Here is a 56556-nt window from a genome sequence, read left to right on the forward strand (position 1 = left end):
TCGCTGATTGAGATGATGGTCGGCCGCAAGCTGGAAGAACAATATCCGCGCCTGGATTTGCCGCGTGGTGAAAAGCGGCTGGAAGTCAGTCATCTTTCCGGCCCCGGCGTTGAAGACGTCAGCTTTACGCTGTACCGCGGCGAGATCCTCGGCGTGGCCGGGCTGATGGGCGCCGGGCGCACCGAATTGATGAAGATCCTGTACGGCGCCGCGCCGCGCAAGGCCGGCACCGTCAGCCTGGACGGCCGCGAGGTGGTCGCCCATTCGCCGCAGGATGGGTTGGCGAACGGCATCGTCTATATCTCGGAAGACCGCAAGCGCGACGGCCTGGTGCTGGGCATGTCGGTGAAGGAAAACATGTCTCTGACCGCGCTGCGCTACTTCAGCCGCGCCGACGGCAGCCTGAAACAGGCCGACGAGCGGCAGGCGGTGGGAGATTTCATCCGCCTGTTCAATATCAAAACGCCGTCGATGGAGCAGCCGATAGGTCTGCTTTCCGGCGGCAATCAGCAGAAAGTGGCGATCGCCCGCGGCCTGATGACCCGGCCGAAGGTGCTGATCCTCGATGAGCCGACGCGCGGCGTCGATGTCGGGGCGAAAAAAGAGATCTATCAGTTAATCAACCAGTTCAAGCAGGAAGGGCTGAGCATCATTCTGGTGTCTTCGGAAATGCCGGAGGTGATGGGCATGAGCGATCGCATTCTGGTGATGCACGAAGGGCATCTCAGCGGCGAGTTCCCGATTGAACAGGCCACCCAGGAAGCGTTGATGGCGGCAGCCGTCGGCAAGCAATACGGCGTAAAGCAGGAGTAATCAGATATGAGTTCCCAGACTATCGCAGCTAAGCGCTGGTTCAGTAAAGAGTGGCTGTTAGAGCAGAAGTCGTTGATTGCGCTGCTGGTGCTGATCGCTGTGGTCTCTTCCATGAGCCCGAACTTCTTCACCCTGAACAACCTGTTCAATATTCTGCAGCAGACCTCGGTCAACGCCATCATGGCGGTGGGGATGACGCTGGTGATCCTCACTTCCGGCATCGATCTGTCGGTGGGATCGCTGCTGGCCCTGACCGGCGCGGTGGCGGCGTCGATCGTCGGCTTTGAAGTCAACGCGCTGGTGGCGGTGGCGGCGGCCTTGGCGCTGGGCGCCGCGATTGGCGCCTGCACCGGGGTGATCGTCGCCAAAGGCAAAGTGCAGGCCTTTATCGCCACGCTGGTGATGATGCTGCTGCTGCGCGGCGTCACCATGGTGTACACCAACGGCAGCCCGATCAATACCGGTTTCACCGACGTGGCCGACACCTTCGGTTGGTTCGGCATCGGCCGTCCGCTGGGTGTGCCTACGCCGATCTGGATCATGGCGATCGTGTTCATCGCCGCCTGGTATATGCTGCACCATACGCGCCTGGGCCGCTATATTTATGCCTTGGGCGGCAACGAGGCGGCGACCCGTCTGTCCGGCATCAGCGTCGATAAAGTGAAGATTATCGTCTACTCGCTGTGCGGCCTGCTGGCGGCGCTGGCGGGGGTGATCGAAGTAGCGCGCCTGTCGTCGGCACAGCCGACCGCCGGTACCGGCTATGAGCTGGACGCCATCGCCGCCGTGGTGCTGGGCGGCACCAGCCTGGCTGGCGGCAAGGGGCGCATCGTCGGCACGCTGATCGGGGCGCTGATCCTCGGCTTCCTGAACAATGGCCTGAATTTACTGGGTGTTTCTTCCTACTACCAAATGATCGTGAAGGCAGTGGTGATACTGCTGGCGGTTCTGGTAGATAACAAAAGCAACAAGTAACCTCCCCCTACAGGAATCACGATGATGAAAATGAAAAAACTGGCAACCTTAGCCTCCGCCATCGCGCTGAGCGCCACCCTGAGCGCCAATGCCATGGCCAAAGAGACCATCGCGCTGGTGGTGTCCACCCTCAACAACCCGTTCTTCGTCTCGATGAAGGACGGAGCGCAGCAAGAGGCCAATAAGCTGGGCTACAACCTGGTGGTGCTGGACTCCCAGAACAACCCGGCGAAAGAGCTGGCCAACGTGCAGGATCTGATGGTGCGGGCGCCTAAGCTGCTGCTGATCAACCCGACCGACTCCGATGCGGTCGGCAACGCCATCAAGATGGCCAACCAGGCTAAGATCCCGGTCATCACGCTGGACCGCGTGGCGAGCAAGGGTGAAGTGGTGAGCCATATCGCTTCGGATAACCGCGTGGGCGGCAAAATGGCCGGCGACTTCATCGCCAAGAAAGCGGGCGCCGACGCCAAGGTGATTCAGCTGGAAGGCATTGCCGGCACCTCCGCCGCGCGTGAACGCGGCGAAGGCTTCAAACAGTCGCTGGATCAGAATAAATTCAAGCTGCTGGCCAGCCAGCCGGCCGATTTCGACCGCACCAAGGGCCTGAACGTGATGCAGAACCTGCTGACCGCTCACCCGGATGTGCAGGCGGTATTTGCCCAGAACGATGAAATGGCGCTGGGCGCGCTGCGTGCGCTGCAAACCGCCGGTAAAACCGACGTGATCGTGGTAGGCTTCGACGGCACCGCCGACGGCGTGAAAGCGGTTGAAGGCGGCAAGCTGGCGGCGACCGTGGCGCAGCGTCCCGATCAGATCGGCGTGATAGGCGTGGAAACCGCCGATAAAGTGCTGAAAGGCGAAAAAGTGCCGGCGACCATTCCGGTCGATTTGAAACTGGTCACTAAGTAAGTCATACCAGCGCCATCGGGACGGGGCGTTTACGATGGCGCGCAATTCAGGAATCAATGCGATGGAAACAGGTAAGCTGGTGGTTCTGGGCAGCATCAATGCCGACCATATCCTCAATATTGAACAATTCCCCCACCCGGGCGAAACGGTGATCGGGAAGCAGTATAAGGTGGCGTTTGGCGGCAAGGGCGCGAATCAGGCGGTGGCGGCCGGGCGCAGTGGGGCGGAGATCGCCTTTATCGCCTGCGTGGGCGCCGACGATATCGGCGAGCGTGTCCGCCGGCAGCTGGCGAGCGATCGCATTGATACCCAACCGATTGAAGCCATCGCCGACAGCACCACCGGCGTGGCGCTGATCTTCGTCAACGCCGAGGGCGAGAACGTGATCGGCATCGATGCCGGCGCCAACGCCGCGGTGACGCCGGATTACCTGGCGCGCTACCAACAAAAAGTGATCGACGCCGATGCCCTGCTGATGCAGCTGGAGTCGCCGCTGGAGACGGTGATCGCCGCCGCCCGCTTGGCCAAGCAACATCAAACGCAGGTGATCCTCAACCCGGCCCCGGCGCGCGAGCTGCCGGACGAGCTGCTGGGGATGATTGATATGATCACCCCGAATGAAACCGAAGCGCAGCGCCTGACCGGCATCGCTGTGGACAACGACGCCGATGCGGCGCGCGCGGCGCAGGCGCTGCACGACAAAGGCATCGCGACGGTGATCATCACCCTCGGCAGCCGTGGCGTGTGGCTGAGCGAAAACGGCAACGGCAAACGGGTGCCCGGCTTCAAAGTGCAAGCGGTGGATACCATCGCCGCCGGCGATACCTTTAACGGTGCGCTGGTGACCGCCCTGTTGGAAGGCAACAGCATGGCCGACGCGGTGCGTTTCGCCCATGCGGCGGCGGCGATCGCCGTAACCCGCCCCGGCGCGCAGCCTTCGGTGCCGTGGCGCGAAGAGATTGACGCCTTCTTGCAGCAACAGGGGTGATCCTTTGGCCACCATGAAAGATGTCGCCCGCCTGGCGGGCGTTTCAACCTCTACCGTTTCGCATGTGGTCAACAACAATCGCTTTGTCAGCGACAGCGTGCGCGACAAGGTCATGGCGGCCGTGGAACAGTTGAACTATGCGCCTTCTGCGCTGGCGCGCAGCCTGAAGCTTAATCAGACCCGCACCATCGGCATGCTGGTGACCGCCAGCAACAACCCGTTTTATGCTGAAGTGGTGCGCGGCGTGGAGCGCAGCTGCTATGAACGTGGCTACAGTCTGATCCTGTGCAATACCGAAGAAGACGCCGCGCGCATGAACCGCAGCATGGAGACGCTGCTGCAAAAGCGCGTCGACGGTTTGCTGTTGATGTGCACCGAAAACCACCGGCCATCGCAAGATGCCCTGAGCCGTTACCCGTCATTGCCGATCGTGATGATGGACTGGGCGCCGTTCGAGGGCGCGAACGATATTATTCAGGATAACTCGCTGCTGGGCGGCGAGATGGCGACCGATCATCTGATCGCCCGCGGCTACCGCAAGATCGCCTGCATCGCCGGCCCGCAGGATAAAACCACCGCCCGTCACCGGCTGGAAGGCTATCGCAACGCGATGCGGCGCGCCGGATTACCGGTTCCGACAGGGTATGAAGTGCATTGCGACTTTGAGTTTGAGGGCGGCGTGAACGCCATGCGCCAACTGTTGGCGCTGGACGAACCGCCGCATGCGGTGTTCGCCGGCAACGACGCGGTGGCGGTAGGCGTTTATCAGGCGCTGTATCAGGCCGGGCTTTCCGTGCCGCAGGATATGGCGGTGATGGGGTACGATGATATTGAGCTGGCGCGTTATCTGGCGCCGCCGCTGAGCACCATTCATCAACCGAAGGATTCGTTGGGCGAGCTGGCGATCGATGCGCTGATCAACCGCCTGCAAAACCCGGAGCGCGCGCCCCAGGTGCTGGTGCTGACGCCCGAGCTGGTGGAACGCGCTTCGGTGGGCCGCCGTTAACTGGCCGCCTTCGCTTCTTTCTTGCTTTCCTGGCCGCTGATCAAATTGCGGCCATCTTTCCTTCTCAGCAACATAAACACCAGCGCCGACGCCACGGTGACGATCCCCATGGTGATAAAGGTGTAGTGGAAGTGGTCGATCATGGTGCCTAACGACAGGGATTCGTAAAAACGCAGCACCGCCGCGCTGATCGCCACGCCGAAGCTGATGGACAGTTGTTGGGTGACCGCCAGGACGCTGTTGCCGGCGCTGGCGTTGGCGTCGTTCAAATCCGCCAGGCTGATGGTGTTCATGGCGGTGAACTGGGTGGACATCGCCATGCCCAGCACGAACAGCGGCAGGATCATCAGCCACAGCGGCATGCCCGGGCTTTGCAGGGCAAACTGGGCGATCAGCACCCCGATGATAACGGTGATGCCGACCAGCGTTTTACGATAACCGAACCAGCGCAGCACCTGAGTGACGGTGGATTTCGCCATCAGTGAGCCGATGGCGGTTGGCGCCATCATGCAACCGGCGACGATTGCCGTGTAACCGAATCCCACCTGCAGCATGAGCGGCATTAAAAACGGCACGCAGCCGGTGCCCAACCTGGAGGCGACGTTGCCGGCGATGCCGACCGAGAAGGTGCGGGTTTTGAACAGGTCGAGACCGATCAGCGGCTGAGGGTGGCGGCGTGCGTGCGCGATGTAGCCGAACAGCATCACGAAGCCGCTGAGCAGAATGCCCAGCGAAACGTAGCTCGCCAGCACCCGCTCGCCAAACAGTTCCAGCCCGGTAGAGATCAGCACCAGACTCAGGCCGAACAGCATAAAACCAAGGAAATCGAAGCGGCGTTTGGGCGTGGTGAAGTCCGGCATGTATTTGCGTGCATAGAAGATGCCGAGCAGACCGATAGGAATATTGATCAGGAAAATCCAGTGCCAGGTGGCGTAGGTTACCAGCCAGCCGCCCAGCAGCGGCCCGAGAATCGGCCCGACCAGGCCGGGCATGGTGACGAAGTTCAGCACCGGCAGCAGTTCGCTGCGCGGGTAGGCGCGCAGCAGCGCCAACCGCGCGACCGGCATCATCATCGCGCCGCCGATGCCCTGCAGCACGCGAGAGGCAACCAGCACGCTCAACGTGGGGGAGAGGGCGCACAACAGCGAACCGAGGGTGAATAACGTGACGGCGAAGATGAACACGCGGCGGGTGCCGAAGCGGTCCGCCAGCCAACCGCTGACCGGGATCAGCATCGCCACCGTCAGCGTGTAGCTGATGACGGCCGATTGCATCGCCAGCGGCGAACGCCCCAGGCTTTGGGCGATCGCCGGCAGCGCGGTGTTGAGGATAGTGGCGTCCAGCGCCTGCATAAAGAACGCCATTGCGGCGATCCACGGTAGTCCTGCCATACTGCGCGCGGATTGGGTCATGGTCGGTCCTGGTTAAATGGTCGTCTGTCCCTCGTCTCTTTCTTCTATATATAAGCGGGGAGCGTGTCTAGTCTTTCTCTTTCAGCAGCACCTGGCAGGCGACGAGTGCGCCTGCGCTGTCTCCGGCGAGTATCGCATCGACGATAGCCTGATGATGGCGCAGCTTGATCACTTCATTGCCGGTGATGGCGCGGAAGTAGCTTTGGTACACCGAACTGAACAGGTTGGCGAACGAGGTCAGGAACGGGTTGCCGCTGGCCTCGTAGATAAGCTGGTGGAATTGGGTATCGACCTGGATCCAACGCTCGCGATCAAACTGGGTATGCAGCGCGCGCATTTCCGCCATCAGCCCCGCCAGCAACTTGGTTTGTTGCGGGCTGGCGTGGTTTGCCGCCAACGCGCAGGCCTGCGGCTCCAGCGAGGTGCGCAAGATAAGGAAGTGTTGCATCACCTGATCGAAGTTTTCCCGCGTCATCCACCAGGTCAGTAAATCTTGATCGAGGAAATTCCATTGGCTTTGCGGCATCACGCGGGTGCCAATGCGCGGGCGCGGCAACAACATGCCTTTGGCGGCTAACATCTTTACCGCTTCGCGCACCGCGGTGCGGCTGACGCCGAATTGCTCGCCCAGTTCCATTTCACCAGGTAGGATGCTGCCTGCCTGATAATCGCCTGCCAGAATTTGTTGGCCGAGTTTTTCTGCAAGCAGATAAGAAAGATTGCGTTGGGCGGCCTGTTGTTGTGCATTTAACGGCATGGCTGCGGATCCTTACTGACATCGTTATTTCTATTTTACTCCAGTGATCGCCAGCTTTTATGGCTGTTTACCTGAAAAAGTGACATTAATTCGCCGCTTTTTCGCCCTTTTGTTGAAAAAATCCGCGCTTGAAAAGTTTTTTGCAATTAGGGGTTGCGGCCTGCCGAGAACTCCCTATAATGCGCCTCCACTGACCGGGAACAACGACTGACAAGCCGCCGGGTCAACGAGAAGAAGGCGAAATAAACGCTTGACTCTCCGGGCGAAAAGCGTAGTATACGCAGCCCGCGCCGATGAGTTTCTCGGCACTGCTCTTTAACAATTTATCAGACAATCTGTGTGGGCACTCCACAAGACGATATCCAGCATCTTCGGATGCAAAAAAATATCAAGTCTTGAAGAGTGACTAACTGAAGTAAAATTCATGCAGTAAATCTTTGAGCATCGCTTCTCGAGTGGAAGCAAATCAAGCTTTTAATTGAAGAGTTTGATCATGGCTCAGATTGAACGCTGGCGGCAGGCTTAACACATGCAAGTCGAGCGGTAGCACAAGGGAGCTTGCTCCCTGGGTGACGAGCGGCGGACGGGTGAGTAATGTCTGGGAAACTGCCTGATGGAGGGGGATAACTACTGGAAACGGTAGCTAATACCGCATAACGTCGCAAGACCAAAGAGGGGGACCTTCGGGCCTCTTGCCATCAGATGTGCCCAGATGGGATTAGCTAGTAGGTGGGGTAATGGCTCACCTAGGCGACGATCCCTAGCTGGTCTGAGAGGATGACCAGCCACACTGGAACTGAGACACGGTCCAGACTCCTACGGGAGGCAGCAGTGGGGAATATTGCACAATGGGCGCAAGCCTGATGCAGCCATGCCGCGTGTGTGAAGAAGGCCTTCGGGTTGTAAAGCACTTTCAGCGAGGAGGAAGGTGGTGAACTTAATACGTTCATCAATTGACGTTACTCGCAGAAGAAGCACCGGCTAACTCCGTGCCAGCAGCCGCGGTAATACGGAGGGTGCAAGCGTTAATCGGAATTACTGGGCGTAAAGCGCACGCAGGCGGTTTGTTAAGTCAGATGTGAAATCCCCGGGCTCAACCTGGGAACTGCATTTGAAACTGGCAAGCTAGAGTCTCGTAGAGGGGGGTAGAATTCCAGGTGTAGCGGTGAAATGCGTAGAGATCTGGAGGAATACCGGTGGCGAAGGCGGCCCCCTGGACGAAGACTGACGCTCAGGTGCGAAAGCGTGGGGAGCAAACAGGATTAGATACCCTGGTAGTCCACGCTGTAAACGATGTCGATTTGGAGGTTGTGCCCTTGAGGCGTGGCTTCCGGAGCTAACGCGTTAAATCGACCGCCTGGGGAGTACGGCCGCAAGGTTAAAACTCAAATGAATTGACGGGGGCCCGCACAAGCGGTGGAGCATGTGGTTTAATTCGATGCAACGCGAAGAACCTTACCTACTCTTGACATCCAGAGAACTTAGCAGAGATGCTTTGGTGCCTTCGGGAACTCTGAGACAGGTGCTGCATGGCTGTCGTCAGCTCGTGTTGTGAAATGTTGGGTTAAGTCCCGCAACGAGCGCAACCCTTATCCTTTGTTGCCAGCGGTTCGGCCGGGAACTCAAAGGAGACTGCCAGTGATAAACTGGAGGAAGGTGGGGATGACGTCAAGTCATCATGGCCCTTACGAGTAGGGCTACACACGTGCTACAATGGCGTATACAAAGAGAAGCGACCTCGCGAGAGCAAGCGGACCTCATAAAGTACGTCGTAGTCCGGATTGGAGTCTGCAACTCGACTCCATGAAGTCGGAATCGCTAGTAATCGTAGATCAGAATGCTACGGTGAATACGTTCCCGGGCCTTGTACACACCGCCCGTCACACCATGGGAGTGGGTTGCAAAAGAAGTAGGTAGCTTAACCTTCGGGAGGGCGCTTACCACTTTGTGATTCATGACTGGGGTGAAGTCGTAACAAGGTAACCGTAGGGGAACCTGCGGTTGGATCACCTCCTTACCTAAAGATATTGCTTCGAGTGGCGTGCTCACACAGATTGTCTGATGAAAAAGTAACGAGCAAAAGCGTCATAAAAGTACGGTGTCGTGTCCCCTTCGTCTAGAGGCCTAGGACACCGCCCTTTCACGGCGGTAACAGGGGTTCGAATCCCCTAGGGGACGCCAAGCTTCCGACCCACCCGGTGAAAGCGGCGGTCTTCAGTATCTGACGATACACCATATCTTAAAGATGACTTCCGAGTCATGTTTAAGATATTGCTCTTTAACAATCTGGAACAAGCTGAAAATTGAAACATGACGGCTGAAATTTATCCCTCCGTAGATGTATTGGGATGAAGAGTAACCTGTCATAGAGTCTCTCAAATGTTTGCAGCGCGAACGATGGAAACATCTTCGGGTTGTGAGGTTAAGTGACTAAGCGTACACGGTGGATGCCTAGGCAGTCAGAGGCGATGAAGGGCGTGCTAATCTGCGAAAAGCGTCGGTAAGGTGATATGAACCGTTATAACCGGCGATACCCGAATGGGGAAACCCAGTGTGTTTCGACACACTATCATGTCATGAATACATAGTGGCATGAGGCGAACCGGGGGAACTGAAACATCTAAGTACCCCGAGGAAAAGAAATCAACCGAGATTCCCCCAGTAGCGGCGAGCGAACGGGGAGGAGCCCAGAACCTGAATCGGCTTGTGTGTTAGTGGAAGCGTCTGGAAAGTCGCGCAGCAAAGGGTGATAGCCCCGTACACTAAAATGCACAGGTCGTGAGTTCGATGAGTAGGGCGGGACACGTGACATCCTGTCTGAATATGGGGGGACCATCCTCCAAGGCTAAATACTCCTGACTGACCGATAGTGAACCAGTACCGTGAGGGAAAGGCGAAAAGAACCCCGGCGAGGGGAGTGAAATAGAACCTGAAACCGTGTACGTACAAGCAGTGGGAGCACCTTCGTGGTGTGACTGCGTACCTTTTGTATAATGGGTCAGCGACTTATATTTTGTAGCAAGGTTAACCGTATAGGGGAGCCGTAGGGAAACCGAGTCTTAACTGGGCGACTAGTTGCAAGGTATAGACCCGAAACCCGGTGATCTAGCCATGGGCAGGTTGAAGGTTGGGTAACACTAACTGGAGGACCGAACCGACTAATGTTGAAAAATTAGCGGATGACTTGTGGCTGGGGGTGAAAGGCCAATCAAACCGGGAGATAGCTGGTTCTCCCCGAAAGCTATTTAGGTAGCGCCTCGTGAACTCATCTTCGGGGGTAGAGCACTGTTTCGGCTAGGGGGCCATCCCGGCTTACCAAACCGATGCAAACTCCGAATACCGAAGAATGTTATCACGGGAGACACACGGCGGGTGCTAACGTCCGTCGTGAAGAGGGAAACAACCCAGACCGCCAGCTAAGGTCCCAAAGTCATGGTTAAGTGGGAAACGATGTGGGAAGGCATAGACAGCCAGGATGTTGGCTTAGAAGCAGCCATCATTTAAAGAAAGCGTAATAGCTCACTGGTCGAGTCGGCCTGCGCGGAAGATGTAACGGGGCTAAACCATGCACCGAAGCTGCGGCAGCGACGCTTAGGCGTTGTTGGGTAGGGGAGCGTTCTGTAAGCCGTTGAAGGTGGCCTGTGAGGGTTGCTGGAGGTATCAGAAGTGCGAATGCTGACATAAGTAACGATAAAGCGGGTGAAAAGCCCGCTCGCCGGAAGACCAAGGGTTCCTGTCCAACGTTAATCGGGGCAGGGTGAGTCGACCCCTAAGGCGAGGCTGAAAAGCGTAGTCGATGGGAAACAGGTTAATATTCCTGTACTTGGTGTTACTGCGAAGGGGGGACGGAGAAGGCTAGGCTAGCCGGGCGACGGTTGTCCCGGTTTAAGCGTGTAGGGGGTGTGACCTGGTAAATCCGGTTGCATACTAACCCTGAGGCGTGATGACGATGCACTACGGTGCAGAAGTAGTTGATGCCCTGCTTCCAGGAAAATCCTCTAAGCTCCAGGTAACATTAAATCGTACCCCAAACCGACACAGGTGGTCAGGTAGAGAATACCAAGGCGCTTGAGAGAACTCGGGTGAAGGAACTAGGCAAAATGGTGCCGTAACTTCGGGAGAAGGCACGCTGGCATGTAGGTGAAGTCCCTCGCGGATGGAGCTGAAGCCAGTCGAAGATACCAGCTGGCTGCAACTGTTTAATAAAAACACAGCACTGTGCAAACACGAAAGTGGACGTATACGGTGTGACGCCTGCCCGGTGCTGGAAGGTTAATTGATGGGGTCAGCCGCAAGGCGAAGCTCTTGATCGAAGCCCCAGTAAACGGCGGCCGTAACTATAACGGTCCTAAGGTAGCGAAATTCCTTGTCGGGTAAGTTCCGACCTGCACGAATGGCGTAATGATGGCCAGGCTGTCTCCACCCGAGACTCAGTGAAATTGAACTCGCTGTGAAGATGCAGTGTACCCGCGGCAAGACGGAAAGACCCCGTGAACCTTTACTATAGCTTGACACTGAACATTGAGCCTTGATGTGTAGGATAGGTGGGAGGCTTTGAAGCGTGGACGCCAGTCTGCGTGGAGCCATCCTTGAAATACCACCCTTTAATGTTTGATGTTCTAACTCGGCCCCGTAATCCGGGGTGAGGACAGTGTCTGGTGGGTAGTTTGACTGGGGCGGTCTCCTCCCAAAGAGTAACGGAGGAGCACGAAGGTTAGCTAATCACGGTCGGACATCGTGAGGTTAGTGCAAAGGCATAAGCTAGCTTGACTGCGAGAGTGACGGCTCGAGCAGGTACGAAAGTAGGTCTTAGTGATCCGGTGGTTCTGAATGGAAGGGCCATCGCTCAACGGATAAAAGGTACTCCGGGGATAACAGGCTGATACCGCCCAAGAGTTCATATCGACGGCGGTGTTTGGCACCTCGATGTCGGCTCATCACATCCTGGGGCTGAAGTAGGTCCCAAGGGTATGGCTGTTCGCCATTTAAAGTGGTACGCGAGCTGGGTTTAGAACGTCGTGAGACAGTTCGGTCCCTATCTGCCGTGGGCGTTGGAAGATTGAGAGGGGTTGCTCCTAGTACGAGAGGACCGGAGTGAACGCACCACTGGTGTTCGGGTTGTCATGCCAATGGCATTGCCCGGTAGCTAAGTGCGGAAAAGATAAGCGCTGAAAGCATCTAAGCGCGAAACTTGCCTCAAGATGAGTCTTCCCTGGGCCTTTAAGGCCCCTGAAGGAACGTTTAAGACTAAGACGTTGATAGGCTGGGTGTGTAAGTGCAGCGATGCATTGAGCTAACCAGTACTAATGATCCGTGAGGCTTAACCTTACAACACCGAAGGTGTTTTTAGAGAGATTTTCAGCGAAGTTCCGAGATTGGTTCTGATGGCGACACGAGAGTGAAGCGGTTGGAATGAAACAGAATTTGCCTGGCGGCAATAGCGCGGTGGTCCCACCTGACCCCATGCCGAACTCAGAAGTGAAACGCCGTAGCGCCGATGGTAGTGTGGGGTCTCCCCATGCGAGAGTAGGACACTGCCAGGCATCAAATAAAGCCGAAAGCCCTGAACTGACGTTCAGGGCTTTTTGCTATGGGCAATACGTAAAAAAGCGCAGCTACGCTGCGCCTTTCAACCACTCGACAATAAAGTCGGCGATGCTTTCCGGTTGATTGAGATCCAGCTGCTTAGCTGAGATGGATAGTGGTCGGTCGCTGGCTACCGCCACGACAAACTGATCCAACATGTCTTCCAACGGTTTGCCGATCTTGGCCCGATAAAGCAGGATCTTGCTGACCGGCTCATGTTTAAACCCTTCCACCAGAATCAAGTCGACCTTATCGGCGTCAAAGCGCCCAGCCAGATAGCGCAGATCCAAAGGTCGTTGCTCCTGCGTTTCGGTCATTAATGCCCAGCGACGATCGCTGGCGACCAGCGTTTGCTCGGCGCCTGCTTTACGCAGCTCATAGCTGTCTTTACCCGGCGTATCCACATCCATGTCGTGATGCGTATGTTTGATCAGTCCAATCCTTACCTGACGCTGTTTCAGCAACGGGATCAGCTGTTTGAGCAGGGTGGTTTTTCCCGTACCGCTGTAGGCGCCGATGGCCAGCAAGGGAGGCAATGAACGATTCATTTCTTTAGCTCTCGTGTTTGCTGCCAATGTCGGCAGTCTTCCGGCGTATTCAGGTTATGAAATGCCGCTTGTTGTCCGCTGAACACCACGCGTTGTGCGTTAATCTGATGCAAGAACAGCATCAGCTTGCGTTCACCGCGCGCCAGATAGTCGGCCAGCTGCGGCGCTAGTTGGGTATGCAGTAACGCCAGCGTAGGGTGATCACGTTCGCCATCGCTGGCAAAGGCAGCCGGCGCTGCGCCTTTTTGCCGCCAGAGTTGTGCCACTAAGTCAGCGGGAAAGTCGGGGACGTCACAAGGGACGAAGGCCACCCATTCGCTGGAAGATTGCTTGAGCCCGGCCAGCATACCGGCCAACGGCCCGGCGAAATCGGGCGTCAGATCGCCAATCACCGGCAAACCGCTCGCCTGGTAACATGCCTGATTGCGATTGGCGCTGATGACGATGGAAGCCACCTGCGGCCGTAACCGAGCCAATATGTGTTGATAGAGTGCGATACCACCAATCGACACCAGGCCTTTGTCTTCACCGCCCATACGCGTGGCCCGTCCACCGGCCAAAATGACGCCGCTGATTTCTTTATGCATCTCGTTTATCCCGCCTTGTCGATGGGCTGATTGTAGCGCTAAAGCAGGCGTGACATCAGGATTTACCTTTATTGACAAGCCGGTTCTTTCACTGTGTGGGTAAGCCTGTTACTTTGTGAGTTTATTCATGCTATTGGACGATATTGAGATGAAAACGCATCGCGTAAACGAGTTGATCGAGCTGTTGCACCCGGCCTGGCAGGAAGATCCCGATCTCAATTTGATGCAGTTTTTGCAAAAGCTGGCGAAGGAAGCGGGCTTCCAGGGCGAGTTGTCCGAACTGAGCGACGACATTCTCATTTATCACCTGAAAATGCGCGGTAGCGCCGGCACGGATCAGATCCCGGGTCTGAAGAAAGATTACGAAGAAGATTTTAAAACGGCGCTGCTGCGCGCTCGCGGCGTTATCAAGGACTGATCCTCGTGCGGTGCGAGAAAGCATAGCGCGTGAAATGCGCCATTAATGCTACTATTTCTCATTCCCGGCACCGTGCTGTCAGCGATCAAACGAACGTTATGAATAACTCTGCTTTTAATTTCGAAACCCTGTCGCCCGATTTGATTATGGACGCGCTAGAAGGAGTTGGCCTGCGCGTCGATTCCGGCCTCACGGCGCTGAACAGCTACGAGAACCGCGTCTATCAGTTTATGGACGAAGATCGCCGGCGCTACGTGGTGAAGTTTTACCGCCCGGAGCGCTGGAGTGCCGCACAGATCGGTGAGGAACATCAGTTCGCTCTGGATCTGGCCGGCGCGGAGATCCCGGCGGTGGCGCCATTGGCGCTGCAAGGCGCTACCCTGCATACGCACGGCGGTTTTTTCTTTGCCCTGTTCCCCAGCGTGGGGGGCCGGCAATACGAGATAGACAATCTGGATCAGTTGGAATGGGTGGGCCGTTTTTTGGGGCGTATCCACCAGGTCGGCGGTGAGCGTTTGTTCGCTGAGCGGCCAACGATGGGGATTGAAGAGTACCTCACCGGCCCGCGTCAGGTGCTGGCCGATTGCGGGCTGCTACCGGCAACGCAGCGTGACGCGTTCCTGCAGGCGACGGATAATCTGATTACGGCGATCAAGTCGCACTGGCATCTGAACTGGCAGCCGCGCCGTTTGCACGGTGACTGCCATCCGGGCAATATTCTGTGGCGCGATGGCCCGCTGTTCGTCGATCTTGATGACGCGCGCAACGGCCCGGCAGTGCAGGATCTGTGGATGTTGCTGCATGGCGAACGTCGCGATCAACTGATGCAGCTGGATGTCTTGCTGGAGGCGTATAGCGAATTTGCCGAGTTCGATCAGCGCGAGCTGGCGTTGATTGAACCACTGCGGGCGATGCGCATGGTGTATTACCTGGCCTGGGTCGCTCGCCGCTGGCAGGATCCGGCCTTCCCTAAGAGTTTTCCGTGGATGGCGGAGTCTGATTTCTGGTTGTCTCAGACTGTGGCCTTCACCGAACAGGTTAAGCTGTTGCAGGAGCCCCCTCTGCAGCTGACGCCAATGTATTGAAGCTTTAACACAATGGAGAGTTTAGTCTTATGAAAAAAATATGGTTGGCGCTCGTTGGCATGGTGATGGCATTCAGCGCCTCGGCGGCACAGTTTAGCGATGGCGCTCAGTATGTGACTCTGGACAAACCGGTGACCGGCGAGCCGCAGGTGTTGGAGTTCTTCTCCTTCTACTGCCCGCACTGCTACCAGTTCGAGCAGGTCTATCATGTGTCTGAGAACGTAAAGAAAGCGCTGCCTGCCGGCACCAAAATGACCAAGTACCACGTGGAGTTCCTGGGGCCGTTGGGCAAACAGCTGACTCAGGCGTGGGCGGTGGCGATGGCGCTGGGCGTGGAAGACAAGGTGAGCCCGCTGATGTTTGAAGCGGTGCAGAAAACCCAGACCGTGCAAACGCCGGACGATATCCGCAACGTCTTCGTGAAAGCGGGCGTGACCGCTGCAGATTATGACGCGGCCTGGAACAGCTTCGTGGTGAAATCTCTGGTGGTTCAACAGGAGAAAGCCGCAGAAGATCTGCAGCTGCGCGGCGTGCCGGCGGTATTCGTCAACGGCAAATACATGGTTAAAAACGATGGCCTGGACACCAGCTCGATGGACGCTTACGTGAAGCAGTTCGCCGATGTGGTTAAATTCCTCAGCCAGCAGAAATAAGCCTGATTCAATATGAAAAACGCCGGCATCGCCGGCGTTTTTTTATCCGTATTGCCGCTTCAATTTATCCAGCAACCGGTCTTTTTCCTGCCACAGCGTATTCAGCCACAGCTGGAAGCGCCGCTTGAACTGTTTGTCGTTGAAGTAGTCGCCGTGCAGGGTTTCATCGATCGGCAGCGTCTCTATTCTCACCACGATACGCGTCAGCCGCCCACACAGCATATCCATAAAAGGCCGCTGGTTATTTTCCGGATAGAGCAGAGTAACGTTCAACACTTTGTCGAACTGATTGCCCAGCGCGCTGAGCGTAAACGCGATGCCGGCGGCTTTAGGCGCCAGCAAATTGCGATACGGCGAATTGCTTTTAATTTTCTTGGCTTCAGTGAAGCGCGAACCCTCGACGAAATTGACGATGGTGGTTGGACGCTGGCGGAATTTTTCGCAGGAACGGCGCGTCGTTTCGATATCCTTGCCGCGCTTTTCCGGATGCTTGAGCAAATAGGCGCGGGAATAACGCTTCATGAATGGCATATCCAGCGCCCAGCAGGCCAGGCCGACAAAAGGCACCCAGGCGAGCTGTTGCTTGAGGAAATACTTATTCATTGGAATATGATTTCTGAACAGCACGCATAACACGACAATGTCCGACCAGCTTTCGTGGTTGCTGATCAGCAGATACCAGTTTTTGCGATCCAACCCTTCCAGCCCTTCAATATCCCAACGCAATTGCCCGTTAATGCGCAATAACAGCGCCAGCCCTTGGCACCAACACCACATCATGAAATCGGCGAAAGCCGAGATATATCGCCAGACGGCGGGAATGGGCACCAGGAGTTTCACGATGCCGGCCAGCGTGATGGGGATGGAGCACAACACCGTCACCAGAATGGTAAGTATGACGGAAATGATAAAGATAACAGGCGTTAACAATCTTGGCATGATTATGGGCTGACGGTTGTTGGGAACATCGTTGCATGCCAAAGCGCATGAACAAAAACGCATTTTAACAGAAATCGCCGGGGTAAAGCGCCGCTAAAAATCACTGTTTTTCGTCTCGATGGATAACCATTTGCTGAGTTTTCGTGCAACTTGTCCAGCTTGTGCTATGGTAATTGAGGCGCCGAATTTGATTAATAGTGCGATTAAAATCCGGCGAAAGTTATATCCACAAATTCAATAAATGCCAGTAATAAAGCGTCGCCGGAATTCGTTCTTTTAACGCGGTGATTTAAATAGGAATTTTATTCGCCGTTATAACGATAATCGCAGCGTTATAATTCGGTCTCTTTTCTATGCACAAAGTTATCCACAGGTAAGATCTTGCGGATCCTCGCACACAATCACATCATTTTCGTCCGCAATGCACGCTAAGGTTCGTCTCCGGCGGCCAGCTATGGCATGCTTACCTCTATGTCCGATCACGATAAAGAAACGCTATGGCCCAGATTGCAGAAAACCCACTAATCCTGGTTGACGGTTCCTCCTACCTCTACCGCGCTTATCACGCCTTCCCGCCGCTGACCAACTCGGCGGGCGAGCCGACCGGCGCGATGTACGGCGTGCTGAATATGCTGCGCAGCCTGCTGCTGCAGTATCAACCGAGCCACGTTGCCGTGGTGTTTGATGCCAAAGGGAAAACCTTCCGCGATGATCTCTTCGCTGAATACAAATCACACCGGCCGCCGATGCCGGACGATCTGCGCGCGCAGATCGAGCCGCTGCACAGCATGGTCAAGGCGATGGGCCTGCCGCTGCTGGTGACACCCGGCGTTGAGGCGGACGACGTTATCGGTACGCTGGCGCTGGAGGCCGAAAAGGCCGGCCATGCGGTGCTGATCAGCACCGGCGACAAAGACATGGCGCAGCTGGTGACGCCGAACGTCACCCTGATCAACACCATGAACAACACGATCCTCGGCCCGCAGGAAGTGTGCGACAAGTACGGCATTCCGCCGGAGTTGATCATCGACTTCCTGGCGCTGATGGGCGATTCATCGGACAACATTCCCGGCGTACCGGGCGTGGGCGAGAAAACCGCCCAGGCGTTGCTGCAGGGGATCGGCGGGCTGGATGCGCTGTACGGCAATCTGGAGAACATCGCCACGCTGAGCTTCCGCGGCGCCAAAACCATGGCGGCCAAGCTGGAGCAGAACAAAGAGGTCGCGTACCTCTCCTATAAGCTGGCGACGATCAAAACCGACGTCGAACTGGATCTGACCTGCGCGGACCTGACGGTATCTGAGCCGGATGTCGATACGCTGCAACAGCTGTTCAAACAGTACGAGTTCAAACGCTGGCTGGCGGACGTGGAAGCCGGCGTCTGGCTGGAAAACAAGAAAGGCGCGGGCGCGAAAGCTGCCGGCGCCGCCAAACCGGCAGCCGCCGTGGAAGCGCCGAAAGCCTTGGCGGAAGCCAAGCTGTCCCAGGACGGGTATGTCACTATCCTGGATGAAGCGACCTTTACCGACTGGCTGGCGCGGCTGAAAAAGGCCGACGTGTTTGCCTTCGATACCGAAACCGACGGTCTGGATACCCTGACCGCCAACCTGATCGGCCTGTCCTTCGCGATCGCGCCGGGCGAAGCGGCCTATTTGCCGGTGGCGCACGATTATCTGGATGCGCCGGCGCAGCTGGATCGCGCTTATGTGCTGGAGGCGCTCAAGCCGCTGCTGGAAGACGAGAAGGCGCTCAAGGTCGGGCAAAACCTGAAGTTCGACATGAGCCTGCTGGCGCGCTACGGCATCGAGATGCGCGGCATCGCCTACGACACCATGTTGGAGTCCTATGTGCTGGACAGCGTCGGCGGCCGTCACGATATGGACAGCCTGGCCGATCGTTATCTGGGCCACAAAACCATCACCTTCGAAGAGATCGCCGGCAAGGGCAAAAACCAGCTGACGTTCAATCAGATCGCGCTGGAGCAGGCGGCGCCTTACGCCGCCGAAGATGCCGATGTCACGCTGCAGCTGCACCTGGCGATGTGGCCGCAGCTGAAACAGAGCGCGGAACTGCTGACGGTATTCAATGAGATTGAAATGCCGCTGCTGCCGGTGCTGTCGCATATCGAACGCACCGGGGTGCTGATCGATCCGGCCATTTTGTCGGCCCACTCCCAGGAGTTGGCCAAGCGTCTGGCAGAGTTGGAGGCGCAGGCCCACGAGCTGGCGGAAGAGCCGTTCAACCTGGCGTCGACCAAGCAGCTGCAGGCGATCCTGTACGAAAAACAAAAGCTGCCGGTGCTGAAGAAAACCCCGGGCGGGGCGCCGTCCACCAACGAAGAGGTGCTGGCCGAGCTGGCGCTGGACTACCCGCTGCCGAAGGTGATCCTGGAATACCGCGGCCTGGCGAAACTGAAGACCACCTATACCGACAAGCTGCCGTTGATGATCAATCCGGTCAGCGGCCGGGTGCATACCTCGTACCATCAGGCGGTGACCGCCACCGGCCGCCTCTCCTCGAGCGATCCGAACCTGCAGAATATCCCGGTGCGCAACGAAGAAGGGCGGCGCATTCGCCAGGCCTTTATTGCGCCGGAAGGCTACCGCATCGTTGCGGCCGACTACTCGCAGATCGAGCTGCGCATCATGGCGCATCTGTCACAGGATGAGGGGCTGCTGAAGGCCTTCGCCGAAGGGAAAGACATTCACCGCGCCACGGCGTCGGAAGTTTTCGGCGTGCCGTTGGATAAAGTGACCGGCGAGCAGCGCCGCAGCGCCAAGGCGATTAACTTCGGTTTGATTTACGGCATGAGCGCCTTCGGCCTGGCGCGTCAGTTGGGGATCCCGCGTGGGGAAGCCCAGCGCTATATGGATCTCTACTTTGAGCGTTACCCGGGCGTGCTGGATTACATGGAGCGCACCCGTCAGCAGGCTTCCGAGCAGGGCTATGTCAGCACGCTGGACGGCCGCCGTCTGTATCTGCCGGACGTCCGCTCCAGCAACGCCATGCGCCGCAAGGCGGCCGAGCGCGCCGCCATCAACGCCCCGATGCAGGGCACGGCAGCCGATATCATCAAGCGTGCGATGATCGAGGTCGACGCCTGGCTGCAAGGGCAGGAGAAGCCGTTGGTGCGCGCGATCATGCAGGTGCACGATGAATTGGTGTTCGAGGTGCATGAATCGGTGATCGAAGAAGCCAGCCAGCGCATCCGCCAACTGATGGAAGGCAGCATGGCTCTGGCGGTGCCGCTGAAGGTCGATGTGGGCGTCGGCATGAACTGGGATGAAGCGCACTGATCGCCGGGTTATCGCCGTATGCGCTAACTGGCGAGAAGCTAAGCACTTTTCGTAATTAAGCTACAAGATGCGGCGATAGTTTCCCCAACTTCGCCGTTCTTGCGCCGCAAATTGTGTAAGTAAACTACAAAAAATTCTTTTTCCCTGCGAAAAAATGATGTAGAGTTACAGGCGTAGGGTACAGAGGTAAGATGTTCTATCTTTCAGACCTTTTACTTCACGTAATCGGATTTGGCTGAATATTTAGCCGCCCCAGTCAGTATTGACTGGGGCGTTTTTTATTGTAAAAACAGCAGCAAACCATACGTTTTTCCTATCGCTCGGCCCCGCTTTTCATTTCAGCTTCCGCTCCCTCAATCCGCGTAATTCGGCGAGACAAGCCCGTTTTGGCAATAAGTCTTTATGATGGCTTTATTTCAAAAGTGTAATTAGATAACAAAAAATCCCGCCTGCGGCCGATCTGCGGGCATAAAAAAGCCGATGCGGCAAGGCATCGGCTCAAACGTGCGATCAGGGCTTATTCGCCGATGTCCTCTTCCGGCAGCACTTCCGGCGGGATCTCGTTAAACCAGGTGTCCAGCTTCTGGCGCAGCTTGTCGACGCCGATCTTTTTCAGCGATGAGAAGGCTTCGACCTGGATATCCCCCATAAACGGCAGCACCGCTTCACGCACCATGTTGAGCTGCGCCTTGCGTGCGCCGGAGGCCAGCTTGTCGGCCTTGGTCAGCAACACCAGCACCGGCGTGCCGACGTCGACCGCCCACTGGATCATCTGCTGGTCGAGATCTTTCAGCGGATGGCGGATATCCATCAGCACCACCAGCCCTTTCAGGCTGTTGCGCATCTGCAGGTATTCGCCCAGCGCGCGTTGCCATTTGCGCTTCATTTCTTCCGGCACTTCGGCGTAGCCATAACCCGGCAGGTCGACCAGACGAATGCCGTCTTCCACTTCGAACAGGTTGATCAGCTGGGTGCGCCCCGGCGTCTTACTGGTGCGCGCCAGGCTTTTTTGGTTGGTCAGCGTATTCAGCGCGCTGGATTTACCGGCGTTGGAACGGCCGGCAAAGGCGACTTCAATTCCTGCATCCCCCGGAAGATGGCGAATATCGGGTGCGCTGGTGACGAAATGGGTCACATGATAGTTGTAGTTCTTGCTGGTCAAAATTTTTCGTCTCCGTGAGGATGGCTAACTGGTTGGCGATTATAACTGCATCAGCGGTAAAAATGGCGTGTTTCTCCGTTTTTAAGCGGCGGGGCGCGATAAAACAACAGTTAAGCCGACCGTACGTTGTGAGACATTTGCCATTCGAATCGCGGGTAATGTCGCTTTATTCGAAAGTAATATTTCTGTTTTTATTTTAAAAACAACATGTTGTTTTTTCGTTGTGTGGAAATGTCAGTCAAATCGGTGTCAGGTGCCTTGAGCCTTCGCAACAATAACGTAAAGTACTCGTTAACGCAGGGTTGCGCAGGATTAGGGAACATCCGGGAAGGATGACAAATCTCAGGGAATGCACAGGGCGTGCAATGAGTGCCAGGATGAACACAAAAGGAAGTGACCCTTTCGCACCGGAATAGGCGGCAGGCACATCGGATGGTGAAGTATCGGCAGTTTGGATGCCCGCAGGAAGCGCGCTCGGGAAGAGCGGATGCGAATGGATTGCGCCATGGACGATTTTCCTTTCAGGATGAAGGACGTAGTGGCAGGGAATGCGGTTATAGCAGAAGGAAAAACCGGGATGTTGCATGTACGCAAGGAGCGCGTAACAGGAATACCCTTCGCAAGAAGGTGCGAAATAGGCGGCAGGTTTAACCTGCCGCCTTTTTCTTTGTCCGCTTTCTGCTAGATTCCGCCGCAATTCTATACTGAATCTACATACCTAAGAGCACACGCTATGAACCAGCCATCAAAAGCACCTCGCGGCAGCGCGGCGAAGTCAAAAACGAAAAAGAAAAGCCGTATGGAGCTCGATCAGGAAGCGCGCGAGCGCAAACGCCTGAAAAAACGCCGCGGCCACGCTTCCGGTTCACGCACTCAGGTCGAGTCCGGCAGCCAGAAAAACAAATCGGCGGCGGAAGCCAAAGATCCGCGTATCGGTAGTAAAGTGCCGGTTGCGCTGGTGGTCGATGAAACCAAAGTGAAGGCTAAACCGCAACCGAAGCCAAAGGCCGAAGCGAAACCGCGCCTGTCGCCGGAAGAAGAGCTGGCGAAGCTGGAAAATGACGAACGCCTGAACGCGCTGCTGGATCGCATCGACGATGGCGAAACGCTGAACGCGCAAGAGCAGGCGTATGTCGACAAGACGTTGGATCGCATCGATGTGCTGATGGACGTGCTGGGCATCGAGCTGGGCGATGAAGACGATGAGGAAGAAGAAGAGAAGCAGGAAGATATTCTGAAGCTGCTGAAAGGCGGCAACCCGAAGGACGCTTTTTAACGCGCCATGTGGCTGATCCCGACAATAGCCCTACTCTTGATGTGTTATCTGCTGTGGTTATTCGGTAAACTATGGGGGCTGTCTAAGCGCAAAGCGCGTTTTCGCAGCGCTTCCGTGGCCAGACAGCGCAGACAACCGCCCCTCTCCCGGCCCGGTAGAAAAAGATATCGGAAGGAGTGAGCATGTCAGAGCAGACGATTGTCTGGGATTTGGCCCTGATCCAAAAATATAACTACTCAGGGCCGCGTTATACCTCATACCCCACGGCGCTGGAATTTAACCAGCGCTACGACGAAGCTGCGTTTCAACGCGCCGCGGCGCGCTACCCTGAGCGCCCGCTGTCGCTGTATGTGCATATCCCTTTCTGCCATAAGCTGTGCTACTTCTGCGGCTGCAACAAACTGGTGACGCGTCAGACGCACAAGGCCGACGAATACCTGAATGTCTTGGTGCAAGAGATCGCCAGCCGTGCGCCGCTGTTCGCCGGCCGCAAGGTCGGTCAGATGCACTGGGGCGGCGGTACGCCAACCTATCTGGATAAAGCGCAAATCAGCCGGCTGGTGGCGGTGCTGCGCGAACATTTTGATTTTCTGCCCGATGCGGAGATGTCGATCGAAGTCGATCCGCGCGAGATAGCGCTGGATGTGCTCGATCATTTACGCGGCGAAGGCTTTAACCGTTTGAGCATGGGGGTGCAGGATTTCAACAAGCAGGTGCAGCAGTTGGTCAACCGCGAGCAGGATGAAGCCTTCATTTTCGCCCTGATCGAGCGGGCCAAAGCGCTGGGCTTCCGCTCGACCAATATCGATCTGATCTACGGCCTGCCGAAACAGACGCCGGAAAGTTTCGCCTTCACCCTGCAGCGGGTGGCTGAACTGAATCCCGATCGCCTCAGCGTGTTCAACTACGCGCATATGCCGAATTTATTCGCCGCCCAGCGCAAAATCAAAGACGCCGATCTGCCCAGCGCGCAGCAGAAGCTGGATATCCTGCAGCAGAGCATCGCGTTCCTGACTGACGCCGGCTATCAGTTCATCGGTATGGATCACTTTGCACGCCCGGACGATGAGCTGGCGATTGCGCAACGCGAAGGCAAGCTGCACCGCAATTTCCAGGGCTACACCACCCAGGGCGACAGCGATCTGCTGGGGTTGGGCGTGTCGGCCATCAGCATGCTCGGCGACAGCTATGCGCAGAACCAGAAAGAGCTGAAGCATTACTATGAGAGCGTACCGGCGCAGGGCAACGCCCTGTGGCGCGGGCTGGCGCTGACGGACGACGATTGTCTGCGGCGCGATCTGATCAAAACCCTGATCTGCAACTTCCGGTTGGCGTATCAGCCGCTCGAACGGCAATACGGCATCGATTTCACCGCTTACTTCGCCGAAGACCTGCAGCTGCTGGCGCAGTTTGAACGCGATGGGCTGGTGGAGCGCGACGAGCAGGGCATTCGCGTCACGCCGCGCGGGCGCTTGCTGATCCGCAATATTTGCATGTGCTTCGACCGCTATCTGCGGCAACAGGCGCGCAGCCAGCAGTTCTCTCGGGTGATCTGAGGATGAAAAAACAGCCGCTGATGCGGCTGTTTTTTTAACTGAAGAAGTTAATCAGCGCGGCGCACAACACCGCGGCAACCGCCGCCTGCGGGGTGTGGCTGGCGGCGGAGCCCAGCTCCGCGCCCTGAGAAATGAATACGATGAATGAGTCCAGCATCGTCAACCTCCAGAGTGTGCGACACGATCATACTGCGCCCTCGCCGGCTGTAAAGTCTGTGGTTGGCGTTTTTTTGTGCGCCGGACTGCGTTTTTCATCATCCACCCCGTTCCTATTCCATGCCCAGCTCTTTAAGCTTGCGGGTGAGGGTATTGCGCCCCCAGCCCAGCAGGCGCGCGGCTTCCTGTTTGTGCCCTTGGGTGTGGCGCAGGGCGGTGGTGAGCAGCGTGCGCTCCATTTCCGGCTGCGCTTCCGACAGCAGATTTTGATGACCGGAACGCAGCGCGCGATCGGCCCACTGCGCCAGCAGCGTGGCCCAGCTGTCCGGCAGACTGTGGCTGGGGCTTTCCGGCGCGGCGGTTTCGAACAGTTCGCCCGGCAGATCCTGAATCAGCACCTCTTGCCCGGCGGCCATCACCGTCAGCCAGCGGCAGGTGTTCTCCAGCTGGCGCACGTTGCCCGGCCAGGGCAGGCGGGTCAGCGCGGTTTCGGTTTCCGGATGCAGGTTCTTGGCCTCGACGCCCAGCTCCTTGGCGGCGATCTGCAGGAAGTGGCGCGCCAGCCGCGGGATGTCTTCACGGCGTTCGCGCAGCGGCGGCAGGTGTACGCGGATCACGTTCAGGCGGTGGAACAGATCCTCGCGGAACTTGCCTTCTTGTACCCGCAGCTCCAGGTTCTGGTGCGTGGCGGCGATGATGCGTACGTCGACCTTCACCGGCGCATAGCCGCCGACCCGGTAGAACTGGCCGTCCGCCAGCACCCGCAGCAGGCGCGTTTGCACGTCGAGCGGCATATCGCCGATCTCGTCGAGGAACAGCGTGCCGCCGTCGGCCTGTTCAAAGCGCCCCTGACGGATTTGGTTAGCGCCGGTGAAGGCGCCTTTCTCGTGGCCGAACAGCTCGGACTCGATCAGATCCTTGGGAATAGCGGCCATATTCAGGGCGATGAACGGTGATTTGGCGCGCGGGCTGTGGCGGTGCAGCGCATGTGCCACCAGCTCTTTACCGGTGCCGGATTCGCCGTTGATCAGCACGCTGATCGACGAACGCGAGAGCCGGCCGATGATGCGAAACACGTCCTGCATCGCCGGCGCTTCGCCGATGATGTCCGCCGCCGGATCGCTGGCCGGCTGGCTGCGCACCGGCTGCTGCTGTTCCTGATAATGGCTGATGGCGCGCTCGACCAGCGCCACCGCTTCGTCGATGTCGAACGGTTTCGGCAGGTAGTCGAAGGCCCCTTGCTGATAGGCGCTGACGGCCGCGTCCAAATCCGAATGCGCGGTCATGATGATCACCGGCAGCATCGGGTGGCGCTGTTTGATCTGCTTGAGCAGCGCCAGACCATCGATGCCCGGCATGCGGATATCGGACAGCAGCACGTCGGGGGTTTGCGTGGCCAAGGCTTCCAGCACGTCATTGCCGCCTTCGAAGGTGGCGCAGCTCAGGCCCGCGCCGGTGAGCGCGCGCTCAAGCACCCAGCGGATGGAGCTATCGTCATCGACGATCCAGACTATCCCTCGTTGCATTGCAAACCTCACTGACGAATGGGCAGGTAGACCGAGAATTCGGTATGACCTGGCCAACTGTTGAACTCAATTTTTCCGCAATGCTGATCGATCAGATTGCGGGCGATGGATAATCCCAGGCCGGTACCGCCTTCACGGCCGCTGACCATCGGGTAGAACAGCGTGTCCTGCAGCTGCGCCGGCACGCCGGGGCCGTCGTCTTCGACATCGATGCGCGCCGCCAGGCGATAGCGGGTGCCGTGCAACGTAATCTGAAACGCGGTGCGGGTGCGCAGCGTGATGGTGCCGCCCGCCTCACCCAGCGCCTGCAGCGCATTGCGGGTGATGTTCAGCAGCACCTGCTCTATCTGATCCGGGTCGTGGGCCATTTCCGGCAGGCTGGGATCGTAGTCGCGCACCAGCGTGACGTTATCCGGCATTTCCAGCGACACCAGCTGGCAGACGCGCTCCGCGACCTGATGGATGCTTTGGGTGATGTGCTGGCCGGGCCGCTGCGGTCCGAGCAGGCGATCCACCAGATTGCGCAGCCGATCGGCCTGCTCAATGATCACCTTGGTGTATTCGGTCAGCGCCGGATCGGGCAGCGCCTTGGCCAGCAGCTGCGCCGCGCCGCGCAGGCCGCCCAGCGGGTTTTTAATCTCGTGCGCCAAACCGCGCACCAGATCGCGGGCCGCCACCTGTTGGGCATGCTGCAGCTGTTCCTGGCTCAGGCGGCGCTGATTGTCCATCGGCGCCAGTTCGACCAGGATATAGCCTTCCGGCAGCGCCTGAGCGGTCAGGGAAAGGATATGCGCGCGGCCGTCGACCACCAGAGTCACTTCGTTGTCGGTGAAGCCCTGCCCGGCGCGCAGGCTTTCGCGCATCAAAGAGACGTTCAGCGAAAAATAACCGAGCAAATCGGGCAGCGGCGTGCCGAACAGCTTGCGGGAGCTTTGCGCCAGCAGCTGCTGTGCCGCCGGGTTGGCGTAGTGAACCGCCAGAGAGTCATCCAACAGCAGGATGCTGTTGATGAGTGAATTGAGGATCTGCCCAGCATCGGGCAGCTTGCCAGTTGCCATACAGCAGACTCCTGCACCTTTTTAGTGCATCTATCCTACTCCATCCGGGATCGACGCGGTATGGAATAGTTTTGCAGAAAATACGGTGGAGAAAAAAACCCATCCGAAGATGGGCTGAAAGTTTCCACGGCAACAAAAAAGCGATAACAAAAATTGTGGGCGCCGTCCGCCTTTGCAGACGGCGCGGGTAGGGCTTAGACGCTGTAGTACAGTTCGAACTCGACCGGGTGTGGCGTCATGCGAACGCGGTCCATCTCTTCTTTGCGCAGTTCGATGTAGGCATCGATCGCATCGTCGGTGAACACGCCGCCGCGGGTCAGGAACTCGCGGTCTTCGTTCAGTGCGGCCATCGCCTCGTCCAGCGAGCCGGCCACTTTTGGGATCTCGGCTTCTTCTTCCGGCGGCAGGTCGTACAGGTTCTTGTCCATGGCATCGCCAGGGTGGATCTTGTTGATGATGCCGTCCAGGCCGGCCATCAGCAGCGCGGCGAAGCACAGGTATGGGTTAGCCGCCGGATCCGGGAAGCGGGCTTCGATGCGGCGCGCTTTCGGGCTGGCGACCACCGGGATACGGATGGACGCGGAGCGGTTACGGGCGGAGTAAGCCAGCATCACCGGCGCTTCGTAGCCTGGCACCAGACGTTTGTACGAGTTGGTGGTCGGGTTGGCCAGCGCGTTGATCGCCTTGGCGTGCTTGATGATGCCGCCGATGTAGAACAGTGCGGTTTCAGACAGGCCGCCGTATTTGTCGCCGGCGAACAGGTTGGTGCCGTTCTTGGACAGCGACATGTGGCAGTGCATGCCGGAACCGTTGTCGCCGAACATGGGCTTCGGCATGAAGGTCGCGGTTTTACCGAAGGCGTGCGCCACGTTGTGCACCACGTATTTGTAGATCTGAATTTCGTCGGCTTTCTTGGTCATGGTGTTGAAGCGGGTTGCCACTTCGTTCTGACCGGCGGTCGCCACTTCGTGGTGGTGCGCTTCAACCACCAGGCCCATCTCTTCCATGGTCAGACACATGGTGGAACGCAGATCCTGCGAAGAGTCGACCGGTGGAACCGGGAAGTAACCGCCTTTCACCGCCGGACGGTGGCCTTTGTTGCCGCCGTCGTATTTTGTGCCGGAGTTCCAGGCGCCTTCGATGTCGTCGATGGCCACGTGGGAACCGCGGATGCTGCTGCCGAAGCGGATGTCGTCGAACAGGAAGAACTCAGGCTCTGGCCCGAACAGCACGGTGTCCGCGATGCCGGAGGAGCGCAGGAAGTCTTCGGCGCGTTTGGAGATGGAGCGCGGGTCGCGATCGTAGCCTTGCATGGTGCCCGGCTCGAGAATGTCACAGCGAATGATCAGCGTAGGTTCTTCGAAGAACGGATCCAGAACCGCCGTGCTGGCGTCCGGCATCAGCACCATGTCAGATTCGTTGATGCCCTTCCAACCACCGATAGAGGAGCCGTCAAACATTTTACCTTCTTCGAAGAAGTCGGCGTTTACCTGGTGAGCCGGGATAGTCACGTGCTGTTCCTTACCCTTGGTGTCAGTGAAACGCAGGTCTACGAATTTCACTTCATGCTCATTCAGCATCGTCAAAACGTGTTCAGCGGACATACTTAACTCTCCCGGTTTATCATTGTCGTCGTCGTGGAACGAATCTGTGGAACTGGCTTTTTTCGCCTTGAAAAGACTAAAGCGAAAAGCGTGCCAACTTTTAAAAAAGGCTTTCATCGCCTTTCTGCGCGGGTTTTACCCAACCACAGTATGCACCATCAGTGATAAATTGCACCGAAATGGTGCAATTGGGGTGGGCGTGGGCACTGAAATGGTGCAAAAGTGCAACGATTGCGGCTTTTTGCACCGTGAAAGGGATCACAAACTGACCGGTACGCGGTTGTTTATAAGAGATGGTTGTGATCTTGTTTAGTCCCTCGCTTAATACGTGTACAATAGCGCGCTATTTCTAATGCCCGAGGCAAAGCTGTGATCGAAAATTTGCGTAACATCGCCATTATTGCCCACGTTGACCATGGTAAAACCACCCTGGTTGATAAGCTGCTGCAACAATCCGGTACTTTCGGAGAGCGTGCGGAAGCCACCGAACGCGTAATGGACTCCAACGATTTGGAGAAAGAGCGTGGGATTACCATCCTCGCAAAAAACACCGCCATTAATTGGAACGGTTACCGTATCAACATCGTGGATACCCCGGGACACGCCGACTTCGGCGGCGAGGTAGAGCGCGTGATGTCGATGGTTGACTCGGTGCTGCTGGTTGTGGATGCAATGGATGGCCCTATGCCGCAAACCCGCTTCGTGACCAAGAAGGCCTTCGCCAACGGTCTGAAGCCGATCGTGGTCATCAACAAGGTTGACCGTCCTGGCGCGCGCCCTGACTGGGTTGTGGATCAGGTGTTCGACCTGTTCGTGAACCTCGACGCGACCGACGAGCAGCTCGACTTCCCGATCATCTACGCTTCTGCGCTGAACGGCATCGCCGGTGTCGACCACACCGACATGGCGGAAGACATGACCCCGCTGTATCAGGCGATCGTCGACCACGTGTCTGCGCCGCAGGTTGAGCTGGAAGCGCCATTCCAGATGCAGATCTCCCAGTTGGACTACAACAACTACCTGGGCGTTATCGGCATCGGCCGCATCAAGCGCGGTAAAGTGAAGCCGAACCAGCAGGTCACCATCATCGACAGCGAAGGCAAAACTCGCAACGGTAAAGTGGGTAAAGTGTTGGGTCACCTGGGTCTGGAGCGTATCGACAGCACCCTGGCGGAAGCGGGCGACATCATCGCCATCACCGGCCTGGGCGAGCTGAACATCTCCGACACCATCTGCGACACCAACGCCGTAGAAGCGCTGCCGGCGCTGTCCGTCGACGAACCGACCGTAACCATGTTCTTCAACGTCAACACCTCGCCGTTCTGCGGTAAAGAAGGTAAGTACGTGACGTCGCGTCAGATCCTTGACCGTCTGAACAAAGAGCTGGTGCACAACGTGGCGCTGCGCGTTGAAGAAACCGACGATGCGGATGCCTTCCGCGTATCCGGTCGTGGCGAGCTGCACCTGTCGGTGCTGATCGAAAACATGCGCCGTGAAGGTTTCGAGCTGGCGGTTTCCCGTCCGAAAGTTATCTTCCGCGAAATCGATGGCCGCAAGCAGGAGCCATTCGAGAACGTAACGCTGGATATCGAAGAGCAGCATCAGGGTTCCGTGATGCAGGCGATGGGTGAGCGTAAAGCCGACCTGAAAAACATGGATCCGGACGGTAAGGGCCGCGTGCGTCTCGACTACGTGATCCCAAGCCGCGGTCTGATCGGCTTCCGTAACGAATTCATGACCATGACTTCAGGTACCGGTCTGCTGTACTCCACCTTCAGCCACTACGACGACGTGCGTCCGGGCGAAGTGGGCCAGCGTCAGAACGGCGTGCTGATCTCCAACGGCCAGGGCAAAGCGGTCGCGTTCGCGCTGTTCGGCCTGCAGGATCGCGGCAAGCTGTTCCTGGGCCACGGTGCGGAAGTGTATGAAGGCCAGATCATCGGTATTCACTCACGTTCCAACGACCTGACCGTAAACTGCCTGACCGGTAAGAAGCTGACCAACATGCGTGCTTCCGGTACTGACGAAGCGACTACCCTGGTTCCGGCCATCAAAATGACCCTGGAGCAAGCTCTGGAGTTCATCGATGACGACGAACTGGTAGAAGTGACGCCAACCTCGATCCGTATCCGTAAGCGTCACCTGACGGAAAACGATCGTAAGCGTGCCAGCCGCGGTCCTAAAGACGCTTAATCGCTGATTGAGTGTCTCATGCTTAGGGCGCGGTTCTCGCGCCCTGAGTTTTTTCCTCTGTTGTTCCCCGTTTGTGCGGCGCGCTATGCGCTTTTCCGTTCGCTCCCTGTTCAGCTGTTCCTTTTCCCGCTACAGTGAAATCTCACCGGCCCATCAGGAGAGGACTATGCTGTATATCTTTGATTTAGGTAATGTGATCGTCGATATCGATTTCAAGCGTGTGCTGGGCGTGTGGAGCAATTTGAGCGGCACGCCGTTGGCGGTGCTGTCCGATCGTTTCGCCATGGGTGAGGTGTTCCAGCAACATGAGCGTGGTGAAATCAGCGATGAAGACTTCGCCGGCAAGCTGTGCGATGAAATGGGCATTGCGCTCAGCTTCGAACAATTCGCCACCGGCTGGCAGGCGGTATTTGTCGCGCTGCGCCCGGAAGTGATCGACATCATGCAGCGCCTGCGCAACGAAGGCCACCGGGTGGTGGTGCTGTCGAACACCAACCGTCTGCACTGCAACTACTGGCCGCAGCACTATCCTGAAGTGGCCGCCGCCGCCGATCATCTCTATTTGTCGCAAGATCTCGGCATGCGCAAGCCGGAGGCCGATATCTATCAACATGTGCTGGCCGCGGAAAACACCGCCGCCGCCGACGCGGTGTTCTTCGACGATCACCCGGCGAACGTCCTCGCCGCGCAGGCGCTGGGGATCAAGACGGTGCACGTCACCGATCGCGACGTGGTGCCGGCCTATTTTGCTCAATGAGCGCAGGGCGCGTTAAGCTTAAGGCGTATCAACGGACATCAAGGAGTGACCATGTCGTTTTTCCGCCGCAAGAAGCTGCCCTCTGCGATTAAGCCCGGCGTCACCTTCGGACGGCTGCTGTACCAGCGTATCGATCATGATGGCCTGACGATGTTGGCGGGCCATCTCGCCTATGTTTCCCTGCTGTCGCTGGTGCCGCTGGTCACCGTGGTGTTCGCGCTGTTCGCGGCTTTCCCGATGTTTTCCGACATCAGCGAGCAGCTGAAGAGCTTTATCTTTTCCAATTTCGTGCCGGCCGCCGGCAACGTGATCCAGAACTACCTGGAACAGTTCGTCGCCAATTCCAACAAGATGACCGCCGTCGGCACCTGCGGGCTGATCGTCACTGCGCTGTTGCTGATTTCCTCGGTGGACAGCGTGCTGAACACCATCTGGCGCAGCAAGAACAAACGGCCGATCGTCTTCTCCTTCGCCGTGTACTGGATGGTGCTGACGCTGGGGCCGCTGCTGGTGGGCGCCAGCATGGCCATCAGTTCTTACCTGCTGTCGCTCAACTGGCTGGCGCAGACCGGCGTCAATGGCCTGGTGGATCAGGTGCTGCGCATCTTCCCGTTGATTTTGTCGTGCATCTCCTTCTGGCTGCTGTATTGCATCGTGCCGACGGTGCGCGTGCCGCCCAAAGACGCGCTGATTGGCGCGGTGGTGGCCGGATTGCTGTTCGAGCTGGGCAAGAAGGGATTCGCGCTGTACGTCACCATGTTCCCTTCCTATCAGCTGATTTACGGCGTGCTGGCGGTGATCCCGATTTTATTCCTGTGGGTCTACTGGAGCTGGTGTATCGTGTTACTTGGCGCGGAAATCACCGTGACCATTGGCGAATATCGCGACTACCGCCGGCAGAAGGCGGAGCAACAGGAACCAAAACCAGAAGGGCAGCAGGAATGATTGCGTTGATTCAACGGGTGTTAAACGCCAGCGTCACGGTGGGTGGCGAGACGGTAGGCAAAATTGGCCCCGGTTTGTTAGTGTTATTGGGCGTGGAGCAGGGCGATAACGAGCAAAAAGCGCAGCGCCTGTGCGAACGCGTGTTGGGATACCGCATTTTCGGCGACGAGAACGACAAGATGAACCTCAACGTCCAGCAGGCCGGGGGCAGCGTGCTGGTCGTTTCGCAGTTCACCCTGGCGGCGGACACCCAGAAAGGCATGCGGCCCAGCTTCTCGCGCGGCGCCGCGCCGCAGGAAGCCGATCGGTTGTATCAATATTTTGTTGGCCAGTGCCGCGAACGCGGCGTAGAGACCCAGACCGGCGAGTTCGCCGCCGACATGCAGGTGGCGCTGGTCAACGATGGTCCGGTGACATTCTGGCTACAGGTCTAAGCATTCGGAGAACAGGCGTCTATGTATCACCTACGAGTACCCGTAACAGAGCAAGAACTGAAAGAGTATTACCAGTTTCGCTGGGAAATGCTGCGCAAGCCGCTGCACCAGCCGGTGGGTTCGGAAAAGGATGCCTATGACGCCATGGCCCATCACCAAATGGTGGTGGACGAGGCCGGTAAAATCGTCGCCATCGGGCGGCTGTACATCAATGCCGACAACGAGGCGGCGATCCGTTTTCTGGCGGTAGACCCGACGCTGCAGGATAAAGGGCTGGGGACGTTGGTGGCGATGACGCTGGAGTCCGTCGCGCGGCAGGAAGGCGTGAAGCGGGTGGTGTGCAGCGCCCGTGAAGATGCGGTGGATTTCTTTGCCAAGCTGGGGTTCGTCAATCAGGGCGAGATCACTGCGCCGCAGACCACCCCGATCCGCCACTTTTTGATGATCAAACCGGTAGCGACGCTGGACGATATCCTGCATCGCCCCGATTGGTGCGGCCAATTGCAGCAGGCCTGGTATGAACATATCCCCCTGAGCGAAAAGATGGGCGTGCGCATCAGCCAGTACACCGGCCAGCGCTTCGTCACCACCATGCCGGAGATCGGCAACCAGAACCCGCACCATACGCTGTTTGCCGGCAGCCTGTTCTCGCTGGCGACGCTGACCGCCTGGGGGCTGATTTGGCTGCTGCTGCGCGAGCGCCATCTCGGTGGCACCATCATTCTGGCGGACGCGCACATTCGCTACAGCAAACCGATCACCGGCAGGCCGCGGGCGGTGGCGGATCTCGGTTCGTTAAGCGGTGATTTGGCGCGTCTGGCGCGAGGCCGCCGCGCGCGCGTGCACGCCGAAGTGCATCTGTTCGGCGATGAGGATAAGGGCGCGGTGTTCGAAGGCACCTACATGGTGTTGCCGGCTGAGCCGGATGTGCCGCTGGATCAGGGCGGTTCCGAAGCGCTGGAAGAGTAAAACGGCGGCCCTGCCTGGCGGCGGGCCGCGCGATAGATTACGGCAGCTGTTGGTTCACCGTCTGGCCGTCGCCGGCGGTGGCTTGCAGAGTCCCCTTCAATGAAGCTTTGAACGGCCCGTCGCTGTTCAACAGCCCTTTCAACTGCAGCTCAAGGTTGCCGTCGCCCGTCAGCGGCACCGGCTGCCATCCCCATTGCTGCAAGGTATTGAGCGGTACCGAACGGCCGTGCAGCGTCAGCTGGAACGGCTTGCCCGGCAGCTGATCGACGGTCGCTTTGGCCTCAAGCAACCCATTGGGCATAAAGGCGCTGAGCTCGGTGACGGCGATCTGGTTGGCGTCGGCGTTCAGCGCCAGCGAAGGGCGCCGCACGTCGATTTTGTTGAAGGTGGCCTCGCTGCCGTTCAGGTTCAGCGAACCGGACCAAATGCCCCACTGGTGGTCGTGCGCCAGCAGCAGGTTGCTGCCGTAACCGTCCAGCGCGGTGATCTGGAACGGGAATGCCGGGTTGATGTCGATGATCAGATTGCGGTTGGTGGTCAGCTTGGTGACGTACACCTCCGCCAGCCAGTCCGGCAGCGGTTTCAGCCACAGCTCGCGCCAGTCGATAGGCAGGGTGTACTCCAGCGCCGCCATGGCCACTTCATCCAGCTGCAGGCGTTTGCCGGCGCGCAGCCAATTGCCGGAGGTGCGCAGCAGCCCGCCTTCCCAGCGGGTGGTGAACTGCTGAATGGCGATGCCGGCGGAGGAGAGGCGCAGGGTGGCGATCGGGTCGATCAGGTGGAAACCGCCGTTGATCACATCGCTGGCATTGACGTTGAGCGAGCCGTCTTCGCTGCGCCAGTCGCCTTTTTCGACGCTGACGTTTTGCAGCGACAGATCGAGATCGTTAAACGCCCACGCCTTGCCTTCCAGGCGCGCGTCGATCAGATCGAAACGCTTGAGGGTGACCGGCGGCAGGGTGGTAAAGCGCTGCATGAATTCAGCCAGCGTCAACGGGGTCTGCATGCGCACGCCGCTCAGCCGCAGGCGATCCACTTGCCAACTGCCGTCGGCGGCGCGGCTGGCCACGCCGGTCAGGTCGCCCTGCGCCAGATCGGCGCCGAAATTGTTCAATAGCAGCTGGCCCTGTTTTTGCTCCCCCTGCACCAACACCTTCGAAGCGGGGATGCCGTTCAGCGTCATCGAACCGGCGCTGAACTGGAACTGATTGTTGTCCCCCAGCAGATGGCCGGCCAGCGGGCGCCACGGCGTGATGCCGGCATTGACCCGCTGCGCGTTGAGCTGCCACTCGTTATCGTTGGATTGCAGCGCCATGTTGCTCAGCTGCAGCACGTCGGCCTGTACAGGCAGCGCAGCAGTCTGCGGCTGCACGTTCAGCGTGCCGTCACGCAGCGTGACGCTGTGGAAATAGCGCGGTTCGGTGATTTGGCGCAGGCTGAGGCCGAGATCGACGCGTTTGGCGGCCAGCGCCTGCGGCTGGCCATTGCGCGCCAGCTGCACCTCTTCCAGACCGATCTGGTCCGGCTGGCGCCATGAATGGATGATTTTTCCTATCGACAGGCGGTATTCGCTGTTGTCGCTGATCCAGGCGCTCAGGCGGCCTGCCGCCCAGCGGGTTTGCCCCACCAGATACAGCACCACCGCCGCCAGCACGGTCAGCAGCAGCAACGTCAGCAACAGCTTTCCGATAAATTTCATCGTCTACATCCGCATCGGTCAAAAAAGATACCCTGTTTATGCCGTAATTGGCCGGGCATCTCAAGGGCAATGGTCTGATAGACAATAAAAAACGGCCGCAAGCGGCCGTTTGAACGTCAATGGGCGGGTTACTTTTTCTCGTGTTCCTGCGGGAACACCAGGTTCAGCACGATGGCGGTAATGCCGCCTGCGGCGATGCCGGAAGAGAGCAGGGTTTTCAGCCAGTCCGGCGCGAACTGGAGGATCAGCGGCTGCTGGGAGACGCCCATGCCGACGGCCAGCGACAGCGCCATGATCATGATGGCGCGCCGGTTCAGGCGCTCGCGCGACACGATGCGCACGCCGGAGGCGGCGATGGTGCCGAACATCACGATGGTCGCGCCGCCCAGTACCGGCTCGGGAATGTGCTGCACGAAGCCGGCCACCGCCGGGAACAGCCCCAGCGCGATCAGCATCAGCGCCACCACGAAGCCGACGTAACGGCTGGCGACGCCGGTCAGCTGGATCACGCCGTTGTTCTGGCCGAAGCAGGAGTTGGGGAAGGTGTTGAACACCGCCGACAGCATCGAGTTCAGGCCGTTGGCCAGCACGCCGCCCTTCAGGCGCTTCATGTACAGCGGCCCGCTGACCGGCTGTTCGGAGACGTCAGAGGTGGCGGTGATGTCGCCGATGGTTTCCAGCGAGGTGACCATAAAGATCAGCATCAGCGGCAGCAGCAGGTTCCAGTCGAAGCCCAGGCCGTAATAGAGCGGCGTGGGAATGGTGATCGCCGCCGTTGTGGCTGCCGATGCGCCGGCGGGCAGCATGTCCATCGCCCAGGCCAACAGATAGCCGACCGCCATGGCGATCACCAGCGAAGCGACGCGCAGGTAAGGGTTGCGCTGGCGGTTCAGCAGGATGATGACTGCCAGCACCGCGCCGGCCAGCAGCAGGTTTTTCGGCGAGCCGAAGCTGTGATCGTTCATCGCGGCATAACCGCCGCCGATCGAGGTCAGACCGACCTGAATCAGCGACAGGCCAATGATCATCACCACGATGCCGGAAACCAGCGGGGTGATAATGCGGCGCGCCAGATGCAGCACGCGCGACAGTAAAATTTCGGTGCAGGAAGCGACCATCAGCGTGCCGAACAGCGCGGCCATCATGGTCGGCACGTCGGCGCCGCCGTTTTTCAGCGCCAGACCGCCCATGATCAGCGGCGAAACGAAATTGAAGCTGGTGCCCTGAATCGACAACAGCCCGGAACCCACCGGCCCCCAGGTTTTGATTTGCAGAATGGAAGCCAGACCGGAGGCGAACAGCGACATGCTGATGATGTGCTGGGTATCCTGTGCCGGCAGGCCCAGCGCCTGGCAGATCAGCAGCGCCGGTGTGATCACCGCGACGAACATCGCCAGCAGATGCTGGCCGGCGGCAAACAGCGTTTGCGGCAGCGGCGGGCGATCTTCCAGGCGATAAATCAGTTCACTGGCGCGGGGTTCTGAGGCGGCTTGGCGCGCGGCATCAAGCTCGGAGGATGACATGCTCATGGTGTGGCGTTTCCAGATACGGCAAAGCAGGCATTTTAATGCCCCGCCCCGCAAAAGCAAACGGTTGCGCGTAAATATTATGTTGCCGACTTTCCCGTTTATGTCGCATTTTCATTCATTTTTTCTTGTCATCTCAGCGTTTTTTACTTCTAATCCTGCACTCATCAAGTTTAAAAACTAAGTGGTTTTCTATAACTTATTATTTTTATTTGGATCTTTTCCCTTACATGGAGTACCTGGATGTTTCATCTTGATACTTATGGCACGTTAGTCGCGGCGACGCTGGTTTTGCTCCTCGGGGGCAAGTGCGTCAGAACCATTCCCCTGCTGCGAAAATATACCATTCCCGCTCCCGTCGCCGGTGGTTTGCTGGTGGCCCTCCTGCTGTTAGCCCTGAAAAAGCTCGTCAACTGGGAAGTCAGTTTTGACATGTCGCTGAAGGATCCGCTGATGCTGGCCTTCTTCGCCACCATCGGCCTGAACGCCAACCTGGCGCGTTTGCGCGCCGGCGGCAAGGTGCTGGTAGTGTTCCTGTTCGTGGTGCTGGGGCTGCTTATCGTGCAGAACGCCATCGGCATCGGCATGGCGAAAATGCTGGGGCTGGATCCGCTGATGGGCCTGATTGCCGGATCGATCACCCTGTCGGGTGGCCACGGCACCGGGGCGGCCTGGAGCAAGCTGTTCATCGAGCGCTACGGTTTTGAAAACGCGACGGAAGTCGCCATGGCCTGCGCCACCTTCGGCCTGGTGCTGGGCGGTCTGATCGGCGGCCCGGTGGCGCGCTATCTGGTCAAGCACTCCTCCACGCCGGAAGGCACCCCGGATGACAGCGTGCAGCCGAGCGGTTTTGAGAAGCCGGAAAGCGGCCGTCTCATCACCTCGCTGGTGATGATCGAAACCATCGCCATGATCGCCATCTGTCTGAGCCTGGGGCAATTGATTGCCGGCCTGCTGAGCGGCACGGTGTTTGAACTGCCGAACTTCGTTTGCGTGCTGTTCGTCGGGGTGATCCTCAGCAACACGCTGGCCTTCACCGGCTTCTATACCGTGTTTGAGCGGGCGGTGTCGGTGTTGGGTAACGTCAGCCTGTCGCTGTTCCTGGCGATGGCGTTGATGAGCCTGCGCCTGTGGGAGCTGGCCTCGCTGGCGCTGCCGATGCTGGCGATCCTGGCGGTGCAGACGCTGGTGATGGCGCTGTACGCGATATTCGTCACCTACCGGGTGATGGGCAAGAACTACGACGCGGCGGTGCTGGCCGCCGGCCACTGCGGCTTTGGCATGGGCGCCACGCCGACGGCGATCGCCAACATGCAGGCGATCACCGATCGTTTCGGCCCGTCGCACGTGGCGTTTTTGGTGGTGCCGATGGTGGGGGCGTTCTTTATCGATATCGCCAATGCCATCGTCATCAAGCTGTATCTGCTGCTGCCGGTGTTCCCGGCGGTGGGGTGATATCGCGAGCCAGAAAAAAAGAAGAGGGCGCCGTCGGCGCCCTTTTTTATGCGTTGGAGTAGCGTGCCTTCTCCGGCAGCCAGCGTTCAATCAGCGCCTGGGCGTGTTCCGGGTAGTGCTGGTGGAGGTGGCGAGCGACGCGCTGCACTTCGGGGATCATCGCCTGGTCGCGCAGCAGGTCCGCCACTTTGAATTCGGCGCTGCCGGTCTGGCGGGTGCCGAGCAGCTCGCCCGGGCCGCGGATCTCCAGATCGCGCTGGGCGATGACAAAGCCGTCGTTGCTGTCGCGCAGCACCTGCAGGCGCGTTTGCGCGGTTTTGCTCAGCGGCGTTTTGTACAGCAGCACACAGTGTGAGGCCACCGCGCCGCGCCCTACGCGGCCGCGCAGCTGGTGCAGCTGCGCCAGGCCCAGCCGCTCCGGGTTCTCGATGATCATCAGGCTGGCGTTCGGTACGTCGACGCCGACTTCGATCACCGTGGTGGCGACCAGCAGCTGCAGCTCGCCCTGTTTAAACGCCTGCATCACCGCCTGCTTCTCCTGCGCTTTCATGCGGCCGTGCACCAGCGCCACCTTCAGCTCCGGCAATGCGGCTTTCAATTCCTCCCAGGTGGCTTCCGCCGCCTGCGCTTCCAGCAGCTCAGATTCCTCGATCAGCGTACACACCCAGTAAGCCTGCCGCCCCTCTTCCAGGCAGGCGCTCTTCACCCGTTGAATGATGTCGGCGCGGCGGGTATCGGGAATGGCGACGGTGGTCACCGGCGTGCGGCCCGGCGGCAGCTCGTCGATGACCGAGGTGTCGAGATCGGCATAGGCGGTCATCGCCAGCGTGCGCGGGATCGGCGTGGCGGTCATGATCAGCTGATGGGCGTGGAAGCCTTGCTCTTCGCCTTTCTCCCACAGCGCCAGCCGCTGATGTACCCCGAAGCGGTGCTGCTCATCGATGATCACCAGCGCCAGGCCGTTGAACTGTACCTGCTCCTGGAAGATGGCGTGGGTGCCGACCACCATTGACACCTGGCCGCTGGCGATGGCTTCCTGCTGCGCGATGCGCGCCTTGCCTTTCTGTTTGCCGGCCAGCCAGCCGACCTCCAGCCCCAGCGGTTCAAACCACTGGCGGAAATTGTTGGCGTGCTGCTCGGCCAGCAGCTCGGTCGGCGCCATCAGCGCCACCTGTTTGCCGTGCGCGATGGCGCGCAGCGCCGCCAGCGCCGCCACCAGCGTTTTGCCGGAGCCGACGTCGCCCTGCACCAGCCGCATCATCGGGAAGTCTTTTTGCATATCGGCTTCGATGTCGGCCACCACGCGCGTTTGCGCGCCGGTCGGCGAGAACGGCAGCTGGGCGAGAAAACGTTTTTTCAGCCGATCGTCCGGCAGCAGCGGCTGCGCCTGATAACTCTGGGCGCCGGCGCGCACCGCCAGCATGCTGAGGTTATGCGCCAACAGCTCTTCGAGGATCAGCCGTTTTTGCGCCGGGTGTTTGCCCAGCTCCAGATCCGCCAGCTGGATGTCCGGCGGCGGGCGGTGCAGGGTGTGCAGCGCCTGCGGCAGGCTCATCAGGCCGCCGCTCAGCTCCGGCGGCAGCAGTTCGGCGATGGCGCAGGTATCCAGCAGCGCCAGCGCCTGATCGGTCAGCTTGCGCAGCGTGGCCTGCCGCACTCCCTCGGTGGTGGGGTAAACCGGCGTCAGCGACTCCTGCAGCTCGACTTCGCTGGCTTCGCCCTGAATGCGGTATTCCGGATGGATGATCTCCGCGCCGTGGTTGCCGCGTTTGATCTCGCCGTAGGCGGTCACGCGGCGGCCGGTGGCCAGGCTGTTTTTCATCGCGGCGTTGAAGTTGAAGAACCGCATGGTGAGAATGCCGGTGCCGTCGCTGATCTGGCAGGTCAGCATGCGGCGGCGGCCGAAACTGATGTCGCTGCGCAGCACTTCCCCCTCTACCGTGGCGTAGATGCCCGGCAGCAGATCGTTGATCGGGTAGAGGCGGGTGCGGTCTTCGTAGCGCAGCGGCAGGTGCAGCAGCAGATCCTGAATGGTGTCGAGGCCGAGTTTGGCCAATTTGCCCGCCTGGCTGGCGCCAACCCCGGAAAGCGTGGTGAGTGGGACAGCATCCAGCAGGCGGCCTTTCATTTGCGCACCGTCGCCTGCATGGCCGCCCACCATTCGGCGCTGGCGACCACCTGGCCCTGTTCATCGATCTGCGGGCGCGGCAGCCCTTTGCGCTTGGCCACGTTGGCCAGCACCGGGTAACCGCCTTCGAACAGCAGACGCTGCTGCTCTTCTTCATCCAGCATGCTGTTGTCGCGGCGATACAGGCCGGCGTTCTGCCGCTGGCGCTGCGCCTCATACAGGATCAGCGCGGAGGCTACGGAGACGTTGAGCGATTGCACCATGCCGATCATCGGAATGACGATGTCCTGATCGGCCAGCGCCAGCGCTTCTTCGGTGATGCCGGTTTTTTCCTGGCCGAGCAGCACGCAGGTGGGCCGGGTGTAGTCCACCTCGCGGAAATCGACTGCGCGCGCAGACAGGTTGGTAGCCAGAATTTGCATGCCCTGCGCTTTCAGGTGACCGACCGCGTCGCCGATGGTGCGATGGGTTTTAACGCTGACCCAACTGTTGCTGCCGGCGGCGGAGGAGACCAGGGTGCGCATGCGGGTGGTGGGCCACACGGCGTGGACCTGATGCACGCCGACGGCGTCGGCGGTGCGGATAATGGCGGAGACGTTATGCGGCTTGTGCACCTGCTCCAGGCAGACCGTCAAATCCGGCTGCCGGGTCGCGAGCATTTCACAAATCCGCGCATAGCGTTCAGGACTCATAAGCGCTAGTTTCGGTTGCGGTTAACTTTGATCACATCCGGCATGATACGGATTTTACGCATAATGTTTGCCAAATGGATGCGATCGCGGGTGGTCAAGCGGATAAAGGCGCTATAAACCCGACCGTCTTTCTCTTCGGTGTTCAGGCTCTGAATATTGGACTCGGCCGCGTTGATCGCCGCCGTCAGGTTGGCCAGCGCGCCCTGGTGGTTAAACATATCCACCTTGATCTCGGCGATGAACTCCTGCTCGGTCTCTTTATCCCACTCGACCGCCATGAACTTCTCAGGCTCTTTCTGATAGCCGCGAATATTGCGGCAGGATTCATGGTGGATCACCAGCCCTTTGCCCGGGCTGACGTGAGCGATAATCGGGTCGCCCGGAATCGGACGGCAGCACTTGGCGAAGGTGATCAACACGCCGTCGGCGCCCTTGATGGCCAGGTTGCGCACGCCGGAGGTGGTGCCCAGGCTGGACTGATCGCCCTGCAGGTTCTTCGCCACTACTACGCTCATGGCGTTGCCGAGGCCGATTTCCGCCAGCAGATCGTCCAGCGTCGCCAGCTTCATGCGGTCCAGCTCGTGCTGAATGTTTTCCTGCGGGATTTCGGCCAGCTTGCGGCTGCCGCCCAACGCATGGTTGAGCAGACGGCGGCCGAGGCCGACGGAGTCGTCGCGCTTGAGGTTCTTCAACATCTGGCGAATCTTGGCGCGCGCTTTCGAGCTGACCACGAAGTTCAGCCAGGCGGCGTTGGGCCGTGCGCCCGGCGCGGTGATGATCTCGACGGTCTGGCCGCTGGTCAGCGACTGCGACAGCGGGTACGGCTGACGATCGACGCGCGCGCCGACGCAGGCATGGCCGATATCGGTATGCACCGCATAGGCGAAGTCGACCGGCGTGGCGCCGGCGGGCAGCTCGACGATGCGGCCTTCCGGGGTGAAAACGTAAATCTCATCCGGGAATAGATCGGATTTGACGCTCTCGATAAATTCAAACGAACTGCCGGCGCTTTGCTGCAGCTCCAGCAGGCTTTGCATCCAGCGTTGGGCGCGGATCTGCGCCGTGGTGCCGGTTTCGCCCTGTTCTCTTTCCTTGTAAGCCCAGTGCGCGGCCACCCCCATCTCAGCCATTTGATCCATGTCTTCGGTGCGGATCTGCACTTCGACCGGCACGCCGTGCGGGCCGATCAGCGAGGTATGCAGCGATTGATAGCCGTTGGCCTTGGGAATGGCGATGTAATCTTTCACCCGCCCCGGACGCGGTTTATACAGGCTGTGCACCTGGCCGAGCACGCGGTAGCAGGTATCGACCTCTTTGACGATCACCCGGAACGCGTAGATATCCATGATGGAATGGAAACGCTGTTCTTTCAGGTGCATCTTGAGGTAGATGGAGTAAAGGTGTTTTTCCCGCCCGCTAACACGGCAGGCGATGCCGGCCTCGGTCAGCCGCCCTTCGATCTCGGAGAGGATTTTTTGAATCATCTCTTTGCGGTTGCCGCGCGCGGCTTTCACCACTTCCTTGATCACGCGATAACGGTTTGGGTACAGCGCCTCGAAGCCCAGCTCTTCCAGCTCGGTTTTCAGGTGATGAATACCCAGGCGGTGGGCGAGGGGGCTGTAGATTTCCAGGGTTTCACGCGCGATGCGCCGGCGTTTGTCGGGGCGCAGCGAACCAAGGGTGCGCATGTTGTGCGTACGGTCGGCCAGCTTGATCAGCACGACGCGGATATCCTGCACCATCGCCATGATCATCTTACGGAAGTTTTCCGCCTGCGCTTCTTTCTTGTCCTGGAACTTCAGCTTGTCGAGCTTGGAGACGCCCTCAACCAGTTCGGCGACGCTCTTGCCGAACAGCTGTTCCATATCTTGATAGGTGGCCGGGGTGTCTTCGATGACGTCGTGCAGCAACGCCGCCATCAGCGTCTCGTGGTCGAGACGCATTTCCGCCAGGATGCAGGCCACGGCGACCGGGTGAGTAATGTAGGGCTCACCGCTGGAGCGTGTCTGGCCCTCGTGCGCGTCGCGCGCGACGAGGTATGCCTGTTTGAGGCGCTTAATCTGCTCCTCGGGCAGGTAACGTTGAATCAGCAGATTCAGGCTTTCAAACAGGTACAAGGCGGACTCGCTGTCTAATTAACGACGACCTTCAGCAATCGCGGTAACCGCTTGAATCTCTGCGGCTTCCTGCTCTTGCTGTTCCTGGCGCTCACGCACGTCGAGGATCTGGCTGGTGATCAGGCCTTCTTCGATTTCGCGCAGGGCGATAACGGTGTACTTGTCGTTCTCTTCCGGAACCAGTGCATCTTTGCCGCCGGTCTGGATCTGACGCGCCCGACGAGCAGCGACCAACACCAGGTCAAAACGGTTACCAATTTTCTCTACAGCGTCTTGAACAGTTACGCGTGCCATATTTGTGCTACTCCACAGGTGACGAAAAGACTGGGCATGATACTGAAACTGCCTTCAGTCTGCCAATAGTTTGCTGATTAAAGCGTCATGCCGCAGCAACTGGCGGCCCAAACGCAGGCGTTCGGCGCGAATGATGGTCTTCAGATCGGACAGCGCCAGATCGAAATCATCGTTCACGATCAGGTAATCGTACTCCGCGTAATGCGTCATTTCCGCCACGGCCTGGGCCATGCGTTTGGCGATCACCTCTTCGGAATCCTGCCCGCGCCCGCGCAGGCGGCGGCCCAGTTCTTCCTTCGACGGCGGCAGAATGAAGATGCTGCGCGCCTGCGGCATTTTGGCGCGGATTTGCTGCGCGCCCTGCCAGTCGATATCCAGAAACACGTCTACGCCGGTCGCCAACACTTGTTCGATGGCGGCGCGTGAGGTGCCGTAATAGTTGCCGAACACTTCGGCGTGCTCAAGAAACGCATCCTGCTCGATCATCCGGCGGAATTCGTCTTTCGAGACGAAGAAATAGTGCTCGCCGTGATTTTCACCCGGGCGGCTGTCGCGCGTGGTGTGCGAAACCGAAACCTGCGTGTCGTACAGCGGTTGCGTCTTTAACAAAGCCTGAATCAGACTTGATTTACCTGCGCCACTGGGAGCAGAGACAATATAAAGCGTGCCTTGAGCCATGATGATGTTCGTTGATAACGGTTGATATGCCAAAAACAGCGGATGTGTATTTTCTCCGCACAGTATACACGGCTAACGCGCCAGGTGCAGCGTTAGCTCGCATTTTGCCCGCGGCTTTGCGTGGAAAAAGCGTCGAAAGGGCGAATATGCGCGCTGAAGAGCAATATTTTGGCAGTTTTGGCCCAGCGGCGGCGCGCTGCCGCTCCGGGATCAGTGATCCGGATGTTGGTAGTTGAACACCGGCAGACCGAGGCGGAAGCGTAGGGCGATAAGACGCGCGCTCAGGCCGGCGACCAGCGTGAGGATCACCACCAGATTGTGCGGCAGGCTGAGGTGCTGCAGGCCGATATACAGCCAGGCGGCGCTGAAGGAGATGCCGGCGTAGATCTCTTTCTGGAACACCAGCGGGATGCGGTTGCAGAACATGTCGCGCAGCACCCCGCCGAAGACGCCGGTGATCACCGCGGCGATGGCGGCGATAATCGCGCTGTGCCCCATATCCAGCGCCACCTGGGCGCCGATGATCGAGAAGACGATCAGGCCGACGGCGTCGAGCACCAGGAACAGGCGGCGCAGATGGCGCATCAGAGGAGCCACCCAGGTGGTGACGATCGCCGCTATTGCGACGATGACGATGTATTCCGGGTGTTTGACCCAGCCCAATGGAAAATGCCCGAGCAACATATCGCGCACCGACCCGCCGCCGATCGCGGTGACCGAGGCGATGATGATCACGCCGAACATGTCCATTTGGCGGCGGCCGGCCGCCAACGCGCCGGTCATGGCTTCGGCGGTGATGCCGATGATATAAAGGATGCTCAGTAACATAAGGGATTCACAGCGTACTTGCGTCAGAATGATGGCCGGCAGGGTAATCGCCGCCGAGGACGCGCGCCACTGAGTTTTTTTCACCGATGGCATTTCGGATTAATATAGCTAATCCAAACTCCGTTTTTATTGCCGATAACCAGCCTTTTTTAACATCTGGCTGTTAATGAAAGCATTAGAAATTTCGCGCTAATTTCCATCGCTGACTATGATTTTTGCAGCGAATCCTTCAACCGAGAAACCGAGACTGCAGATGAAAAACTCCCCGAGACTGGCTGCTGGCGCCATGATGGCAGCCCTGCTGCTGAGCGGCTGCGTGGCGCCAGGCCACCAGGCTGTTTCCCCCACCCCGGCTTGCCGCACCGGCGATCCGCTAGTGCAGACAACGCTCTACTTCGGCCTGAACCGGCCGGCGGGGCCGGCGATCACCGCCGCCGAGTGGCAAACCTTCGTCGATAGCCAGGTGACACCACGTTTTAAAGACGGGCTGACGGTGTTTGATGCCAAAGGGCAGTGGCTGGGCCACGACGGCAAACTGGCGCGCGAGAACAGCAAGGCGCTGCTGCTGATCCATGCGCCGGGCAAAGAGAGCGAGGCGAATATCGAGGCGCTGCGCAGCGGCTATAAGCAGCAGTTTGCGCAGGATTCGGTGATGCGGGTGGATGCGCCGGTGTGCGTGGCGTTTTAAAACGCACTCCCGGCCGCCTGGCCGGGAGTGAGGATTACAGCACCAGGCCGGCGATGGCTGCCGACAACAGGCTCACCAGCGTCGAGCCGTAAACCAGCTTCAGGCCAAAACGGGAAACCACGTTGCCTTGCTGCTCGTTCAGTCCTTTGATGGCGCCGGCGACGATGCCGATGGAGGCGAAGTTGGCGAACGACACCAGGAACACCGACAAAATGCCCAGCCCGCGCGGCGACAGCTCCGCCGCGATCTTCTTCAGTTCAATCATTGCCACGAATTCGTTGGCCACCAGTTTGGTCGCCATGATGCTGCCCGCCTTCAGGGCCTCCTCCGCCGGGATGCCGATCAGCCAGGCCAGCGGATAGAACACGTAGCCGAGGATCTGCTGGAAGCTGATGCCGAGCACCGCCGAGAACAGCGCGTTGACGGCGGAGATCAGCGCGATAAAGCCGATCAGCATCGCCGCGATGATCATCGCAATCTTGAAGCCGGCCAGAATGTACTCGCCCAACATTTCGAAGAAGCTCTGATCTTCGTGCAGCTTGTTCAGCTTCAGCTCCGGCTCGTCTTCAACCTGATACGGGTTGATGATCGACAGGATGATGAAGGTGCTGAACATATTAAGGATCAAGGCCGCCACCACGTACTGCGCGTCGATCATCGACATGTAGGCGCCGACGATGGAGAGCGATACCGTCGACATGGCGGTCGCGGCCATGGTGTACATGCGGCGCGGCGAGATGTCGCCGATGATGCCCTTGTAGGCGATGAAGTTCTCTGACTGCCCCAGCACCAGCGTGCTGACGGCGTTGAACGATTCCAGTTTGCCCATGCCGTTGACCTTGGACAGCAGGGTGCCCACCAGGCGGATGATCAGCGGCAGGATGCGGAAATGCTGCAAAATGCCGATCAGGGCGGAAATAAAGATGATAGGGCACAAAACGCCGAGGAAGATAAACGCCAGGCCATCCTTACTCATGCCGCCGAATACGAACTCCGATCCTTGGGCGGCGTAGGCGAGCAGGGTGTCGAAGAAGCCGGCGACGTGTTTGATCACGCTGAGCCCGCTGGCGGAGTGCAGGAAGAAGTAGGCCAGCGCGCCTTCGATCACCAACAGCTGGATGATATAGCGCAGGCGGATTTTCTTGCGATTATTGCTGACCAGCAGCGCCAGGGCGATGATCACCACCAAGGCCATAATAAATTGCAGAATTTGTGGCATAAACGGTCCGTACGGTTCACGGGCAGGAAAAAAACACATTTAGCCACAGCATCGCCGTCCTTTCATTACCTTGCGTGATAATTAGAACAAAATACTTATGGCGTGCGGGATATCTTGCCAAATGTCATCCACACGCGCTGCTCGGCAGTTTTTCATAAGCCCCCGAAGTGCCTTAGTGAGCCGTCTTCCATGATGCCTGCCGGCTCGCAGCCTGATGCAACCACCGTCCCGCACGTTCAGGCGCCTGGAATCTGGCTCGCAATGGGCGATTTTTCATGGCGCAAAGCGTGGCTTTCTTGGCTGAGGAAGAGAAACATGTTTGGACAAGGCGCCGGTCGCGATCGGCACGCATTTTATCGAACAAGGAGGCGAACGATGAATACCGGCACGTTGCTCAGGGCGCTGGCCAACGGCGTTAATCCCGACACCGGCGAGCTGTTGAGACCGGCTTCAGCGGCCTGCGCGCCGGAGGCTATCCGCCTGCTGTTTGCATTGGCCAACGAGTTCGACGGTGAATCCGAACTGCAGAAAAAAGCCAGGCTGACGCCGGAAGAAAAGCAGCAGAAGAATCTGGCCGAGGGCCGGCCGGCCAATGCTTACTTCCCCTGGCCGGAAGAAGAAAAACTGCGGCTGCGCGAGAGCCATGCGGCCGGGGCGACGCTGGAGGCGCTGAGCGATGAGTTCGAGCGCTCAACCTGGAGCATTGCGGTGCAGCTGCAGAAAATGGGGTTGATCGGTGAGGAGCAGGCGGCCGCCTATCGCTGATCTGCAACCATAAAAAAGCCCGCGTGGCGCGGGCTTGATGGCGTGCGGAGCGGGATCACTCAATGTTCTGGATCTGCTCGCGCATCTGTTCGATCAACACCTTCAGCTCGATGGCGGAGGCGGTGACGTCGGCATTGATCGACTTGGAGGCCAGGGTGTTCGATTCGCGGTTGAACTCCTGCATCATAAAGTCGAGGCGGCGGCCGACGGCTTCTTTCTTCTTCAGGATGTTGTGCGTCTCTTTCACGTGCGCTTCCAGGCGGTCCAGCTCTTCGGCGACGTCGATGCGCTGCGCCATCAGCACCAGCTCCTGCTCCAGGCGGGTGTTTTCCAGCTGCACCTGCGCCTCTTCCAGCTTGCTGACCAGGCGCTCGCGCTGCCATTGCAGGATGTTCGGCATCTGGGCGCGCACTTTGACCACTTCGGCGCTGACGCCGTCGAGGCGCTGTTCGATCAGCGTTTTCAGCGCGGCGCCTTCGCTTTCGCGTGCGACGATAAAGTCATCCAGCGCGCCGTCCAGCGCCTGCATCAGCTCGGCGCTGATGGCGTCCAGATCCTGCTCCTGCGCGGACATTACGCCCGGCCAGCGCAGCACGTCGATCGGGTTGATTTCCCCTTCGTCGCTCTGCATTTTCACCCAGTTGGCGGCTTCGACCAGCTGTTTGGCCAGTTTTTCGTTCAGGATCAGCGAGCTTTGCGCGCTTGGATCCAGTTCGAAACGCAGGTTGCATTCGACTTTGCCGCGGGTCAGGCGGCCACGGATACGTTCACGGATCACCGGCTCCAGGCTGCGGAATTGTTCCGGCAGGCGGATGTAGGTTTCTAAGTAGCGCTGGTTAACGGAACGCAGCTCCCAGGCTGCGCTGCCCCATTCACCCTTGATTTCACGCCGGGCGTAGGCGGTCATGCTGCGGATCATTGATGCGTACCCGTAATAGGAAAAGATGGGGCGATTATAGCGTCGCGGCTGCGGGCAGGATAGGCATTACGTCACGAAGCCCGTATAATGCGCAGCCAATAGTTGATTTGAAGCCGGAGAGAGCCCATGCGTCCTGCAGGCAGAGCACCACAGCAAGTTCGCCCCCTGACACTGACTCGTCACTATACCAAACACGCTGAAGGTTCAGTGCTGGTTGAGTTTGGCGATACCAAAGTCTTGTGCACCGCCACGGTAGAAGAGGGCGTTCCGCGCTTCCTGAAAGGCCAGGGGCAAGGTTGGATCACCGCCGAGTACGGTATGCTGCCGCGCTCCACCCACAGCCGCAACGCCCGTGAAGCCGCCAAAGGCAAGCAGGGCGGCCGCACGCTGGAGATCCAGCGTCTGATCGCCCGCTCGCTGCGTGCCGCGGTGGATCTGAAAAAGCTCGGTGAATTCACCATCACCCTCGACTGCGACGTACTGCAGGCCGACGGCGGTACCCGCACTGCCTCCATCTCCGGCGCCTGCGTGGCGCTGGCCGATGCGCTGAACACCCTGGTGGCTAACGGCAAGCTGAAAGCCAACCCGATGAAGGGGATGGTGGCGGCGGTTTCCGTCGGCATCGTCAATGGCGAAGCGCTGTGCGATCTGGAGTATGTGGAAGATTCCGCGGCGGAAACCGACATGAACGTGGTGATGATGGAAGACGGCCGCATGATTGAAGTGCAGGGCACCGCCGAAGGCGAGCCGTTCAGCCACGATGAGCTGTTGGCGCTATTGGCGCTGGCCCGAGGGGGCATCGAAACCATCTTCCAGGCGCAGAAAGCGGCGCTGGTGGACTGATTTTTCAAGGCGACTGAGAAGTCGCCTTTTTTATGCCCGGCGATCGGGCGGTAGTAATGACAAGACCCAAGCAGATTCAGACGAGGAGAAGCAGTAATGAAAGCCTATCAGCGCCAGTTTATCGAGTTCGCGCTTAACAAGCAGGTATTGAAGTTCGGCGAGTTCACCCTGAAATCCGGCCGCACCAGCCCGTATTTCTTCAACGCCGGCCTGTTTAATACCGGGCACGATCTTGCGCTGTTGGGGCGCTTCTACGCCGAAGCCCTGATGGATTCCGGCATCGATTTCGACCTGCTGTTTGGCCCGGCCTATAAAGGCATTCCTATCGCCACCACCACGGCGGTGGCGCTGGCGGAACACCATGAGCGCGACGTGCCTTACTGCTTTAACCGCAAGGAAGCCAAAACCCATGGCGAAGGCGGTTCGCTGGTGGGCAGCCCGCTGCAGGGGCGCGTGATGCTGGTGGACGATGTGATCACCGCCGGCACCGCGATCCGCGAGTCGATGGAAATCATCGGCGCCAGCGGCGCTTCGCTGGCGGGTGTGCTGATCTCCCTCGACCGTCAGGAACGCGGCCGCGCGGATATCTCCGCCATTCAGGAAGTGGAACGCGACTATCACTGCAAGGTGATTTCGATCGTGACGCTGAAAGACCTGATTGCCTACCTGGAAGAGAAACCGGAGATGGCGGACCACCTGGCGGCGGTGCGCGCTTACCGCGAGCAGTATGGAGTGTAAATAACAACGCCGGGCATGCCCGGCGTTTTCGTTATTGCAGCTGTGCCGCTAATAGCGGCCAGCGGGCGTCGAATTCCTGCGTGGGGCGATAGCGGAATTCCGAACGCACATAGCGCGACAACATGCCTTCGCAGAAGGCCAGCAGTTGGCTGGCCAGCAGCGTTTCATCGACGATAAAGCCTTTGCCTTCGCGCAATTTGCGCTCTTTCAGCACCTGACGCAGCTGCGCCTCGATGCGCTCGAACAGCTGGTTGATGCGGCCCTGCAGGCGATCCTGTTCAAACATCAGCGCGTGGCCGGTCATGATGCGCGTCAGCCCTGGGTTGCGCTCCGCAAAGCCCAGAATCAGCAGCAAAATCAGGCGCAGACGATTAAACGTCTCTTTCTCGTCCTGCAAGATCAGGTTGATGCGGGTGATCAGGCTGTCTTCGATAAACTCGATCAGACTGTCGAACATCCGTGTCTTGCTGGGGAAATGCCGGTACAGCGCAGCTTCAGAAACACCCACGTTCGCGGCGAGCTTGGCGGTGGTGATGCGTTGGCTGCCGTCGCTGGATTCCAGCATCTGGGCTAACGCCTGCAATATTTCCTCGCGCCGATTCCTTTTCGTCTTTTCTTTTTCTGCCATGTCTGATTAGACCCTTGCTAAAACTTAACTGACGGAAACCCGCGCACCGGCCGCTGCAGAGCAGGCTCTGTGCGGCTTATGTGATAGCTTTTTTACGATGCTGGGGTCAGCGGCCTTAACGGCCTTTTTCCGCGCTGCCTGGTGTGCGCTGCAATTGTCGCGGTAAAACCTTGCCGCAGAGACATCCTTCTCCCCGGAAAGGCAAGGTTCAGGCGACGTTTCCCTGCCGGCCATCGTGCATTGGGTGGCGCTTAGTGGCGCCCCGAGTGGCCGAAGCCGCCTTCGCCGCGTTCGCTGCTGTCGAACTCTTCCACCAGGTTGAATTCGGCCTGCACCACCGGCACGAAGACCATCTGCGCGATACGTTCGCCCGGCTCGATGGTGAAGTGCTTCTGGCCGCGGTTCCACACGGACACCATCAGCTGGCCCTGGTAATCGGAGTCGATCAGGCCGACTAGATTGCCCAGCACGACGCCGTGCTTATGGCCCAGGCCTGAGCGCGGCAGGATCACCGCCGCCAGGCTGGCGTCGGCGATGTGGATCGCGAGGCCGGTAGGCAGCAGCGTGGTTTCACCCGGCGCCAGCTCTACCGCGCTATCCAGACAGGCGCGCAGGTCGAGACCGGCAGAGCCCGGCGTAGCGTAGGTCGGTAGCGGGAAATCCTGACCGATGCGTGGGTCGAGGATCTTAACGTCGATTTTTTTCATCATAACGGCTGACTATCTCGTCTATTAAACGTTGGCCAAGGAGTGCCTTGTCGCTCAGCGCCAGGCGCTTTTCTCCATCCTGCCAAAAAAGGTGCAGGGCATTGGTGTCGCTGTTGAACCCGTGCTCTGCAAGCGAAACATCGTTAGCGCAAATTAAATCCAGTTTCTTACGCGCCAGTTTTTGCCGCGCGTATTCTTCCACATTCTGGGTTTCGGCGGCAAACCCCACGACAAAGGGTCGATTTTTGGTCATCGCCGCCACGCCGGCGACGATATCGGGGTTTTTTACCATCTTGAGGACGATTTCATCACCCTGTTTTTTTATTTTTTCATCGGCGATCCGCTCGGGGCGATAGTCGGCCACGGCGGCGCAGGAGATGAAAATCTGCTGCTGCGCGGCGCGTTGCTGCACCGCCTGCTCCATCTCCAGTGCGCTGGTAACGTCGACTCGGGTGACTGATGGCGGCGTCGGCAAATTGACCGGCCCGGCGATCAGCGTCACCTGCGCGCCGCGAGCGGCGGCGGCGCGGGCAATGGCGAAGCCCATTTTGCCGGAGCTGTGATTGCTGATGAAACGTACCGGATCCAGCGCTTCACGCGTCGGGCCGGCGGTGATCATAACCTGTAAATGTTGCAGATCCTGCGTGACAGAGAAATGGCCGTTCGCCAGCTCGACGATGTCCAGCGGATCCAGCATGCGGCCCGGGCCGACGTCGCCGCAGGCCTGGCTGCCGCTGTCCGGCCCCCAGAGCAGCATGCCGCGCGCCTGCAGCGTTTGCAGGTTGGCCTGCGTGGCGGCGGCGCGATACATCTGCTGGTTCATGGCGGGCGCGGCGGCGATAGGGGCGTCGGTCGCCAGGCAGACGGTGGTCAGCAGATCGTTGGCCATGCCGGCGGCGACGCGCGCCAGCAGATCGGCGGTCGCCGGCGCCAGAATCACCAGATCCGCCCATTTGCCGAGCTCGATGTGGCCCATGGCGGCTTCGGCGGCGGGATCCAACAGATCGTCGGACACCGGATGGCCGGAAACGGCCTGCAGCGTCAGCGGCGTAATGAATGCCTTGGCGGCGTGGGTCATCACCACGCGCACTTCTGCGCCTCTGTCGCGCAGGCGGCGCACCAGCTCTGGGCATTTGTAGGCGGCGATGCCGCCGCTGATGCCAAGCACAATATGTTTGCCGGAAAGTCCCGTCATCATCATTGTCCGATTGAAAGCCGAAAGATGCGCCATTTTAGCATATCCGCCGTTCAGGTGAGCGATTCCGCAATGGCTGCAGGGCGTTACATTGTGCTTTGCGAAACACTTCGCAATGTTATCAAACACCTGTCGAACGCGTCGGGTGGCGCATGGCATGCTGTAGCCCTTTCAGGGAGGAACACGATGAGCAACCCGATTGTGGCGTGCTGGCCGGGCGCGTTGGCGCCGCGTGAAAAGCTGTTGATGCAAGGGGCGGCGTCGTTGTCCGACGCAGAGCTGTTGGCCATTTTCTTGCGCACCGGATTGCCCGGCGTGCACGTGATGCAGCTGGCGGAGCAACTGCTGCGCCGATTCGGCTCGCTTTATCACCTGATGTCGGCCGATCATCAGGCTTTTTGCAGCCAAAAAGGCCTGGGCGACGCCAGCTATACCCAACTGCAGGCGATTGCCGAGCTGGCGCTGCGCTTCTTTTCCAGCCACTTGTCGCAGGAAAATGCCATGCTCAACCCGCGCGTTACCCAGCATTATCTGCAAAGCCTGCTGGCGCATCGCGAGCGAGAGGTCTTTTTGGTATTGTTTTTAGACAATCAGCATCGGGTTATTCGCCATCAGGAGATGTTTGCTGGTACCATCAGCAGCGTCGTCGTCTACCCGAGAGAAATTGTGCGCGAAGCGTTGAAGGCTAATGCCGCCGCGCTGATTCTCGCGCATAATCACCCTTCGGGTAAGGCTGAACCCAGTCATGCCGACCGTTTAATAACGGAACAGGTGGTGAAAGCCTGTCAGTTATTGGAGATCCGAGTGCTTGATCATTTGGTGATCGGTCGGGGTGAATGCGTCTCTTTTGCCGAGCGCGGATGGCTTTAAGCGATTTTTTCGCGATCCTTGTGGGATCTTTAGCTGTTCGGGACTTGAGCACTTACGCTTCAGAGCGTATACTACGCCACCTTTGAGAATCTTGGGTTTGGCGCAAGAGCCTATCTCAGCAGGTTTCTGACCTGATGTGTGGTTTCTACCTGATGACGAGAGTCTCCTCAGTATGAAGTTTGCTGAGATGGGCTCTAAAAGCCTGACGAGGCGGCCATACCCTATACGAAGCTCGAGCTGATTTGATTTTTGGAGAATAGACATGTCCCGAGTCTGCCAAGTTACTGGCAAGCGCCCGGTGAGCGGTAACAACCGTTCCCACGCAATGAACGCGACCAAACGCCGTTTTCTGCCTAACCTGCACTCACACCGTTTTTGGGTTGAGGCTGAGAAGCGCTTTGTAACTCTGCGTGTATCTGCTAAAGGTATGCGTGTTATCGATAAGAAGGGTATTGAGACGGTTCTGGCCGATCTGCGTGCCCGTGGTGAGAAGTATTAAGGAACTGAATCATGGCTAAAGGTGTTCGCGAGAAGATCAAGCTGGTTTCTTCTGCTGGTACTGGTCACTTCTATACCACCACGAAGAACAAGCGTACTAAGCCGGAAAAATTGGAACTGAAGAAATTCGATCCAGTTGTCCGTCAGCACGTAGTATACAAAGAAGCTAAAATTAAATAATTTTAGTGGATTAATGAAAAACCCGGCCTTGGCCGGGTTTTTTGTTTTATAAAGGGTAGAAAACGTCGGAGGGGAAGCCAGATGCCTGAATTACCGGAAGTTGAGACGAGCAGACGCGGTATAGAGCCTTATCTTGTCGGCCACAGCATTCAGTATGCGGTGGTGCGCAATGCGCGCCTGCGCTGGCCGGTTTCCGAGCAGATCCTGACGCTGAGCGATCGGCCGGTGCTCAGCGTGCAGCGCCGGGCCAAATACCTGCTGATCGAGCTGGAGAACGGTTGGATTATCGTGCACCTGGGCATGTCGGGCAGCCTGCGCATGCTGTGCGAGGAAAACGAAGACGAAGCCGGCAAACACGACCACGTCGATCTGGTGATCAGCAACGGCATGATCCTGCGCTATACCGATCCGCGCCGTTTCGGCGCCTGGCTGTGGTGCGAAGACCTGGCGACCAGCAGCGTGTTGGCGCATCTGGGGCCGGAACCGCTGAGCGAAGCGTTCAACGGCGACTACCTGTATGAAAAATCACGCAATAAGCGCACGCTGATCAAACCGTGGCTGATGGATAACAAGTTGGTGGTCGGCGTTGGTAACATTTACGCCAGCGAATCGCTGTTCAGCGCCGGGATCCTGCCCGATCGTCCGGCGGGATCGTTGAGCAAAGCCGAAGCGGAACTGCTGACGAAGACCATCAAGGCGGTGTTGCAGCGCTCTATCGAGCAGGGCGGCACGACATTGCGCGACTTTTTGCAGTCGGACGGCAAACCGGGGTATTTCGCGCAGGAGCTGCAGGTTTACGGGCGGGCGGGAGAACCGTGCCGCGCATGCGGCACGCCGATTGAATCCGCCAAGCACGGGCAGCGCAGCACCTTCTTTTGCCGCCGCTGCCAGCGCTGAGCATCACTCGGCGGCGAGCTTCGCCATCAGCGCCTGGGTGACCACATCGGGCAGGAAAGGCGCGATATCGCCGCCGTGGCGGGCGACCTCCTTCACCAGTGAGGAGGAGATGAACGACCACTCTTCGGAAGGCATCAGAAATACGCTTTCCAGCGTTGGCATCAAGTGACGGTTCATGTTCGCCAGCTGCAGTTCGTATTCAAAGTCAGACACCGCACGCAGCCCGCGCACCAGGATATTGGCGTTCTGGTGGGCGGCGAAGTGCGCCATCAGCTCACTGAAGCCCAGCACTTCCACATTGTCCAGATGCGAGGTGACCTGCGTCGCCAACGCCACGCGCTCATCCAGGCTGAACAGCGGTTTTTTGCTCGGGCTGGCGGCGATGGCCAGAATGACGTGATCGAACATCAGTGATGCGCGCGTCACTAAATCCAGGTGGCCGTTGGTCATGGGATCGAACGTCCCGGGATAGATGGCTTTGCTGGTCATGATTCACTTCTCTGAGTAGTTGCGGCCCAATGCCCATAATGCGGCATATTTATTGAAGGTATATTGCGCGTTGACCACCGCTAACAGCAACCCCTGTTTACCGTCCAGGAAGCCGGCGCGCAGCAGCCAGGTTTTGACGAAGGCGCCGAGCGTGTGGGTCAGGATGGACAGGTAGCCGCAGCGCTTGCCGGCCCGGTGGCGCTGGGTGGCCCACTCTTCGGCATAGCGCAGCTGTTTGCGCTGGAAGGCGAAGAAATCGCGGCAGGTCAGGTGCAGCATATCGCCGCTGAGGGGGATCACTTTGGCGCCGCCGATGTTCAGCGATTCGTGCACCAGATCGTCGTTATAGCGATAGCGTTGGTTGGCGTACAGGCGGTTGACGCGGTCGGGATACCAGCCGCTGTGGCGCATGAAGCGGCCGAGGAACAGGTTGCGCCGCGCGCAGCTGTAGACGGCGCCGTCCTCCGGCGCGTTCAACACCTGTTCGATAGATTGCCGCAGCTCGGGTGTAACGCGTTCGTCGGCGTCGATCATCAAAACGTAGTCATGGCTGGCGTAGCTTTGCGCCAGCTGACGCTGCTTGCCAAACCCTTGCCAATCGGTGTGGGTGAAGACTTTGGCGCCCAGGCTTTCGGCGACGGCGACGCTGTCGTCTTCGCTGCCGGAGTCCAGCACGATGATTTCATCGGCCCACTCGACCGAGCGCAGGCAGTCCGGCAACAGCCCGGCTTCGTTTTTGGCGATCATCACCACCGACAGGCTTTTGCGGCTGCTCATTCAGTGACTCCGGGGCGGCAGGTGCGGTTCCAGCAGCTGCAGCAGGCGCTGCAACGCTCCCTGATTCTGATACAGCACTTCCACCGCATGGCGGCCGTAGTAACGACGGTAGTCT

The 56556-nt window shown here is 58.7% G+C and carries 52 protein-coding genes, 1 tRNA gene and 3 rRNA genes (2 of these 56 running past the window's edge); 30 read left to right on the forward strand and 26 right to left on the reverse strand.

All coding sequences use genetic code 11. The annotated features are described in order from the left end of the window. The 5 genes from rbsA to rbsR all read left to right on the forward strand — a co-directional run. Positions 1–813: the 3' portion of a ribose ABC transporter ATP-binding protein RbsA gene (gene rbsA, locus ACMGF9_RS23740; RefSeq protein ID WP_004933767.1), read on the forward strand. 693 nt of this gene lie to the left of the window's left edge; 813 of the gene's 1506 nt are visible here — the last part of the coding sequence; its start codon lies beyond the left edge, outside the window; its stop codon occupies positions 811–813. 6 nt (positions 814–819) lie between these two features. Continuing rightward, on the forward strand, positions 820–1788 hold the full coding sequence (gene rbsC, locus ACMGF9_RS23745) for a ribose ABC transporter permease (RefSeq protein WP_033652333.1): 969 nt from the start codon (positions 820–822) through the stop codon (positions 1786–1788). Between the two features lie 24 nt (positions 1789–1812). Continuing rightward, entirely contained in the window at positions 1813–2700 is an 888-nt protein-coding gene (rbsB, locus tag ACMGF9_RS23750) for a ribose ABC transporter substrate-binding protein RbsB (RefSeq protein ID WP_049240409.1), read from the forward strand. A 61-nt stretch (positions 2701–2761) separates the two neighbouring features. Then, positions 2762–3688: a ribokinase gene (rbsK, locus tag ACMGF9_RS23755; protein WP_088382020.1), complete on the forward strand. Its 927-nt coding sequence runs from the start codon at positions 2762–2764 to the stop codon at positions 3686–3688. Positions 3689–3692: 4 nt separating this feature from the next. Beyond that, positions 3693–4694 carry a ribose operon transcriptional repressor RbsR gene (gene rbsR, locus ACMGF9_RS23760; protein ID WP_021504176.1) on the forward strand — a complete coding sequence of 334 codons (1002 nt, stop codon included), beginning with the start codon at positions 3693–3695 and terminating at the stop codon, positions 4692–4694. Here the strand turns inward: rbsR and mdtD are convergent. Both mdtD and ACMGF9_RS23770 read right to left on the reverse strand, forming a co-directional pair. Then, complete coding sequence (gene mdtD / locus ACMGF9_RS23765; protein ID WP_015379462.1) at positions 4691–6106, reverse strand: multidrug transporter subunit MdtD; 1416 nt, start codon at positions 6104–6106, stop codon at positions 4691–4693. The genes rbsR and mdtD overlap by 4 nt on opposite strands. A 67-nt stretch (positions 6107–6173) precedes the next feature. Continuing rightward, entirely contained in the window at positions 6174–6863 is a 690-nt protein-coding gene (locus tag ACMGF9_RS23770) for a FadR/GntR family transcriptional regulator (RefSeq protein ID WP_004933751.1), read from the reverse strand. A gap of 475 nt (positions 6864–7338) precedes the next feature. Here ACMGF9_RS23770 and ACMGF9_RS23775 point away from each other — a divergent pair. The 4 genes from ACMGF9_RS23775 to rrf all read left to right on the forward strand — a co-directional run bounded on the left by ACMGF9_RS23775 (position 7339) and on the right by rrf (position 12406). Next, positions 7339–8880 (forward strand): 16S ribosomal RNA (locus tag ACMGF9_RS23775). An 88-nt stretch (positions 8881–8968) separates the two neighbouring features. Further along, positions 8969–9044, forward strand: a tRNA-Glu gene (locus ACMGF9_RS23780). 239 nt (positions 9045–9283) lie between these two features. Continuing rightward, positions 9284–12191, forward strand: a 23S ribosomal RNA gene (locus ACMGF9_RS23785). A 99-nt stretch (positions 12192–12290) separates the two neighbouring features. Further along, positions 12291–12406: ribosomal RNA gene (gene rrf / locus ACMGF9_RS23790) — 5S ribosomal RNA — on the forward strand. The 16S, 23S and 5S rRNA genes sit together here with 1 tRNA gene alongside, the layout of an rRNA operon. A gap of 72 nt (positions 12407–12478) precedes the next feature. On the opposite strand, the gene mobB is transcribed toward rrf, so the two are convergent. Continuing rightward, the gene (gene mobB / locus ACMGF9_RS23795; RefSeq protein WP_015379461.1) at positions 12479–12997 is read right to left on the reverse strand and encodes a molybdopterin-guanine dinucleotide biosynthesis protein MobB; all 519 of its coding nucleotides are present in this window, start codon (positions 12995–12997) and stop codon (positions 12479–12481) included. Continuing rightward, the gene (gene mobA / locus ACMGF9_RS23800; protein WP_015379460.1) at positions 12994–13584 is read right to left on the reverse strand and encodes a molybdenum cofactor guanylyltransferase MobA; all 591 of its coding nucleotides are present in this window, start codon (positions 13582–13584) and stop codon (positions 12994–12996) included. Before mobA ends, mobB begins: the two co-directional genes overlap by 4 nt. A gap of 148 nt (positions 13585–13732) precedes the next feature. On the opposite strand from mobA, the gene ACMGF9_RS23805 reads away from it, so the two are divergent. From ACMGF9_RS23805 to dsbA, 3 genes are all read left to right on the forward strand, one after another. Further along, on the forward strand, positions 13733–14002 hold the full coding sequence (locus ACMGF9_RS23805) for a YihD family protein (protein WP_004931268.1): 270 nt from the start codon (positions 13733–13735) through the stop codon (positions 14000–14002). Positions 14003–14100: 98 nt separating this feature from the next. Further along, entirely contained in the window at positions 14101–15087 is a 987-nt protein-coding gene (locus ACMGF9_RS23810) for a serine/threonine protein kinase (protein WP_015379458.1), read from the forward strand. A 29-nt stretch (positions 15088–15116) separates the two neighbouring features. After that, complete coding sequence (gene dsbA, locus ACMGF9_RS23815) at positions 15117–15740, forward strand: thiol:disulfide interchange protein DsbA (protein WP_004931264.1); 624 nt, start codon at positions 15117–15119, stop codon at positions 15738–15740. 42 nt (positions 15741–15782) lie between these two features. Here the strand turns inward: dsbA and ACMGF9_RS23820 are convergent, their stop codons facing one another. Further along, a complete protein-coding gene (locus ACMGF9_RS23820; RefSeq protein WP_015379457.1) occupies positions 15783–16679 on the reverse strand; it encodes an acyltransferase in 897 nt (298 codons plus the stop codon). Between the two features lie 497 nt (positions 16680–17176). Between ACMGF9_RS23820 and polA the strand changes: the two genes are divergently transcribed. Then, a complete protein-coding gene (gene polA / locus ACMGF9_RS23825) occupies positions 17177–19975 on the forward strand; it encodes a DNA polymerase I (RefSeq protein WP_021504486.1) in 2799 nt (932 codons plus the stop codon). A gap of 517 nt (positions 19976–20492) precedes the next feature. Here the strand turns inward: polA and yihA are convergent. Beyond that, positions 20493–21137: a ribosome biogenesis GTP-binding protein YihA/YsxC gene (yihA, locus tag ACMGF9_RS23830; RefSeq protein ID WP_004931258.1), complete on the reverse strand. Its 645-nt coding sequence runs from the start codon at positions 21135–21137 to the stop codon at positions 20493–20495. Positions 21138–21870: 733 nt separating this feature from the next. Between yihA and yihI the strand changes: the two genes are divergently transcribed. Both yihI and hemN read left to right on the forward strand, forming a co-directional pair. Then, positions 21871–22413, forward strand: a complete 543-nt coding sequence (gene yihI / locus ACMGF9_RS23835; protein WP_015379455.1) for a Der GTPase-activating protein YihI — start codon at positions 21871–21873, stop codon at positions 22411–22413. A 182-nt stretch (positions 22414–22595) separates the two neighbouring features. Further along, positions 22596–23969, forward strand: a complete 1374-nt coding sequence (gene hemN / locus ACMGF9_RS23840; protein ID WP_414160461.1) for an oxygen-independent coproporphyrinogen III oxidase — start codon at positions 22596–22598, stop codon at positions 23967–23969. 34 nt (positions 23970–24003) lie between these two features. Here hemN and ACMGF9_RS23845 read toward each other — a convergent pair whose 3' ends face one another. The 4 genes from ACMGF9_RS23845 to glnA all read right to left on the reverse strand — a co-directional run bounded on the left by ACMGF9_RS23845 (position 24004) and on the right by glnA (position 28313). Then, positions 24004–24126, reverse strand: coding sequence for a YshB family small membrane protein (locus tag ACMGF9_RS23845; protein ID WP_015379453.1), 123 nt, complete (start codon positions 24124–24126; stop codon positions 24004–24006). A 112-nt stretch (positions 24127–24238) separates the two neighbouring features. Beyond that, positions 24239–25651 carry a nitrogen regulation protein NR(I) gene (gene glnG / locus ACMGF9_RS23850; RefSeq protein ID WP_015379452.1) on the reverse strand — a complete coding sequence of 471 codons (1413 nt, stop codon included), beginning with the start codon at positions 25649–25651 and terminating at the stop codon, positions 24239–24241. An 8-nt stretch (positions 25652–25659) separates the two neighbouring features. Beyond that, a complete protein-coding gene (glnL, locus tag ACMGF9_RS23855) occupies positions 25660–26709 on the reverse strand; it encodes a nitrogen regulation protein NR(II) (RefSeq protein ID WP_004931246.1) in 1050 nt (349 codons plus the stop codon). Positions 26710–26903: 194 nt separating this feature from the next. Beyond that, positions 26904–28313 carry a glutamate--ammonia ligase gene (glnA, locus tag ACMGF9_RS23860; RefSeq protein ID WP_025304715.1) on the reverse strand — a complete coding sequence of 470 codons (1410 nt, stop codon included), beginning with the start codon at positions 28311–28313 and terminating at the stop codon, positions 26904–26906. Between the two features lie 46 nt (positions 28314–28359). On the opposite strand from glnA, the gene ACMGF9_RS23865 reads away from it, so the two are divergent. From ACMGF9_RS23865 to fabY, 6 genes are all read left to right on the forward strand, one after another. Continuing rightward, complete coding sequence (locus tag ACMGF9_RS23865; RefSeq protein WP_103086273.1) at positions 28360–28626, forward strand: hypothetical protein; 267 nt, start codon at positions 28360–28362, stop codon at positions 28624–28626. Between the two features lie 56 nt (positions 28627–28682). After that, positions 28683–30506: a ribosome-dependent GTPase TypA gene (gene typA / locus ACMGF9_RS23870; protein ID WP_004931243.1), complete on the forward strand. Its 1824-nt coding sequence runs from the start codon at positions 28683–28685 to the stop codon at positions 30504–30506. Positions 30507–30672: 166 nt separating this feature from the next. Continuing rightward, positions 30673–31263: a glucose-1-phosphatase gene (gene yihX / locus ACMGF9_RS23875; RefSeq protein ID WP_004931242.1), complete on the forward strand. Its 591-nt coding sequence runs from the start codon at positions 30673–30675 to the stop codon at positions 31261–31263. A 51-nt stretch (positions 31264–31314) separates the two neighbouring features. Beyond that, entirely contained in the window at positions 31315–32208 is an 894-nt protein-coding gene (locus ACMGF9_RS23880; RefSeq protein WP_004931239.1) for a virulence factor BrkB family protein, read from the forward strand. Further along, positions 32205–32642 carry a D-aminoacyl-tRNA deacylase gene (dtd, locus tag ACMGF9_RS23885; RefSeq protein ID WP_025304712.1) on the forward strand — a complete coding sequence of 146 codons (438 nt, stop codon included), beginning with the start codon at positions 32205–32207 and terminating at the stop codon, positions 32640–32642. Before ACMGF9_RS23880 ends, dtd begins: the two co-directional genes overlap by 4 nt. A gap of 21 nt (positions 32643–32663) precedes the next feature. Continuing rightward, positions 32664–33611: a fatty acid biosynthesis protein FabY gene (gene fabY, locus ACMGF9_RS23890; protein ID WP_004931235.1), complete on the forward strand. Its 948-nt coding sequence runs from the start codon at positions 32664–32666 to the stop codon at positions 33609–33611. A gap of 37 nt (positions 33612–33648) precedes the next feature. Here fabY and ACMGF9_RS23895 read toward each other — a convergent pair whose 3' ends face one another. Beyond that, a complete protein-coding gene (locus tag ACMGF9_RS23895) occupies positions 33649–35310 on the reverse strand; it encodes an AsmA family protein (protein ID WP_118911627.1) in 1662 nt (553 codons plus the stop codon). A gap of 128 nt (positions 35311–35438) precedes the next feature. Beyond that, positions 35439–36839 carry a nucleobase:cation symporter-2 family protein gene (locus ACMGF9_RS23900; protein ID WP_075684478.1) on the reverse strand — a complete coding sequence of 467 codons (1401 nt, stop codon included), beginning with the start codon at positions 36837–36839 and terminating at the stop codon, positions 35439–35441. Between the two features lie 240 nt (positions 36840–37079). Here ACMGF9_RS23900 and gltS point away from each other — a divergent pair, with 240 nt between their 5' ends. Further along, the gene (gene gltS, locus ACMGF9_RS23905) at positions 37080–38291 is read left to right on the forward strand and encodes a sodium/glutamate symporter (protein ID WP_004931230.1); all 1212 of its coding nucleotides are present in this window, start codon (positions 37080–37082) and stop codon (positions 38289–38291) included. Positions 38292–38337: 46 nt separating this feature from the next. On the opposite strand, the gene recG is transcribed toward gltS, so the two are convergent. The 6 genes from recG to ACMGF9_RS23935 all read right to left on the reverse strand — a co-directional run bounded on the left by recG (position 38338) and on the right by ACMGF9_RS23935 (position 45028). Continuing rightward, positions 38338–40419, reverse strand: a complete 2082-nt coding sequence (gene recG, locus ACMGF9_RS23910) for an ATP-dependent DNA helicase RecG (protein ID WP_021504482.1) — start codon at positions 40417–40419, stop codon at positions 38338–38340. Next, the gene (gene trmH / locus ACMGF9_RS23915; protein WP_004931227.1) at positions 40416–41111 is read right to left on the reverse strand and encodes a tRNA (guanosine(18)-2'-O)-methyltransferase TrmH; all 696 of its coding nucleotides are present in this window, start codon (positions 41109–41111) and stop codon (positions 40416–40418) included. The genes recG and trmH overlap by 4 nt, the downstream gene beginning before the upstream one ends. A 5-nt stretch (positions 41112–41116) precedes the next feature. Further along, entirely contained in the window at positions 41117–43228 is a 2112-nt protein-coding gene (gene spoT, locus ACMGF9_RS23920) for a bifunctional GTP diphosphokinase/guanosine-3',5'-bis pyrophosphate 3'-pyrophosphohydrolase (RefSeq protein WP_015379445.1), read from the reverse strand. Positions 43229–43246: 18 nt separating this feature from the next. Next, positions 43247–43522: a DNA-directed RNA polymerase subunit omega gene (gene rpoZ / locus ACMGF9_RS23925; RefSeq protein WP_004931221.1), complete on the reverse strand. Its 276-nt coding sequence runs from the start codon at positions 43520–43522 to the stop codon at positions 43247–43249. Between the two features lie 54 nt (positions 43523–43576). Next, complete coding sequence (gene gmk, locus ACMGF9_RS23930) at positions 43577–44200, reverse strand: guanylate kinase (protein ID WP_004931218.1); 624 nt, start codon at positions 44198–44200, stop codon at positions 43577–43579. 210 nt (positions 44201–44410) lie between these two features. Further along, the gene (locus ACMGF9_RS23935; protein WP_025304704.1) at positions 44411–45028 is read right to left on the reverse strand and encodes a trimeric intracellular cation channel family protein; all 618 of its coding nucleotides are present in this window, start codon (positions 45026–45028) and stop codon (positions 44411–44413) included. A 253-nt stretch (positions 45029–45281) separates the two neighbouring features. On the opposite strand from ACMGF9_RS23935, the gene ACMGF9_RS23940 reads away from it, so the two are divergent. Further along, positions 45282–45716 (forward strand): DUF3574 domain-containing protein, encoded by a 435-nt coding sequence (locus tag ACMGF9_RS23940; RefSeq protein ID WP_015379443.1) that lies wholly within the window; start codon positions 45282–45284, stop codon positions 45714–45716. Positions 45717–45750: 34 nt separating this feature from the next. On the opposite strand, the gene ACMGF9_RS23945 is transcribed toward ACMGF9_RS23940, so the two are convergent. After that, positions 45751–46935, reverse strand: a complete 1185-nt coding sequence (locus tag ACMGF9_RS23945) for a NupC/NupG family nucleoside CNT transporter (protein WP_004931212.1) — start codon at positions 46933–46935, stop codon at positions 45751–45753. Between the two features lie 375 nt (positions 46936–47310). Between ACMGF9_RS23945 and ACMGF9_RS23950 the strand changes: the two genes are divergently transcribed. Beyond that, positions 47311–47700, forward strand: coding sequence for a hypothetical protein (locus ACMGF9_RS23950; protein WP_015379442.1), 390 nt, complete (start codon positions 47311–47313; stop codon positions 47698–47700). Positions 47701–47755: 55 nt separating this feature from the next. Here the strand turns inward: ACMGF9_RS23950 and ACMGF9_RS23955 are convergent, their stop codons facing one another. After that, positions 47756–48619, reverse strand: a complete 864-nt coding sequence (locus ACMGF9_RS23955) for a YicC/YloC family endoribonuclease (protein ID WP_015379441.1) — start codon at positions 48617–48619, stop codon at positions 47756–47758. Between the two features lie 126 nt (positions 48620–48745). Between ACMGF9_RS23955 and rph the strand changes: the two genes are divergently transcribed. Together rph and pyrE are read left to right on the forward strand one after the other, a co-directional pair. After that, positions 48746–49462 carry a ribonuclease PH gene (rph, locus tag ACMGF9_RS23960; RefSeq protein ID WP_004931205.1) on the forward strand — a complete coding sequence of 239 codons (717 nt, stop codon included), beginning with the start codon at positions 48746–48748 and terminating at the stop codon, positions 49460–49462. Between the two features lie 96 nt (positions 49463–49558). Beyond that, positions 49559–50200 carry an orotate phosphoribosyltransferase gene (gene pyrE, locus ACMGF9_RS23965; protein WP_118892625.1) on the forward strand — a complete coding sequence of 214 codons (642 nt, stop codon included), beginning with the start codon at positions 49559–49561 and terminating at the stop codon, positions 50198–50200. Between the two features lie 31 nt (positions 50201–50231). On the opposite strand, the gene slmA is transcribed toward pyrE, so the two are convergent. The 3 genes from slmA to coaBC form a co-directional block, all read right to left on the reverse strand. After that, positions 50232–50828 (reverse strand): nucleoid occlusion factor SlmA, encoded by a 597-nt coding sequence (slmA, locus tag ACMGF9_RS23970; protein ID WP_004931203.1) that lies wholly within the window; start codon positions 50826–50828, stop codon positions 50232–50234. 251 nt (positions 50829–51079) lie between these two features. Further along, a complete protein-coding gene (gene dut / locus ACMGF9_RS23975; protein ID WP_015379440.1) occupies positions 51080–51538 on the reverse strand; it encodes a dUTP diphosphatase in 459 nt (152 codons plus the stop codon). After that, complete coding sequence (coaBC, locus tag ACMGF9_RS23980; protein ID WP_049187763.1) at positions 51516–52733, reverse strand: bifunctional phosphopantothenoylcysteine decarboxylase/phosphopantothenate--cysteine ligase CoaBC; 1218 nt, start codon at positions 52731–52733, stop codon at positions 51516–51518. Before coaBC ends, dut begins: the two co-directional genes overlap by 23 nt. A gap of 183 nt (positions 52734–52916) precedes the next feature. Here coaBC and radC point away from each other — a divergent pair, with 183 nt between their 5' ends. The 4 genes from radC (at position 52917) to mutM (ending at position 55175) form a co-directional block, all read left to right on the forward strand. Then, a complete protein-coding gene (gene radC, locus ACMGF9_RS23985; protein ID WP_004931197.1) occupies positions 52917–53600 on the forward strand; it encodes a RadC family protein in 684 nt (227 codons plus the stop codon). A gap of 262 nt (positions 53601–53862) precedes the next feature. Beyond that, positions 53863–54099: a 50S ribosomal protein L28 gene (gene rpmB, locus ACMGF9_RS23990; RefSeq protein ID WP_004931195.1), complete on the forward strand. Its 237-nt coding sequence runs from the start codon at positions 53863–53865 to the stop codon at positions 54097–54099. A gap of 11 nt (positions 54100–54110) precedes the next feature. After that, the gene (rpmG, locus tag ACMGF9_RS23995; RefSeq protein ID WP_002442576.1) at positions 54111–54278 is read left to right on the forward strand and encodes a 50S ribosomal protein L33; all 168 of its coding nucleotides are present in this window, start codon (positions 54111–54113) and stop codon (positions 54276–54278) included. A gap of 81 nt (positions 54279–54359) precedes the next feature. Next, positions 54360–55175 (forward strand): bifunctional DNA-formamidopyrimidine glycosylase/DNA-(apurinic or apyrimidinic site) lyase, encoded by an 816-nt coding sequence (gene mutM, locus ACMGF9_RS24000; RefSeq protein ID WP_118892626.1) that lies wholly within the window; start codon positions 54360–54362, stop codon positions 55173–55175. Positions 55176–55178: 3 nt separating this feature from the next. Here mutM and coaD read toward each other — a convergent pair whose 3' ends face one another. The 3 genes in view from coaD to waaA are tightly spaced (at most 3 nt apart) and all read right to left on the reverse strand, a layout consistent with a single transcriptional unit that may run on beyond the window. After that, a complete protein-coding gene (gene coaD, locus ACMGF9_RS24005; RefSeq protein WP_004931181.1) occupies positions 55179–55664 on the reverse strand; it encodes a pantetheine-phosphate adenylyltransferase in 486 nt (161 codons plus the stop codon). Positions 55665–55667: 3 nt separating this feature from the next. Next, positions 55668–56441, reverse strand: a complete 774-nt coding sequence (locus tag ACMGF9_RS24010; RefSeq protein ID WP_118892627.1) for a glycosyltransferase family 2 protein — start codon at positions 56439–56441, stop codon at positions 55668–55670. After that, positions 56442–56556 carry the end of a lipid IV(A) 3-deoxy-D-manno-octulosonic acid transferase gene (gene waaA, locus ACMGF9_RS24015; protein ID WP_015379436.1) on the reverse strand. 1163 nt of this gene lie beyond the right edge of the window, so 115 of the gene's 1278 nt are visible here — the last part of the coding sequence; the start codon falls outside the window, past its right edge — the gene reads right to left on this strand; it ends in the stop codon at positions 56442–56444. It abuts the gene before it with no gap.

The organism is Serratia sp. BNK-23 (assembly GCF_047456145.1).
Classification (GTDB): Bacteria; Pseudomonadota; Gammaproteobacteria; order Enterobacterales; family Enterobacteriaceae; genus Serratia; species Serratia nematodiphila.

What these genes read in the sequence shown, in the direction of transcription:
- ACMGF9_RS24010 (WP_118892627.1), bottom strand. Translation starts at nt 56,441, where the DNA reads ATGAGCAGCCGCAAAAGCCTGTCGGTGGTGATGATCGCCAAAAACGAA.
- ACMGF9_RS23935 (WP_025304704.1), bottom strand. Translation starts at nt 45,028, where the DNA reads ATGTTACTGAGCATCCTTTATATCATCGGCATCACCGCCGAAGCCATG.
- recG (WP_021504482.1), bottom strand. Translation starts at nt 40,419, where the DNA reads ATGAAAGGCCGCCTGCTGGATGCTGTCCCACTCACCACGCTTTCCGGG.
- ACMGF9_RS23770 (WP_004933751.1), bottom strand. Translation starts at nt 6,863, where the DNA reads ATGCCGTTAAATGCACAACAACAGGCCGCCCAACGCAATCTTTCTTAT.
- rph (WP_004931205.1), top strand. Translation starts at nt 48,746, where the DNA reads ATGCGTCCTGCAGGCAGAGCACCACAGCAAGTTCGCCCCCTGACACTG.
- pyrE (WP_118892625.1), top strand. Translation starts at nt 49,559, where the DNA reads ATGAAAGCCTATCAGCGCCAGTTTATCGAGTTCGCGCTTAACAAGCAG.
- coaBC (WP_049187763.1), bottom strand. Translation starts at nt 52,733, where the DNA reads ATGATGACGGGACTTTCCGGCAAACATATTGTGCTTGGCATCAGCGGC.
- coaD (WP_004931181.1), bottom strand. Translation starts at nt 55,664, where the DNA reads ATGACCAGCAAAGCCATCTATCCCGGGACGTTCGATCCCATGACCAAC.
- rpmG (WP_002442576.1), top strand. Translation starts at nt 54,111, where the DNA reads ATGGCTAAAGGTGTTCGCGAGAAGATCAAGCTGGTTTCTTCTGCTGGT.
- mobB (WP_015379461.1), bottom strand. Translation starts at nt 12,997, where the DNA reads ATGAATCGTTCATTGCCTCCCTTGCTGGCCATCGGCGCCTACAGCGGT.
- yihX (WP_004931242.1), top strand. Translation starts at nt 30,673, where the DNA reads ATGCTGTATATCTTTGATTTAGGTAATGTGATCGTCGATATCGATTTC.
- ACMGF9_RS23895 (WP_118911627.1), bottom strand. Translation starts at nt 35,310, where the DNA reads ATGAAATTTATCGGAAAGCTGTTGCTGACGTTGCTGCTGCTGACCGTG.
- rpoZ (WP_004931221.1), bottom strand. Translation starts at nt 43,522, where the DNA reads ATGGCACGCGTAACTGTTCAAGACGCTGTAGAGAAAATTGGTAACCGT.
- ACMGF9_RS23900 (WP_075684478.1), bottom strand. Translation starts at nt 36,839, where the DNA reads ATGAGCATGTCATCCTCCGAGCTTGATGCCGCGCGCCAAGCCGCCTCA.
- radC (WP_004931197.1), top strand. Translation starts at nt 52,917, where the DNA reads ATGAGCAACCCGATTGTGGCGTGCTGGCCGGGCGCGTTGGCGCCGCGT.
- ACMGF9_RS23820 (WP_015379457.1), bottom strand. Translation starts at nt 16,679, where the DNA reads ATGCCAAGATTGTTAACGCCTGTTATCTTTATCATTTCCGTCATACTT.
- dtd (WP_025304712.1), top strand. Translation starts at nt 32,205, where the DNA reads ATGATTGCGTTGATTCAACGGGTGTTAAACGCCAGCGTCACGGTGGGT.
- ACMGF9_RS23805 (WP_004931268.1), top strand. Translation starts at nt 13,733, where the DNA reads ATGAAAACGCATCGCGTAAACGAGTTGATCGAGCTGTTGCACCCGGCC.
- dsbA (WP_004931264.1), top strand. Translation starts at nt 15,117, where the DNA reads ATGAAAAAAATATGGTTGGCGCTCGTTGGCATGGTGATGGCATTCAGC.
- ACMGF9_RS23945 (WP_004931212.1), bottom strand. Translation starts at nt 46,935, where the DNA reads ATGCCACAAATTCTGCAATTTATTATGGCCTTGGTGGTGATCATCGCC.
- rbsK (WP_088382020.1), top strand. Translation starts at nt 2,762, where the DNA reads ATGGAAACAGGTAAGCTGGTGGTTCTGGGCAGCATCAATGCCGACCAT.
- ACMGF9_RS23880 (WP_004931239.1), top strand. Translation starts at nt 31,315, where the DNA reads ATGTCGTTTTTCCGCCGCAAGAAGCTGCCCTCTGCGATTAAGCCCGGC.
- mdtD (WP_015379462.1), bottom strand. Translation starts at nt 6,106, where the DNA reads ATGACCCAATCCGCGCGCAGTATGGCAGGACTACCGTGGATCGCCGCA.
- rbsB (WP_049240409.1), top strand. Translation starts at nt 1,813, where the DNA reads ATGAAAATGAAAAAACTGGCAACCTTAGCCTCCGCCATCGCGCTGAGC.
- gmk (WP_004931218.1), bottom strand. Translation starts at nt 44,200, where the DNA reads ATGGCTCAAGGCACGCTTTATATTGTCTCTGCTCCCAGTGGCGCAGGT.
- ACMGF9_RS23845 (WP_015379453.1), bottom strand. Translation starts at nt 24,126, where the DNA reads ATGCTGGACTCATTCATCGTATTCATTTCTCAGGGCGCGGAGCTGGGC.
- ACMGF9_RS23810 (WP_015379458.1), top strand. Translation starts at nt 14,101, where the DNA reads ATGAATAACTCTGCTTTTAATTTCGAAACCCTGTCGCCCGATTTGATT.
- hemN (WP_414160461.1), top strand. Translation starts at nt 22,596, where the DNA reads ATGTCAGAGCAGACGATTGTCTGGGATTTGGCCCTGATCCAAAAATAT.
- glnL (WP_004931246.1), bottom strand. Translation starts at nt 26,709, where the DNA reads ATGGCAACTGGCAAGCTGCCCGATGCTGGGCAGATCCTCAATTCACTC.
- glnG (WP_015379452.1), bottom strand. Translation starts at nt 25,651, where the DNA reads ATGCAACGAGGGATAGTCTGGATCGTCGATGACGATAGCTCCATCCGC.
- polA (WP_021504486.1), top strand. Translation starts at nt 17,177, where the DNA reads ATGGCCCAGATTGCAGAAAACCCACTAATCCTGGTTGACGGTTCCTCC.
- mobA (WP_015379460.1), bottom strand. Translation starts at nt 13,584, where the DNA reads ATGCATAAAGAAATCAGCGGCGTCATTTTGGCCGGTGGACGGGCCACG.
- ACMGF9_RS23940 (WP_015379443.1), top strand. Translation starts at nt 45,282, where the DNA reads ATGAAAAACTCCCCGAGACTGGCTGCTGGCGCCATGATGGCAGCCCTG.
- ACMGF9_RS23950 (WP_015379442.1), top strand. Translation starts at nt 47,311, where the DNA reads ATGAATACCGGCACGTTGCTCAGGGCGCTGGCCAACGGCGTTAATCCC.
- dut (WP_015379440.1), bottom strand. Translation starts at nt 51,538, where the DNA reads ATGATGAAAAAAATCGACGTTAAGATCCTCGACCCACGCATCGGTCAG.
- gltS (WP_004931230.1), top strand. Translation starts at nt 37,080, where the DNA reads ATGTTTCATCTTGATACTTATGGCACGTTAGTCGCGGCGACGCTGGTT.
- ACMGF9_RS23955 (WP_015379441.1), bottom strand. Translation starts at nt 48,619, where the DNA reads ATGATCCGCAGCATGACCGCCTACGCCCGGCGTGAAATCAAGGGTGAA.
- rbsC (WP_033652333.1), top strand. Translation starts at nt 820, where the DNA reads ATGAGTTCCCAGACTATCGCAGCTAAGCGCTGGTTCAGTAAAGAGTGG.
- rpmB (WP_004931195.1), top strand. Translation starts at nt 53,863, where the DNA reads ATGTCCCGAGTCTGCCAAGTTACTGGCAAGCGCCCGGTGAGCGGTAAC.
- mutM (WP_118892626.1), top strand. Translation starts at nt 54,360, where the DNA reads ATGCCTGAATTACCGGAAGTTGAGACGAGCAGACGCGGTATAGAGCCT.
- trmH (WP_004931227.1), bottom strand. Translation starts at nt 41,111, where the DNA reads ATGAGTCCTGAACGCTATGCGCGGATTTGTGAAATGCTCGCGACCCGG.
- slmA (WP_004931203.1), bottom strand. Translation starts at nt 50,828, where the DNA reads ATGGCAGAAAAAGAAAAGACGAAAAGGAATCGGCGCGAGGAAATATTG.
- glnA (WP_025304715.1), bottom strand. Translation starts at nt 28,313, where the DNA reads ATGTCCGCTGAACACGTTTTGACGATGCTGAATGAGCATGAAGTGAAA.
- yihI (WP_015379455.1), top strand. Translation starts at nt 21,871, where the DNA reads ATGAACCAGCCATCAAAAGCACCTCGCGGCAGCGCGGCGAAGTCAAAA.
- fabY (WP_004931235.1), top strand. Translation starts at nt 32,664, where the DNA reads ATGTATCACCTACGAGTACCCGTAACAGAGCAAGAACTGAAAGAGTAT.